Source organism: Hymenobacter amundsenii, assembly GCF_002204745.1.
Lineage (GTDB): Bacteria > Bacteroidota > Bacteroidia > Cytophagales > Hymenobacteraceae > Hymenobacter > Hymenobacter amundsenii.
The window spans coordinates 1-56,246 of sequence record NZ_NIRR01000018.1 but is presented as its reverse complement, the minus strand read 5'-3'; the positions used below and the strand labels follow the sequence as shown (position 1 = coordinate 56,246).

Annotated in this window: 59 protein-coding genes and 1 tRNA gene; 54 read left to right on the top strand and 6 right to left on the bottom strand. The window is 60.8% G+C overall.

Translation table 11 applies throughout. The features are described 5' to 3' along the window. The first annotated feature begins 36 nt into the window (after positions 1 to 36). From CDA63_RS11875 to CDA63_RS11660, 44 genes are all read left to right on the top strand, one after another. Positions 37 to 264 (top strand): hypothetical protein, encoded by a 228-nt coding sequence (locus tag CDA63_RS11875; RefSeq protein WP_126546835.1) that lies wholly within the window; start codon positions 37 to 39, stop codon positions 262 to 264. A gap of 4 nt (positions 265 to 268) precedes the next feature. Beyond that, positions 269 to 604: a hypothetical protein gene (locus CDA63_RS11870; protein WP_088464674.1), complete on the top strand. Its 336-nt coding sequence runs from the start codon at positions 269 to 271 to the stop codon at positions 602 to 604. Next, positions 597 to 1,016, top strand: coding sequence for a hypothetical protein (locus CDA63_RS11865; RefSeq protein WP_088464673.1), 420 nt, complete (start codon positions 597 to 599; stop codon positions 1,014 to 1,016). The genes CDA63_RS11870 and CDA63_RS11865 overlap by 8 nt, the downstream gene beginning before the upstream one ends. After that, entirely contained in the window at positions 1,013 to 1,216 is a 204-nt protein-coding gene (locus CDA63_RS11860) for a transmembrane Fragile-X-F family protein (RefSeq protein WP_088464672.1), read from the top strand. The genes CDA63_RS11865 and CDA63_RS11860 overlap by 4 nt, the downstream gene beginning before the upstream one ends. A gap of 284 nt (positions 1,217 to 1,500) precedes the next feature. Continuing rightward, entirely contained in the window at positions 1,501 to 2,931 is a 1,431-nt protein-coding gene (locus CDA63_RS11855) for a hypothetical protein (RefSeq protein WP_126546834.1), read from the top strand. A 7-nt stretch (positions 2,932 to 2,938) separates the two neighbouring features. Continuing rightward, complete coding sequence (locus tag CDA63_RS11850) at positions 2,939 to 3,328, top strand: hypothetical protein (RefSeq protein ID WP_088464670.1); 390 nt, start codon at positions 2,939 to 2,941, stop codon at positions 3,326 to 3,328. Continuing rightward, positions 3,325 to 3,669, top strand: a complete 345-nt coding sequence (locus CDA63_RS11845) for a hypothetical protein (protein WP_088464669.1) — start codon at positions 3,325 to 3,327, stop codon at positions 3,667 to 3,669. Before CDA63_RS11850 ends, CDA63_RS11845 begins: the two co-directional genes overlap by 4 nt. Before the next feature lie 100 nt (positions 3,670 to 3,769). Continuing rightward, complete coding sequence (locus tag CDA63_RS20880; protein WP_165768281.1) at positions 3,770 to 3,931, top strand: hypothetical protein; 162 nt, start codon at positions 3,770 to 3,772, stop codon at positions 3,929 to 3,931. Beyond that, a complete protein-coding gene (locus tag CDA63_RS11840; protein ID WP_088464668.1) occupies positions 3,928 to 4,224 on the top strand; it encodes a hypothetical protein in 297 nt (98 codons plus the stop codon). Before CDA63_RS20880 ends, CDA63_RS11840 begins: the two co-directional genes overlap by 4 nt. A 383-nt stretch (positions 4,225 to 4,607) precedes the next feature. Next, positions 4,608 to 5,252: a hypothetical protein gene (locus CDA63_RS11835; protein ID WP_088464667.1), complete on the top strand. Its 645-nt coding sequence runs from the start codon at positions 4,608 to 4,610 to the stop codon at positions 5,250 to 5,252. Continuing rightward, on the top strand, positions 5,236 to 6,522 hold the full coding sequence (locus tag CDA63_RS11830; protein ID WP_088464666.1) for a hypothetical protein: 1,287 nt from the start codon (positions 5,236 to 5,238) through the stop codon (positions 6,520 to 6,522). Before CDA63_RS11835 ends, CDA63_RS11830 begins: the two co-directional genes overlap by 17 nt. Continuing rightward, positions 6,522 to 7,088 (top strand): hypothetical protein, encoded by a 567-nt coding sequence (locus CDA63_RS11825; RefSeq protein ID WP_088464665.1) that lies wholly within the window; start codon positions 6,522 to 6,524, stop codon positions 7,086 to 7,088. The genes CDA63_RS11830 and CDA63_RS11825 overlap by 1 nt, the downstream gene beginning before the upstream one ends. Then, the gene (locus CDA63_RS11820; RefSeq protein WP_088464664.1) at positions 7,089 to 7,592 is read left to right on the top strand and encodes a hypothetical protein; all 504 of its coding nucleotides are present in this window, start codon (positions 7,089 to 7,091) and stop codon (positions 7,590 to 7,592) included. 9 nt (positions 7,593 to 7,601) lie between these two features. Then, the gene (locus tag CDA63_RS11815) at positions 7,602 to 8,012 is read left to right on the top strand and encodes a hypothetical protein (protein ID WP_088464663.1); all 411 of its coding nucleotides are present in this window, start codon (positions 7,602 to 7,604) and stop codon (positions 8,010 to 8,012) included. Positions 8,013 to 8,014: 2 nt separating this feature from the next. After that, positions 8,015 to 9,601, top strand: coding sequence for a fibronectin type III domain-containing protein (locus CDA63_RS11810; RefSeq protein ID WP_088464662.1), 1,587 nt, complete (start codon positions 8,015 to 8,017; stop codon positions 9,599 to 9,601). Positions 9,602 to 10,164: 563 nt separating this feature from the next. After that, entirely contained in the window at positions 10,165 to 10,455 is a 291-nt protein-coding gene (locus CDA63_RS11805) for a hypothetical protein (protein WP_126546832.1), read from the top strand. Continuing rightward, positions 10,431 to 11,108 (top strand): S49 family peptidase, encoded by a 678-nt coding sequence (locus CDA63_RS11800; RefSeq protein ID WP_088464660.1) that lies wholly within the window; start codon positions 10,431 to 10,433, stop codon positions 11,106 to 11,108. Before CDA63_RS11805 ends, CDA63_RS11800 begins: the two co-directional genes overlap by 25 nt. 22 nt (positions 11,109 to 11,130) lie before the next feature. Then, on the top strand, positions 11,131 to 11,580 hold the full coding sequence (locus tag CDA63_RS11795) for a hypothetical protein (RefSeq protein WP_088464659.1): 450 nt from the start codon (positions 11,131 to 11,133) through the stop codon (positions 11,578 to 11,580). Between the two features lie 50 nt (positions 11,581 to 11,630). After that, positions 11,631 to 12,590, top strand: coding sequence for a hypothetical protein (locus tag CDA63_RS11790; protein ID WP_088464658.1), 960 nt, complete (start codon positions 11,631 to 11,633; stop codon positions 12,588 to 12,590). A 95-nt stretch (positions 12,591 to 12,685) separates the two neighbouring features. Beyond that, complete coding sequence (locus CDA63_RS11785) at positions 12,686 to 13,135, top strand: hypothetical protein (RefSeq protein WP_088464657.1); 450 nt, start codon at positions 12,686 to 12,688, stop codon at positions 13,133 to 13,135. A gap of 56 nt (positions 13,136 to 13,191) precedes the next feature. Further along, positions 13,192 to 13,767 (top strand): hypothetical protein, encoded by a 576-nt coding sequence (locus CDA63_RS11780; RefSeq protein WP_088464656.1) that lies wholly within the window; start codon positions 13,192 to 13,194, stop codon positions 13,765 to 13,767. A gap of 4 nt (positions 13,768 to 13,771) precedes the next feature. Beyond that, positions 13,772 to 13,999 carry a hypothetical protein gene (locus CDA63_RS11775; RefSeq protein ID WP_088464655.1) on the top strand — a complete coding sequence of 76 codons (228 nt, stop codon included), beginning with the start codon at positions 13,772 to 13,774 and terminating at the stop codon, positions 13,997 to 13,999. 103 nt (positions 14,000 to 14,102) lie between these two features. Continuing rightward, positions 14,103 to 14,465, top strand: a complete 363-nt coding sequence (locus CDA63_RS11770) for a hypothetical protein (protein ID WP_088464654.1) — start codon at positions 14,103 to 14,105, stop codon at positions 14,463 to 14,465. Continuing rightward, a complete protein-coding gene (locus CDA63_RS11765; RefSeq protein WP_088464653.1) occupies positions 14,462 to 15,118 on the top strand; it encodes a hypothetical protein in 657 nt (218 codons plus the stop codon). The genes CDA63_RS11770 and CDA63_RS11765 overlap by 4 nt, the downstream gene beginning before the upstream one ends. Then, positions 15,111 to 16,400, top strand: a complete 1,290-nt coding sequence (locus tag CDA63_RS11760) for a DNA modification methylase (RefSeq protein ID WP_088464652.1) — start codon at positions 15,111 to 15,113, stop codon at positions 16,398 to 16,400. The genes CDA63_RS11765 and CDA63_RS11760 overlap by 8 nt, the downstream gene beginning before the upstream one ends. Beyond that, positions 16,375 to 17,067 (top strand): hypothetical protein, encoded by a 693-nt coding sequence (locus CDA63_RS11755; RefSeq protein WP_088464651.1) that lies wholly within the window; start codon positions 16,375 to 16,377, stop codon positions 17,065 to 17,067. Before CDA63_RS11760 ends, CDA63_RS11755 begins: the two co-directional genes overlap by 26 nt. Then, a complete protein-coding gene (locus CDA63_RS11750; protein ID WP_088464650.1) occupies positions 17,054 to 18,712 on the top strand; it encodes a hypothetical protein in 1,659 nt (552 codons plus the stop codon). Before CDA63_RS11755 ends, CDA63_RS11750 begins: the two co-directional genes overlap by 14 nt. Before the next feature lie 292 nt (positions 18,713 to 19,004). Beyond that, complete coding sequence (locus CDA63_RS11745) at positions 19,005 to 19,331, top strand: hypothetical protein (RefSeq protein WP_088464649.1); 327 nt, start codon at positions 19,005 to 19,007, stop codon at positions 19,329 to 19,331. Continuing rightward, positions 19,331 to 20,722, top strand: a complete 1,392-nt coding sequence (locus CDA63_RS11740; RefSeq protein ID WP_088464648.1) for a hypothetical protein — start codon at positions 19,331 to 19,333, stop codon at positions 20,720 to 20,722. Before CDA63_RS11745 ends, CDA63_RS11740 begins: the two co-directional genes overlap by 1 nt. Beyond that, positions 20,709 to 21,725, top strand: coding sequence for a DUF6712 family protein (locus CDA63_RS11735; protein WP_088464647.1), 1,017 nt, complete (start codon positions 20,709 to 20,711; stop codon positions 21,723 to 21,725). The genes CDA63_RS11740 and CDA63_RS11735 overlap by 14 nt, the downstream gene beginning before the upstream one ends. Next, positions 21,725 to 22,291: a phage holin family protein gene (locus CDA63_RS11730; protein WP_088464646.1), complete on the top strand. Its 567-nt coding sequence runs from the start codon at positions 21,725 to 21,727 to the stop codon at positions 22,289 to 22,291. Before CDA63_RS11735 ends, CDA63_RS11730 begins: the two co-directional genes overlap by 1 nt. Positions 22,292 to 22,301: 10 nt before the next feature. Continuing rightward, positions 22,302 to 22,859, top strand: a complete 558-nt coding sequence (locus CDA63_RS11725; RefSeq protein ID WP_088464645.1) for a glycoside hydrolase family 19 protein — start codon at positions 22,302 to 22,304, stop codon at positions 22,857 to 22,859. Next, the gene (locus tag CDA63_RS11720) at positions 22,856 to 23,260 is read left to right on the top strand and encodes a hypothetical protein (RefSeq protein ID WP_088464644.1); all 405 of its coding nucleotides are present in this window, start codon (positions 22,856 to 22,858) and stop codon (positions 23,258 to 23,260) included. The genes CDA63_RS11725 and CDA63_RS11720 overlap by 4 nt, the downstream gene beginning before the upstream one ends. A gap of 204 nt (positions 23,261 to 23,464) precedes the next feature. Next, a complete protein-coding gene (locus CDA63_RS11715; RefSeq protein WP_088464643.1) occupies positions 23,465 to 23,746 on the top strand; it encodes a hypothetical protein in 282 nt (93 codons plus the stop codon). A 204-nt stretch (positions 23,747 to 23,950) separates the two neighbouring features. Next, positions 23,951 to 24,925 (top strand): amidoligase family protein, encoded by a 975-nt coding sequence (locus CDA63_RS11710; protein ID WP_165768280.1) that lies wholly within the window; start codon positions 23,951 to 23,953, stop codon positions 24,923 to 24,925. After that, positions 24,925 to 25,158, top strand: coding sequence for a hypothetical protein (locus tag CDA63_RS11705; protein ID WP_088464641.1), 234 nt, complete (start codon positions 24,925 to 24,927; stop codon positions 25,156 to 25,158). Before CDA63_RS11710 ends, CDA63_RS11705 begins: the two co-directional genes overlap by 1 nt. 208 nt (positions 25,159 to 25,366) lie before the next feature. Then, positions 25,367 to 26,176 (top strand): hypothetical protein, encoded by an 810-nt coding sequence (locus tag CDA63_RS11700; protein WP_088464640.1) that lies wholly within the window; start codon positions 25,367 to 25,369, stop codon positions 26,174 to 26,176. Beyond that, positions 26,176 to 26,724: a hypothetical protein gene (locus CDA63_RS11695; protein WP_088464639.1), complete on the top strand. Its 549-nt coding sequence runs from the start codon at positions 26,176 to 26,178 to the stop codon at positions 26,722 to 26,724. Before CDA63_RS11700 ends, CDA63_RS11695 begins: the two co-directional genes overlap by 1 nt. 3 nt (positions 26,725 to 26,727) lie before the next feature. After that, entirely contained in the window at positions 26,728 to 28,689 is a 1,962-nt protein-coding gene (locus CDA63_RS11690) for a SprB repeat-containing protein (protein WP_088464638.1), read from the top strand. Next, entirely contained in the window at positions 28,686 to 30,161 is a 1,476-nt protein-coding gene (locus CDA63_RS11685) for a hypothetical protein (protein ID WP_088464637.1), read from the top strand. The genes CDA63_RS11690 and CDA63_RS11685 overlap by 4 nt, the downstream gene beginning before the upstream one ends. Continuing rightward, positions 30,158 to 30,607: a hypothetical protein gene (locus tag CDA63_RS11680; RefSeq protein WP_088464636.1), complete on the top strand. Its 450-nt coding sequence runs from the start codon at positions 30,158 to 30,160 to the stop codon at positions 30,605 to 30,607. Before CDA63_RS11685 ends, CDA63_RS11680 begins: the two co-directional genes overlap by 4 nt. 177 nt (positions 30,608 to 30,784) lie before the next feature. Beyond that, positions 30,785 to 34,405, top strand: coding sequence for a phage tail tape measure protein (locus tag CDA63_RS11670; RefSeq protein ID WP_088464634.1), 3,621 nt, complete (start codon positions 30,785 to 30,787; stop codon positions 34,403 to 34,405). 126 nt (positions 34,406 to 34,531) lie between these two features. Continuing rightward, positions 34,532 to 35,251, top strand: coding sequence for a hypothetical protein (locus CDA63_RS11665; RefSeq protein WP_088464633.1), 720 nt, complete (start codon positions 34,532 to 34,534; stop codon positions 35,249 to 35,251). Then, positions 35,248 to 35,829, top strand: coding sequence for a recombinase family protein (locus tag CDA63_RS11660; RefSeq protein WP_088464632.1), 582 nt, complete (start codon positions 35,248 to 35,250; stop codon positions 35,827 to 35,829). Before CDA63_RS11665 ends, CDA63_RS11660 begins: the two co-directional genes overlap by 4 nt. Before the next feature lie 721 nt (positions 35,830 to 36,550). Here the strand turns inward: CDA63_RS11660 and CDA63_RS11650 are convergent. The 3 genes from CDA63_RS11650 to CDA63_RS11640 all read right to left on the bottom strand — a co-directional run bounded on the left by CDA63_RS11650 (position 36,551) and on the right by CDA63_RS11640 (position 39,328). After that, positions 36,551 to 37,828, bottom strand: a complete 1,278-nt coding sequence (locus CDA63_RS11650) for an acyltransferase family protein (protein ID WP_088464630.1) — start codon at positions 37,826 to 37,828, stop codon at positions 36,551 to 36,553. 570 nt (positions 37,829 to 38,398) lie between these two features. Beyond that, a tRNA-Arg gene (locus CDA63_RS11645) sits at positions 38,399 to 38,472 on the bottom strand. Between the two features lie 145 nt (positions 38,473 to 38,617). Continuing rightward, entirely contained in the window at positions 38,618 to 39,328 is a 711-nt protein-coding gene (locus CDA63_RS11640) for a TVP38/TMEM64 family protein (protein WP_088464629.1), read from the bottom strand. 186 nt (positions 39,329 to 39,514) lie between these two features. On the opposite strand from CDA63_RS11640, the gene CDA63_RS11635 reads away from it, so the two are divergent. Together CDA63_RS11635 and CDA63_RS11630 are read left to right on the top strand one after the other, a co-directional pair. Then, the gene (locus CDA63_RS11635; RefSeq protein ID WP_088464628.1) at positions 39,515 to 40,654 is read left to right on the top strand and encodes a cystathionine gamma-synthase; all 1,140 of its coding nucleotides are present in this window, start codon (positions 39,515 to 39,517) and stop codon (positions 40,652 to 40,654) included. A gap of 240 nt (positions 40,655 to 40,894) precedes the next feature. Then, positions 40,895 to 43,726, top strand: a complete 2,832-nt coding sequence (locus tag CDA63_RS11630; RefSeq protein WP_088464627.1) for a TonB-dependent receptor — start codon at positions 40,895 to 40,897, stop codon at positions 43,724 to 43,726. Positions 43,727 to 43,820: 94 nt separating this feature from the next. Here CDA63_RS11630 and CDA63_RS11625 read toward each other — a convergent pair whose 3' ends face one another. Next, positions 43,821 to 44,669: a hypothetical protein gene (locus CDA63_RS11625; protein ID WP_126546831.1), complete on the bottom strand. Its 849-nt coding sequence runs from the start codon at positions 44,667 to 44,669 to the stop codon at positions 43,821 to 43,823. Positions 44,670 to 45,372: 703 nt separating this feature from the next. After that, the gene (locus CDA63_RS11620) at positions 45,373 to 46,356 is read right to left on the bottom strand and encodes an OmpA/MotB family protein (RefSeq protein WP_242434652.1); all 984 of its coding nucleotides are present in this window, start codon (positions 46,354 to 46,356) and stop codon (positions 45,373 to 45,375) included. A gap of 244 nt (positions 46,357 to 46,600) precedes the next feature. Between CDA63_RS11620 and accD the strand changes: the two genes are divergently transcribed. From accD to CDA63_RS11590, 7 genes are all read left to right on the top strand, one after another. Then, complete coding sequence (gene accD / locus CDA63_RS11615) at positions 46,601 to 47,485, top strand: acetyl-CoA carboxylase, carboxyltransferase subunit beta (protein WP_088464705.1); 885 nt, start codon at positions 46,601 to 46,603, stop codon at positions 47,483 to 47,485. Between the two features lie 230 nt (positions 47,486 to 47,715). Then, complete coding sequence (locus CDA63_RS11610) at positions 47,716 to 48,459, top strand: OmpA family protein (RefSeq protein WP_242434651.1); 744 nt, start codon at positions 47,716 to 47,718, stop codon at positions 48,457 to 48,459. A gap of 106 nt (positions 48,460 to 48,565) precedes the next feature. Next, positions 48,566 to 48,790 carry a hypothetical protein gene (locus tag CDA63_RS20470; protein WP_126546830.1) on the top strand — a complete coding sequence of 75 codons (225 nt, stop codon included), beginning with the start codon at positions 48,566 to 48,568 and terminating at the stop codon, positions 48,788 to 48,790. A gap of 196 nt (positions 48,791 to 48,986) precedes the next feature. Next, on the top strand, positions 48,987 to 49,691 hold the full coding sequence (locus CDA63_RS11605) for an OmpA family protein (protein ID WP_088464623.1): 705 nt from the start codon (positions 48,987 to 48,989) through the stop codon (positions 49,689 to 49,691). Positions 49,692 to 49,800: 109 nt separating this feature from the next. Further along, positions 49,801 to 50,562 carry an endonuclease III domain-containing protein gene (locus CDA63_RS11600; protein WP_088464622.1) on the top strand — a complete coding sequence of 254 codons (762 nt, stop codon included), beginning with the start codon at positions 49,801 to 49,803 and terminating at the stop codon, positions 50,560 to 50,562. Positions 50,563 to 50,673: 111 nt separating this feature from the next. Next, on the top strand, positions 50,674 to 51,657 hold the full coding sequence (locus CDA63_RS11595; RefSeq protein WP_088464621.1) for a radical SAM protein: 984 nt from the start codon (positions 50,674 to 50,676) through the stop codon (positions 51,655 to 51,657). Between the two features lie 36 nt (positions 51,658 to 51,693). Then, positions 51,694 to 52,209: a gamma carbonic anhydrase family protein gene (locus tag CDA63_RS11590; RefSeq protein ID WP_088464620.1), complete on the top strand. Its 516-nt coding sequence runs from the start codon at positions 51,694 to 51,696 to the stop codon at positions 52,207 to 52,209. Between the two features lie 93 nt (positions 52,210 to 52,302). On the opposite strand, the gene CDA63_RS11585 is transcribed toward CDA63_RS11590, so the two are convergent. Further along, on the bottom strand, positions 52,303 to 53,634 hold the full coding sequence (locus CDA63_RS11585) for a hemolysin family protein (protein WP_165768279.1): 1,332 nt from the start codon (positions 53,632 to 53,634) through the stop codon (positions 52,303 to 52,305). Between the two features lie 230 nt (positions 53,635 to 53,864). Here CDA63_RS11585 and CDA63_RS11580 point away from each other — a divergent pair, with 230 nt between their 5' ends. Beyond that, positions 53,865 to 56,063 (top strand): protein-disulfide reductase DsbD family protein, encoded by a 2,199-nt coding sequence (locus CDA63_RS11580; RefSeq protein ID WP_088464619.1) that lies wholly within the window; start codon positions 53,865 to 53,867, stop codon positions 56,061 to 56,063. Positions 56,064 to 56,246 lie beyond the last annotated feature (183 nt).

Genomic DNA, 56,246 nt, shown 5'->3' with positions numbered 1-56,246 from the left:
ATGAGCAATATCGACACCCTTACCCCGGATGAATTTATGCGTCTCGAACCCGCCGACCACGCCCTCGCTATCCAGACCTACTCGCAGCGCCTGACCCAGCTGGAGCGGAAGCTGCGCCTGTTTCCCGATTCGGAAACGACGGAGATTCTGCTCGATGAAGCCCGCCGCAGTCAAAACCTGCGCAAAATCCACGTGCACGCCCTGCACGAGCAGTTGTGGGTTGAGGCCGAGGTAGTCGATGGTACCACCGCCGTAGCCGCCTGATGCCATGCAACAGCCAGTTCTCAACCTCTATACCTCCAACCCGGCCGACGCCGGGTTCCGGAGCCTGGCCACGCTGCTGGCCCAGGAGCAGCCCGTGCAGCTGCGCGACCTGAGTGAGCTGCCCGCTCCCGACACCATCCGCCGGCAGCGCCTGCGCACCGAGCGGGCCGCGCTGGCCCAAAAGCTGACTGCCGACCGCGACTTGGTGCGCCTGGCCCGCGCTCACGTGCGCCTGGCCCCCGAAGTGGCCGACATCAAGTACGACATGTCGCGCTACGAGCAGCGCATCGCCGAAATCGACCAGCAGCTGGCGCAGGAGGGAGGGCCGGCTGATGGCTAAGCAACATGATCAGCTCAGCTTCACGGTGGCCAGCGTCTGGGCCAGCACCAAGCCCGGCCAGACGCGCTTCCACTACTTCGATGGGGACGGCGGCACCCTCTGCTCTTACGAGCGCAAAGCCGGCTTGCTCACGCCCTGGGGCGATGCTAAGCGCGTACCGCCCGACGCCTGCTCCTCGTGCCTGCTACACTTTAAGAAGGGCCACCACCTGGCCGCCGCGCAGCCCGGCCCCGCCACGGAGCTTTCGCCCGAAACCCGGGTGCGCGTGATAAAAGGCGAGCTGAAAGGAGCCATCGGCCGCATTCAGCGCTACGACCCGCAGAGCCGGCTCTACTTCGTGGCCTTCACCAGCCGCACCACCAAGGAGTTCAAGCCGCTGGCCCCCACTGACCTAGAAGAAGCGCCGCTATGACAACGACCCCACGCCTCAACCGCATCATTGGCTTGCTGCTGCTGGCCCTGCTTACGCTACTCGTGCTCAAGCTCAACGGCCACACGCCGGTAGCCGGCTGGAGCTGGTGGTGGATCTGGCTGCCGCTCTGGGGGCCCTGGGCTTTAGTACTCGTGGCCGCCGCGCTGCTGCTGCTGGCCCGCAAAGCCACCCGCGCATGAGCTGCCGCCTCCACGCCCAGCGCGCCCACCCGGGCCGCCCGCCGCAGCCGGTTTCCCGGCCCTGGTAGCCGCATTAGGTGGCGCGGCTACCAGGGCCACCCGCTACGGCGCTTAGCATACCTCCTCGTGCCCGCATGGGCCGCTGTAACCCATGGCTGGGGAAAGCCTGAAGAGTGGCAGTGCCGGTCGTGAGGCCGGGCGAGGAGCGAATGCCGGCAGGATGCCGGCGCCGTGGCGGCGGCCTGATACAGGCTTCTGACCTCGCTTTACCCCAAAATTATTGGTTGCCGAAAAACGCGTTTTCCGGCTCGCTGGCAGCGCTTTGCCCATTTTTTACGAAATTTAAAATGTTTCCACAGCCTCTCTCTCTCCGTAAGGCCCGCCGCCACTGGCACGACTTCTACAACTTTCTTCTCAGCAAAAGCGAGACCAAGCAACTCACGCGGCTCATTAAGCGTGGCACCCGGGCTGGCACCCAGCAGGTGGTCTATGTGCCGCAGAAGCCCTTTTCTGCCAGCTGTAAGGATACGGGTGCGCTGTTGATCAAGCGCGCCTTGGATGCAGTTCACCAACTGCGTCAAGTACAATTCCTGCAGGAAGGCCACGAGGGGGGGCTATCGGAAGGGGTGGTAATAGAAGTTAACTGTGTTGAGCTAGGCAAGAAGCGTAGCCTCTCAGACCGGACCATGCGCACCCACATCGCCCAGCTGATGGATGCCGGCCTCATTATAGCGAAGTATTTCCACGGTTGGCGCCGGAATTTGGAGTTGGTAATCAGCAAAAAGTACCTGTTTGAAATGGTACAAAACACACAAAAAGGAGGACTAAATAACGGGGGTTCAGGTATATGCCAGCCCGTTTGTGTTTCTGATTACGGTACAAAACTTCCGCCTATACAGGCTCCAAATAGATTAATAAATACTACTCTAACTAACCAGGTGGAAAAGTGGAAAACACCGGAAAACCAGGAAAAAGAAATTAGTGCCCGGGCTGGCGGAGCGGACGCGGCGGGGGACGAAGCGGCGCCGAAAATGGGGAAACAAGGGGCTGGGGGGCGGCTGAAGGCACTTTTAGGGCCTAAGGCACCAGCGAAGATCATTCGTCAGCAGAGTGCTGTAGAAGCGCAAAAAGCCCGAATGCTGGCCCTGTTCAGCGAAGAGTTATTCACAAAAGCCTGCAGGATGCTGTATCCCCGCAAGCGCTTCACCGCCGAGCAGTACCAGCTGAGCCTAGACGCCATTGCCGCCGGCGTCTACCGGCACCTGGATACCACGCACCTCACGTTGCCCCAGTGGCAGCAGTACCACGCCGGCTGCCTGGAGCGCGTCCGGCTGGCCGGCAAGTGGTTTGCCCGCCACACGGATGCTGAAGTATCCTGGCCCTACGCGCTGTATACCAACGGCTTGGGTTATTTTGATGCTCACAACCCCAACGGCTTCATTCGTACCGAGCAATGGCTGGCCGAAAACGAGGTCAAGCAGCGGTATCGCCGGATCACAACTGCCCTACAGGCCGCAGAAACAGAGTTTTCGCAGTTCAAGCAGCTGCAACGGGGGCTGAAAATCTCCGCAACCAAACGCGTGAAGGAATTCACGGCCTGGGAGCTATACCGCTGGCATGAGAACCGGATTCGGTTGCTGGGACGGGAATCGGCGCTGAAGCGTTTCTACGAAATGGCGGGGCAGTCCCTGGCGACGAAAGCCGCTACAAGCTGACCGCGTCATGAATCTGAGCGAACACGACCAGGTAGTGGAGCTACACCAGGCTGAAGCCGATGCGCTCTGCCACGCGCTGCGCCTGTACCTCTACCGCCTCAATGTGGTGAGCGGCTACCGGCCCATCTACCGCCAGCAGCTGCTCAGCATCCGGCCCCTTACCCGCGTGCTCACCCGCCTGACCGGGCTACTGGCCGGCAACTGGCCCCGCGACCGGCTGCGGCGGCTGAAAGCCCGCAAGTGGCGGCTGCGCGTCGAGGAGCTCGTGCTGCTCAACCGGCTGATGGTGGACGAGGAGCTACACGCGGCCCAGGCTCAGCATCAGAACTATTTCAACTGCATTTACGGCCGTATCAATCAGAAGGCCCTCAACCTCAACCGCTTCTTCGAATTATGATTCGTTCCGCCAAATTATTCGAAACGGCTGGCCACCAACTGCTCATCTGCATCGCCGCATTCGACTGCCCTTGTACCAAACCCACATGCCCTGGTTCCGTGCTGGGGATAAGGCTGCAGACGGTCGGCCAATTTCCCAAAGGCGAAGCGCTGGTGCAGGCGGATTGTGAACTGCCGATTGACATCAGTGCCTGTGCTATAATAATAGAGACGCTCCAGCAGCGACACGCCAGGGAGTTACTTGAAATTGTGCAGAGCACGGGCTATGGAATGCGCATTGATAACGAAGCACGACAAGCAATTCTCGCGGTGCTTAAGAAAGCTGCGCTGGAGCAGGTATGAAACCACCCCCCACCCTGGGCGCCGGCCCCGGCAGCCGGCCGGCCCGGCCCCCAGTGGCGAACTATTACTGGAGCACCTGAGCGAGTTCGAGGGCTGGGCCGTGCTCGACACCCACGGCCGCCAGGTAAACCCGTTCACTCGCACGGCCCCGGCGCTGGCCTACTACCTGAGCCGGGAGCGGCTGGCCGGCCGCATCAGCAACCTCGAGCTGCTGCCGGCCAGGCTCCAGGAAATAGCCACCTCTAAAATCAACATACGATGAAGAATCCGTTCAACAAAGAAGACTATTCGGCCGACGCCCGCATTACGAGCGGTTCCGACCGCACAGAAATGGAGCAGGCCCTGCAAGAGCACGTGTATGGCCACCGGGTGGTTAATATCCAGATGACCCGCAAGGTTGATCCTGCTGCCTCGCTTGAGCATGGTCAGCTGGTAGAAGCAGTGGAGGTAAGTGTAACGATGGATAACGGCATCGTGCACGTCAGCCGGATAGTAGTCGAAGCACTGTCTATCCTGAGCCGGGGTGATGGTCTTGGCCGCGTAACGGAAAGCTGAGCCCATGCATCCCTTCTGCAAAGTATTCGATCTGCCCGATTCAGGAAGGGTGGGCAGCCCGGCAAGCCGCAATCGGCCAACCTAAGCCTCCTGTTTTCCTACTGCCCATTCTGCGGAGTAGCTTACGAGCAGGATGGATACGTGAAGACTCAACCAACACTCGATAAATAAGAGCGTATTTATTGCATAATCAAACGATTACCTCTAATTGAATCTTTGGCATATTGTTGGATATTAGCTAAATTGTTCCCTGCGAACACCCCCCTGATATCCCCTATATGACAACAGAATTACTATTTCTTGCCGCGGGGTCCAGGCCCGGCGGCAAGTCCTTTTGTGCGGGTGCTACGAGCGGTATTATTGACCTATTCTAAGCCCCAGCAATGCCGAAGACCCTCAATTTCCCGGTTAAACCGCATGTTCGTAAGTATCTGAACGGCCACTTAGGCCACGGTACCTACACGCTGAGCACCGCTGACCGTTTCGGTAAGCTGCTGTTCCACCTGCTGCGCCGCCAGTCGGCGGGCCGCCTGAGCCACGTGGGCAGCCGCCAGAATTGTACGCAGGTGCTGCTGCTGGACATGCAAAACTTTCCGGTGCATCAGTACGGGCTCACGGAGCTAACGGATTATAGCATCTATCATTTCAACGATTTCGTGGATGATACGATGCGCGAGGAGCTCTACGTGTGGGTGCGCAACTTTGTCAACACCCAGTGCACCATCAAGGAAGTCATCGTCGACTTCATGGGCGCCTATGACTTGCGCGAGGAGGACGTGCAGTACGAGACGTTGCGCAAGGCCGTGCAGCGCAACTGTGACTTGAAGGGGCTGAAAAAAAAGAAGCCGAAATCGGTAGTGAATATGTCCCGCAAAAGCGGCGAATTGTCCCGTAAAAGCGGCGAATTGTCGCGCAAAAGCGGCGGATTGTCCCGCGAGGCCCAGCACCGTGCTGTCCATGAGGAACTTATGAAATCCCCGGTGCAGCTCACCGACCTGATTCGCCAGCGCAATGGAGCTTCTGTATAGCAACCTGGTGCAGGAGTCGGGCTTCGACAACCTGGGCGGGGTAGAGTCGCTCTGGTACACGCCGGCCGCCAACCTGGTCAGCTTCCCGGCGTTGGGCCCGCTCACGCTCTCGAGCCTGGCGCTGCAGCCGGACACTTACTGGTACCGCATCCAATCGGTGCGCGGGTCGGTGCGCCATTCGCAGCCGTCGAAACCGCTGGGCCGGCACGGCGACGTGTTCAGCCAAAAGCTCGTGGGCTCCATAGCACGGCAGAGTGCCGCGCTGGCCACGGCGATGGAGTGGATGCTCGGGGGGCGCTTCGTAGTGCTCTACCGCGACCTGAACGGGGAGCTGTGGCTGGCTGGCACGCCCGATCAGCCGCTCGAGTGGAAGTACTCGGCCGACTCGGGCAGCGAAACCAGCCGCAATGGCTACGATTGGCAATTCGTGGGCGACACGGCCCGCCCGGCCCGCCCGTACCTGGCCGATGGCCCAGTGGCCCCGGCTCCAGCGACGGGGGACGTATTGCCCGGCGTGCCGGCCACTGGCGGTGGCGGGGTAAGCGACCACGAGCAGCTCAGCGGCCTGCAGGGCGGCAGTGCTACCCAGCACTGGCACGTCACGCGTGAAATGTTCGACTACTTGGTCGCGCAGCTCTTCCACGAACCCTCCTTCTCGATGCAGGTGGTGGCCACGCCGGCGGCGCGGCCTACTGGCTACTGGCGGCGCGGCTTCGATACCATCACGGCGCTCTCCATCACGCTCAGCGCCAACCGGGGCAGCGTGGGCGCGGTTACCAGCTCCACGCTCACCATTCCGCCCGCGGCCCCGGAGCCCTTCATGGGGCTGATGTCGCCCCGGCAGGTGGCCACGCAGTTGGTGGCCACTACAGCTGTGGCGTCGAGCGCCACGTTCGGCCCCTCGGCCAGCCGCAGCACCAACACCGTGCTGCAGGCCAGCCGCCCGCTGGAGTTTGTGTACGCCACGCTCTACGGCACGGCTCCGAATGGCCCGGTTGATCTGGCCGGCTTTACCATGCTGGTGGCTCCGTTCGGCGGCAGCCGCCAACTCACCTTCACCCAGGCCGCCGGGGAGCGGAACGTCATTTACGTGCCCGGCACCCAGCTGGCCACGGCCATCACCGACCAGAACGGGTTCGACGCGCTCAGCAGTTGGACCCAGCGCCGGCTGCAGCTCACGCAAGGCACCGATACGGCTGACTACGTCGAGCTGGTGCAAAACGATTATGCCACCGTGGCCAATACGGCCAGCTACACCCTCTCTTTCTAATGGCTGGCTATCCCCTCGCAAACGGCTTCAATGTTACCGTCCAGCAGCACCTGGATCGGGAGCGGTATCCAGTGGCCACCTTCAGCCTGCTTGACGCGCTGATTCCGCGCATTCTGCCGGGCCACGTGTGCTACGTGCAGGACGAGGATCAGCACTACAGCCTCACGCCGGGCCTGAACTGGCGGGCCTTGGGCAGTGGTGGGGGCAGCGCCCAGCCGGAAGGCCAAGTCACGGTGCTGGCCGACGTGGCCATCCTGGTGGGCCAGCTGGTGGCCCGGTCCGCAACCGGCATCTACCCTTACTCTGCTGCTAATCTGGCCCACCGCCACGCGCTGCTGGGCGTGGCCTTGAGCAGCGCCTCAGCCGGGACAGCAGTGCGCGTGCAGACGGAGGGCCTGGCCACCATCCCCGGCTGGGGTCTGGTCACGGGCACCACCTACCGCGCTGGCAACGGTGGCGCACTTGCCACCGCCAGTGCTGGCTTGGCCTTTTCGCAAATCATCGGGCGGGCCGTGACGGCCGACAGCCTGCTTTTCCAACCACAGTCCATCATCAAACTCAGCTAAATGAAGCTCCTGACCAACAACAACGGGGAAATTGAAGAAGTAGCCCCCATTACCCAGTCGACCGGCGCCTCGGATGCCAGCAAGGCCGTGCAGACGGATGCTTCCGGCAAGCTCGATGCCTCGTTGCTGCCCACCGGTATCGGAGCGGATGTAGTAGCCATCCAGGCCTCGGAGGCCCTGGCTGCCGGCGACCTGGTGAATATCTACAACAACGCCGGCATCCCATCGGTACGCAAGGCCATTGCCACCGGCCCCGGCACTAAAGCGCATGGCTATGTGATTGCCGGCGTTGCCTCCGGGGCCCTGGCCAACGTGTATTTCGACGACTCCAACAACCAGGTGTCGGGCCTGACGGCTGGGGAACAGTTCCTCTCGGCTACGCAGGCCGGTAAAACGACGGGAGCGGCCCCAACGGCTGCTGGCCAGATCGTGCAGAAGGTCGGCGTGGCTACATCCGCGACGACCCTGCACGTCAATGTCGGGCCCGCCATTAAGCTAGCGTAAGCGGTGGCGATGCTCCGGCCGCTAGTCCAGCTCGAGGGAGAGTTACAGGAGTTGCCCGCTGGCGGCGTCCTCAACGCCCTGGTGACTGCCGTGCGCCCCTGGACGGCGGGAGCGCAGGTGGCAGGCACACTGGTGGAATCGGCCGGGCTGGTTTACCTGACGACCACGGCCCGGGCAAACGGCGCGGTGCCACCCGGCTCCACCACCACGGCCACCTACCGGGCGCTGGAGCTGGAACCGTTCGCCGCTTCGGAGTTGCCGGCCGCCCACACTGCCGCCGCCGGCCTCACGCTGCGGCCGTTACTGGCCTACATCCTGCGACAGCTGCCCAGTGGCTCCACAACCACGCCACCACCAACTGCTGACCCTGGCGACTCCTACACCGAGACTGATTATACCGAACCCGAATACAGCGCCTAACCATGCCCTTAAACATCCTGCTCCATCTGCGCACTGCGCTCGGCCGCCGCCTCTCGCATGCCGAGGTCGATGCCAATTTTGCCAACCTGCGCGATGCCATTCAGCAACTGGAAAGCCAGCTTATGGGCGGCAGTACCACGCCCCCGGCCAGCAGCGTGAGCTGGAACGGCAAGCCGCTGCTGCTTGTGTTTGGCGGCGACTCTCGAAACGATGCTAGTTTCGGCCAATTCGGGGCACCGATTAACCGGGTGGCCACGGCATTAGGGGCTACCTATACCGGGGCTAACTTCACGTTCTCGGCTGCCAATTATGACCTGATTTGGACAGCGCGGGGGGGCAATACCGTAGCCGCGCAATTAGCCGCCGAGTTGCCCCCTATTGACGCCAAATATTGCGGGGGCATTCACCTGTTTGAAGGCGGCGTAAATAGCGTCCGCCAGAGCGACACGCCAACCGCCGCGACTGTCGGGGAGGAGGTCCGTCAGCAAATGGCAAAGGCCAAAGCAGCCGGGTACAAAACCGTGGTTTCGACTATTACGGATTGCGACCACGATTATCAGGCCCGCCGGCCAGCCGATGCGGGTTATGCGGGGCCGCAGGTGCAAGTACGGATTGATGCGGTAAACACGATTATCCGCGCCAACTGGCAGACGTGGGGCGTTGATGGTTTCGAGGATTTGTCCAGCCATCAGTATATCGACCCGATAGCTTACCCAAGTAGCTACGTGGACGGTATTCACCCTTCCGACATTGGTATTGGCTTCGAGGCGAAAAGCAAATACGACCGGATTCTCGCGCTCAATGCGCAGTATTTCGCCGTACCTGTTCCGGCCTACGAGTGGGTGCTGCCAATTCCGGCCGCAGCTACAGGGGGCAGCGGTGGAACGCCAGCCGTACCGGGGCAGGTAACGGGCCTCGCGCTGACCCCGTCCGATCAGGCACTAACGGCAGCTTGGAACGCGCCCGCTGCTAACGGCGCGGCCATTACCAACTACGCGGTGCAGTTACGCGATACCGGCCAAAACGGTAACGTGTTCGTGGCCGTCACCCGGTCAGCTTCCGCAACGGCCATCCAACTGCTAAGTGGCCTTGTAAACGGGCTAAACTACCAAGTGAAAGTAGCCGCTATTAACAGCGTAGGAACCGGCCCGTTTTCGGACGCAGCGACAGCCTCCCCGCGCCTCAACACCGGGCCGGGCATTGTGGGCAAGGACAGTGATCTACTTACCTACCTGCCAGAACGTAGCTTCTATGCTTTCGATGAGGTGGGCGGCGGCCGGGCCTACGTGTCAGGCGCTAGATACGGCGGGGTAAAAATTGGCTTCACCGGGACGCAGGTACGCGTTATTGTGCCGCTGTTTGGCTCGGGCGACGCCAAACATTGGCTGTTGGCCAACGGCGCCATAGCCGTCCAGAATATCGACGCCAACGGCCCCGAGGGCACCACCCGCACCTATCTAGCCACCTTCCCGACCGCTATAGACCGCGTGCTGCTCTACGAGCGGGAGGTGTACGATGCGAATTCGCGCTACTGGATGTTCCAGGCGTTCGAGGCGCTCGATGGTGGCTTCTACAAGGTGCCCGTCTAAGCCGGCATCCGCCTACCCCACGCCGGCAAGCGGGCGTGGGGTAGGCAGGGCGACCAAGGCAGACTCCAGTGGTGCTACCGGAGCAGCTTGCTCCGGTAGCACCACTGGAGTCTGCCATTCGTCTGCTGTGAGCGGGTAGGGTGGGGCCTGATTATCGCTGGTGTCTACAAGCAGATAGACTGCCTTTTTCAAGATACCGAGTAATTGTTTTTTCATAGATAGGTTTAATTTATTCGTTAAATACGATAATATATTAATGCCAAGCAAAGTTCATGCGCCGAAAATTTTTTCCGCTGTCAGCGGGCACCCTCGCGCCCTTGCAAACCTACATCAATACCACACTTCCACCGCCACTGCCACCAGGGCCCGCAGCCGTTCGTGCCTGATCTGGTACCAAGCCCTAACCGACGCAGAAGCGAAGCAATAGCTGGCCTATCTCGATACGCTGGCTTAGTCCGTCCGACCACTTCTATAGGCCCCCGACCCACTCGGTCGGGGGCTTTTTTGTGTCCTTTTGGCGCGGGGCTGAGGGCGGCAGTTTTGCATCGATCAATCTGAAATCGATGCTGGCACTTATCTCCCGTTTAGCTTCTTCGCCCTGGCTCATGTCCATGGAGCACGCGCAGCCCTATATGCTACCGCTGGCGGCCATGCTGCTCGGCGGCTCGGCTCAGGAGTCGGCCATCAACCTGGCCGAGCTGCGGGCTGAGGCTGCACCGAAGGATTTCACCGTGAGGCCTTCCAGCTTCGGGGCGGTGAGTTATGCCGCCCGCGGGGTGGCCGCCGATGGTAGTGGCACCGGTGCGGCTCGGATGAAACGATTATCCGGGTGCTGCGGGCCGAGGGGCCGCTGATGAAGGCCGACCAGTTTTGCGGGCCTTTGGGCCTGATGAGCCTGGCCGCCAGCCTCAACCGCGCCGCCCGCGACCCCGAAATAGGGGGCGTGGTGCTGCGCGTGGACTCGCCCGGGGGGCAGGTGTACGGCACCCAGAGCGTAGCCGACGGCATCCGCGCCTGCCAGGCCGCCGGCAAACCCGTCGTGGCCCTGTGCGACGACGGGCTCATGTGCTCGGCCGCCTACTGGATCGGCGCTACCTGCGACTCGATTATCGCCACCCACGAAACCTGCTGCATTGGCTCTATCGGCGTGATGGCCTCCTGGGCCGACGCCCAGCCCTACTTCGAGAAGATGGGCGTGAAGTTCCACGAGGTGTACGCTGAGCAGAGCAGCCAGAAAAACGCCGACTTCGCCGCTGCCGGCAAGGGCGACTACAAGCCCCTGCAGGCCCAGCTCACGGCCATTGCCGGGGGCTTTCTCAGCCACGTGCGCGAGAGCCGCGGCAGCCGCCTCAACGAGAAGCTCTTCACCCAATCGGGGGCCTCGGCGGGCAAAACCTTCTTCACCTCGCAGGCCGGGGAAATTGGGCTCATCGACGCGGAGGGCTCCTTTTCGGATGCCCTGGCTGAGTGCGCCCGCCTGGCTCAGAAGACTACTCAGGACAGCTAATTCATCACTTTTTTCAACCACAATGGGACTCAAATTTTTCGGTAAATCCGGTGGCCTGGCCACCGCCTTGATGGGCACGGCCATGCTGGCCATCATCGGCAACGAATCGGCCTCGGCCGAGCAAATCGATGCTGCCAACCAAGAACTCGACGCCGCCGGCATGAAGGGGGCTCAACTCGTGCCCACCGGCACGCTGGAGGAACTCACGGCCAAAGCCGACCGCGTCGACACGGCTGAAGCTGCTGTCACGACGGCTCAGGGAGCCGAGAAGACCGCCACCGATGCGCTGGCCGCCGCCACTAAGCGGGCCGATGAGGCTGAGGCTGAAGTGGTGCGCCTCGGTGCTCAGTCTGGTGCTGCCCCCACCGCGCCCCGCAAGGACGCCGCCAAAAACGACGTGCAGGAGCCCAGCGCCAACGACCACCAGAAAACGGTGGACGCGCTGCACGCCAAGATGCTCGGCGAGGTCTAGCCCATCGCAATCCTAACTCATTTTCCAGCTTACCTAATCAGCCGACTAACATGGCATTAGAAATTACCGACGTAGTTGCCCAATTCGGCGCTTACTACCTCAATCAAGGCCAGAACCTCACGCGCCTCTACACGCTGCTGCGCTCGGCCACGAGCACCGAGAGCATGTTCACGCCCATCAACTCGGATGATACCATCTGGCGAGCGGCCAAGGCCCTGTTCACCCGCGTGGTGCAGCCCTTCCAGAACGGTTTCACCCCGCTGGCCGGCGTGACATTCGTGCCCCTGGAGATCAAGCAGTTCAAAATGAAGATTGATGCCCAGGAATATCCGGACGACTTGGAGTCGAGCTGGTTGGGTTTCATGGATGGCGAGGACATCGACCGTAAGCAGTGGCCCTTCGTGCGCTGGTACGTGGAAGTGTACCTGATTCCGCAAATCAAGCAGGACATCGAGCACGAAGAGATTTTCCAGGGCAAGTATGTCGCTCCGGTAGCTGGTACGCCTGGTGCCGCCGGCACGTCACTCGACGGTCTGAAGTACACCATCAACACCCAAATCACGGCCGGCCGCATCGAGCCCATCGTGACGGGTGCGCTGGAGCTGACCAACCCCCTCGCCCTGGTGGATCAGTTCGAGGCCTTCGTGGATGGTATCCACAAAGATTACTGGAGCATTCCAATGATGCTTGGCTGCTCGGAAACAGTGGCCCGCCAGTTCCTGCGGGGCCAGGAGCGCAAGTACGGCAAGAACACCGGCGGTGGGGCCTTGGGCCTGACGGTGAACAACACTAACATCACGCTTCAGCCGCTGCCCTCGCACCGCAACACCCAGAAAATCTGGTGCACGCCGAAAGGCAACGCCATCATGCTGCGCAAGCGCATCCAGAACCAGACTAAGGTGCAGGTAGAGAGCGTGGACCGCTTGCTCAAGTTCTTCACCGACTTCAGCATGGGTATCGGCTTCATCATTCCCGAAATCGTCTTCACCAACGACCAGGAGCTGGTATAAGCCTGCCGATAAGAGCCGGTTCCTCTAGCAGGGGCCGGCCCTTATTCATGCCAATCACCCCCCAATTTCAATTCAAAATTTAGCTTCTACTGGCCATGCCTGAGAATACTAACGAAGAAACCCGCCAGCCTACCATTGAGTCGCTGACGGCACAAAATACCCAGCTGCAAGGGGATGTCGATGCCGCTAAGGGCCAATTGGCTACCACCAAGAGCCAACTGGCTAAGGCAGAGGAAAAACTAGCCGGCTACAAGAACCAGCTGGATGCTGTGAAGGGCGAACTAGCTACCGCTAATGGCGAACGTGCAGCTGCTCAGGCCATCATCACTGGCCAGGCCGAGCAGTTGGCCAACGTGGAAGCAGCGCAAACGCAGGCCGACGTGATTGTCGTGACCTACGAGAAGCAGCAGTACCGCGTGCTGGGCAAGAAGTTCCGCATCAAAAACGTGGAAGTGAAGGCCGAGGAGCTGGGTAAGAACAAGGAGGCCCTCAAGTTCCTCGTCGAATCGAAGAGCGGCCTGTTGGTGCCCATCGAGAAGAAATAGCGCGGCCTGCCTCGCAGTAGTAATTCAATCATCCCATCACGACTAACGACCCCACCATGGATCTGTCGAAATTAAACAGCCTGGGCGGCCTCAACGGCGAGGACAACACGCCGGGCTTGCTCAACTACGTGCTCTGGGCGGCCAGCGACTGGTTTACGACCATCGCCAAGGCTCCGAAGTACTCGGCTGACGCCCCAGCCGGCACCTCGGCCATTATCGCCACCGACCACGCGTTTAAGGAGGGTTTCGGCTTCATCCGCATCTACCTGACCCTGGACAGCAGCGAGCTGAAGGGAGCCGTAGTAGGCGAGCGGGACGGCCGGGGCCAGAAGCTTGAGTTGGAAGGCTTCCACCCCGGCAACCGCCCTGCAGCCCTCGAATTCTTCAACCTGGTGAAGAACATCGATGGCATCATGCTCGTGCGCGACGCCGATGGTACCTACATTCAGGTCGGTGCCGATGGTCTGCCAGTAGAGTTGGCCCCGGCCTACGGCTCGGGTAAAATCTCGGGTGGCCGTCGGGGCATTACGGTGAAAGCCGAGTGCTACGCTGCCGGCATCAAGATTTACGCCGGCGACGTGCTGATGAAGCCTGACAACAGCGTCAACGGTGCCCCAGCACCTATCGAATAAATCGATGGCAAAGAAAACCCTGAACCAGCCCCAGCTGCGGCCTGAAGTAGCGGAGAAGTACACCGCCACTATAACGCCCTGTGTTATCGAGATCCAGCGACTCGGCCGTACCGTTGACCTGACCCAGCTTACGCTGGAGCAGGCCAATGAGCTGGTTCAGGACCCCAAGTTCATCTACCTGGTGCCGAAGAAGGCCAAGCGGAAGAGAGCTGCACCAGCGGTGAACAAGTAACCCGGAAGTGAGAGAACGGGGAGTGAGGGGAAAAGCCTCAGCCACATGGCTGGGGCTTTTTTGCGTCCTTTTTCACCGTGGCAGCCATTGGCAGTTTTGCTGCATGAAATGGAGCGATATACAAGAAAACAGCCATTTACTGGCCGGCCTGCTGGTCCTGAGCCTGCTGCTGACGGACTGCTTTGGCGGCCGGCAGGAGCGGGTGCCGGGCATCGTGGAGGGGCGCCAGTACACGCCGCCCTACACCTCCCTGAGCTGCAGTACCAGTAATGGCCGCAACTCGTGCCACACCGTGTACCACGCGGCCTCCTATTGCCTGTATGTGCGTAGCGCCGGCGGCCTGGCCCAGGTGAGCACTACCGGTGCCGGCTACGCGGTGGCGCGGAATGGTGAGGTGCTCACCTATACCTGCCTGCGCACGCGCTGGACGCACTACACCTGGGGCAATAGCTACTCGCCGCAATGAGTGTCTCTATCGTGACGTGGCTGGCTAACCCAGTCGATTTCGCCCAGGGCGTGGCGCTGTACGCTGAAGCCGGCGGCGCGGGCGTGTACGGGCAACTCTTCGCCCTGGGCGAGACGAGCTACAGCCGCCAGGTGCTGGAGCAGCAGCTGCGCAAGCTGGTGGGGCCGGTCGAGGAAATGCCAAACCTCTCGCAAGACTACCTGAAGCAGATGCGGGCTGAAATAAGCCAGCAGGACTGGCAACGAGCCATCCTCAACGAACCGCCGCCTGCGCCCGAACCCGAGGCCCTGGCCGATGTGCGGGCCCGCCTGAAAGCCACCCGCGACGAGCGCAGCCAGCTGCACGCCCAGCTCACCACCCCGCGCCTCTCCAGAGTCATCCGCAATACGATGGCCCACCGCATCGTGGCCCTCACCGACCAGGTGCGTGAGCTGCTGGCCACCGAGGCCCACCTGCTGGAGCATGGCCGCCTGCCCGGCCCGCTGGCCACCGACGAGCTGGTGGATGCCGGCGAGCTGCGCCGACGCCTGAGCAACGCCATCAGCCGCCGCGCCAAGCTGCGCAAGCGCCTTGACCGGGCCAGTGAGCTGCCGGCGCTGGAAGAAGAAATCAGCCTTATCCGTGAAAAACTTACCCCTACCCAACGTGTCTGAAGAATTGCTTCCCTTAAGCTGGACCACCCAGCAGCGCCAGGTGCGCGAACTGGTGCCCCTGAGCTACAACCCGCGCACGCTCACCGACGAGGGCCGCGAGCGGCTCACGCGCAGCATCCTAAAGTTCAACCTGGCCGAAATCCCGGCTATCAACCTCGATAACGTGGTGCTGGCCGGCCACCAGCGCCTGGCCGTGCTCGTGGACCTGGGCCGGGGCGAGGAGCTCATCGACGTGCGCGTGCCCAACCGGCAGCTCACCAAGGACGAACTCGACGAGTACAACCTCACCAGCAACGTAGGCGCGGGCCAGTGGGACTACGAGAGCCTGCTGGAGAACTTCGCCCACCTCGACCTGGCCAGCATCCTCGATGCGCCGATGCTCGAGCAGCTGGCCGAGTTGCAGGCCCTCACGCTACCGCCGGCCGAGGAGCAGGCGTTTGACCCCACGCCGCCGGCCGTGCCGGTAACGGTGCTCGGCGACGTGTACGAGTTCCAGAGCGTGGGCCGCGGGCTCACCCACCGGCTCGTGTGCGGCTCCTCGACTGAGGCTGACGTGCTACAGACGCTGCTGCAGGGCCGGCTGATCCAACTCACCAACACCGACCCGCCCTACAACGTCAAGTACGAGGGCAAAACCAAGGATGCCCTGACCATCGAGAACGACGACATGGGCGACGACGAGTTCCGGCAGTTCCTCTATGACTTCTACACTAACGTGTACGCCTACTCGGCCCCGGGGGCACCCATCTACGTGTTTCATGCTGACAGCGAGGGTGCCAATTTTCGCGCAGCACTTAAGGACGCGGGCCTCAAGCTGAGCCAGTGCCTGGTGTGGGTCAAGCAAGCCTTCGTCATGGGCCGCCAGGACTTTCACTGGCAGCATGAGCCCATTCTCTACGGCTGGAAGGAGGGCGCGGCCCACCCCTGGTACTCGGACCGCAAGCAGACCACGGTGCTCCACTTCGACCGCCCGAGCCGCAATGCCGACCATCCGACGATGAAGCCGCTCGATATTCTGGAGTACCTGATCGAGTGCTCCAGCCGGCAGGACGAGGTAGTATTCGACGGTTTCGGCGGCTCGGGCAGCCTGCTCATTGCCTGCGAGAAGACCCAGCGGGCCTGCCACGCCATCGAACTCGATCCGCGCTACTGCGACGTGCACGTGCGCCGCTTCGTGCAGTTCATGGGCGACAACCAGCGCCGTTTTACCATCACCCGCAACGGGGAGGAACTCTCCGAGGCACAACTGAGCGAGTATGTCGTCTACGCAGCTACAGCCTAAAGACTTGCCCGGCGCCTCGGACGTGGTGCTGCACAAGAGCACGGCTGTCGAGCGCATCTATGCCGCCAGCATCGCTGAGGCCAACGGCGAAGGGCCGGGGCTGAAGGCACTGTCGCCGGCCGACCAGCTGATCAACCAGCAAATCGAGTCGGCCTACGCGCTGCTGAGCAACTACCACACCTTCGACCAGGCCTGGCCGCTGCTGGCCAAGCAATTCGATATCAGTCGCGCGACGTGTTACCGCCGGCTGGCCGATGCGCAGAACCTGATGGGTGATTTGAAGAAAGTGCGTAAGGAGGGCCGCAAGGCCATCCTGCTGGAGTTTGCCCGCAAGATTCTGCAGCTGGCTCTCACCCAGCGCCCCCCGGACACCCGGGCAGCGCTGGCGGCCATGAAGTTCGAGGCCAACGTGGCCGGGCTGCTGCGGGCCGACGCGGGCCAGGAGGAAGCAGGTGGTGCCGGTGGCGGCAGCACGAGCTACATCATCAACCTGCAGGTAGAGGGGCGCAAAGCCCGCACCATTAACCTGATGGACCCGGAAAGCATCCAAGACGCGGATTATGAGCTGGTGGTAGAAGCCGTGCAGCAGAACGTATTCGGGGGTGAGGCAATGGAAAAGATGCTCACCGAGCGGCGCGAGGAGGGCGCATCGGATGGTAATCGTTGACCGCGTCAAGCTCAGTTTCAACCAGCCCCAGCTGCGCTATATCACGGCGAAGAATAAGAAGCACGGACGTAGCGTTTGGGGGCGGGGGACGGGCAAGTCGACGATTCTCGCCTGGGATATCCATGAAATCGTGCAGACCATGCCCCGCAGCTGCTGGGTCATCGTAGGCTCGACCTACAAGCAAGTGCTTACCCGCACGCTGCCCTCAACGATTGCGCAGCTCGAAAAGCTAGGCTACAAGTTGGACCGCGACTTCTACGTGGGTCGCAAGCCAGCCCCCTCCAAGCTGTTTGAGCGGCCCCTGCAGGGGCCACTGAGCTACGACCACTTCATTATTTTCAAGAACGGCACCGGGTTTCACCTGGTGAGCCTCGATGCCGGTGGGTCGGCCTCGCGGGGCCTGAACGTGGATGGCTTTATCGGCGACGAAGCCTTGCTATTCAGCAAGGAGAAGCTCGATGCCGACTTGTCGGCCACCAATCGGGGCAACGGGCACATTTTCGGCAAAAACCCGAAGCACCACGGTGTTTTCCTGTTCTCTTCGATGCCCTGGGGCGATCAGGGTCGCTGGTTACTGGAGGATGGTAAATACTACGAAAACGACGGTATTGACCTAATTGCTCGGCAAAACGAGCTTATCGAGGTGCAAGTGCGTTTTATCGACGCGGAAACAGACGAGGAGCGCCTGCACATCTGGCGCGAGCAGGTGGTGCAGCTGATGCTAGACATCCGCTATTACCCCTCGGCGGCCAACAAGGGCACGTTCTACTCCGAGGCCAACGCGTTCGACAACATCCAGAATCTGGGCCTGCAGTACCTGCTCGACCAGCGCCGGTTCATGACTGACTTCACGTTCATGATCGAAATCATGAACCGGCGACCCACGACCGTGGAGGGGGGCTTCTATCCCAAGCTCAGCCAGTCCGATCACGTGGTGGATGCGGATAACGACGATTATGTGCTGGGGCTGGAGTACAACCTCAAGAAGCTCAGCACGCCCAGCAGCCTGATGGATAGCGACTGCCGCACTCACTTGCCCATCGTAGGGGCCGTGGACTGGGGTGGTAAGATCAGCGTGCTCACGCTGGGCCAGAAGCACGACGATACTCGCGAGTACCGCATGCTGAAGGGTATGTATGTGAAGCATCCGCTCATGGTAAGTGACCTGGCCAACAGCTTCTGCGACTACTACCAGAATCATCTGCGCAAGGAGCTCATCTTCCTGGAGGATGCTGAGTGGGGCAACAACCGCAACCCCGCCAGCCCCTGGACGCTCAACGAGACGTTCATCAAGGTGCTGCAGTCGCGGGGCTGGCGCATCACGCGGGCCAACCTGGGCCGCGTGCCGGGCCACCCCACGCGCTACCTGGTAGGGCAGGAGGTGCTGGCTGAGCAGGACCCGCGTCGTTACCGCATGCGCTTCAATAAGGTCAATACCAAGGACGTGGTGCAGGCCATGCTGCTGGCCCCGGTGGGTCAGGATACCAAGGGCAACATCAGCAAGATCAAAACGAGTGAGCGCAAGGAGAGCTTCCCCCAGGAGCACGCCACCCACTTCACCGACACGGTGGATCTGCACATGCTCTACATCGGTACCGAAGTGGTGATGAGCACGCCCGACTTCAGTACCCTGATCATCGTGTGACCGACATCGATGTCGGCCAGTCAAGCCCCGACCGCCCAGTGGTCGGGGCTTTTTTGTGTCCGGTCCCCACAGATATCACCGAGGCAGGCCTCGGCAGCTGCCGGCGGGCGACAGTGCAAGCCGGGGCATCGCGCTAGACTGGTGAGACTGCGAAACGCTCAGACGCCCCGAAAACGGCCCCCACGCGCCGCAAACTAAATACGCTGTGAGATTGGCTTTTTGTGCCTTTTGCGGGTCGTAGGGGCGGTTTAGTGTCCTTTCGTACCGTGTCAGGCATCGGCAGTTTTGCGACATGGAAACACCCGCCCCGATTCGCTTAAAGGACGCGCTGGCCTTGCTTGAAAGCGGTACGCCGGTGGCCGTGCGGTTCGTCACGTGCGACCGGCGGCGCAAAACCGGCGGCGAGTTCCGGGAGCTGAAGGCCGCCCGCATTGGCTCGGGCAAGCGCCAGGCTGCTGCCAAGCAGGCCCCGGTACCGGCCGGGCCAGTGGCCACGCCCCGCAACCCGGGCCACTTCACCAACGCCACGCGCAACCTGGTCAATACCCTCACCGGGGAGCTGGTGAAGGTGCATATCTACCTCATCGTGGCCGTGCAAGGCCGCAAAGTCATAATCTGATGCAGCAGCTACTTTTTGCCGGCAATGGAATGCTGGCCTACTCGCCCGGTACGGGTTCGATGGTGCGCCTCGGTGGGGCCCTGGGGGCCGCCGCCGGCAGCGCCGGCAGTTCGGCTACCGGCGACGGGGCCGCGCCCTCTTCGCCCGTTGAAAAGGGGCAGAGCGGCGACGTGGCGCTGTGGGGCGAGGCCAACGACTTCCCGCAGCAGGTCATTAAGTCCATCGAAACCAACACGATTCTGCCAAGCGTCCTGGAGTGGAAAACACGGGCCGTGTACGGTGGGGGCGTGGTGTACGGGCGGGTAACCGGTTTCGATAAGGCCGGCAACGAAATCTTTGAGCGCCAGCGTCTGCCCGACGTGGAGCTGTTTTTCCGGCGCAGCAACATTCCGCGTTACGCTTACGAGGGCCTGCAGAACCTGTTCACGTTCGGCCAGAGCTACCCGGAGCTCATTCAGTCGCTCAATAAGCAGAAGATAACGGCGCTCACGACCCAGGACGCGGCATTTTGCCGGTACGGGCTGCCCAAAGCCGGGCAGCCGGTGCCCGACTACGTGCACATCTCCGCCAACTGGCCCGAAGCCAAGCCCGGTGACGAGTACACGACCAGCGTGCCGGTGCTCGACCCTTATTACGAGCCGGTGGAGGCCCTCAAAGCCGACACCCGGGGCTTCAAGTACGTGTACCCGCTGGCGCTGCCCAGCCCCGGCAAGGCGCTGTATCAGCTGGCCAGCTGGAACAGCATCCGCCGCTCGGGCTGGCTCGATATTGCCCAGGCCATTCCCGAATTCAAGAAGGCCCTGTTCGCCAACCAAATCAGCGTCAAGTACCTGATTGAGGCGCACGAGGGCTACTGGAAGTGGAAATACCCGGACTGGGACGCCAAGCCCACCGAGGAGCGCCGTCGCATCATCGGCGATGAGCTGGCCGACTTCGAGAAAACGATGAGCGGTGCTCAGGGCGCGGGCAAGTCCATCCTGAGCCTGACCATCACCGACCCGCGCACCGGCGAGCCGATTAGCGCCTTCAAGGTCACGGCCATCGACGACAAGATCAAGTCGGGCATTTACATCGAGGACTCGCAGGAGGCCAGCTCCCACATCTACACGGCCCTGAGCGTGGACCCGACGCTGGTCGGCATCTCGCCCGGCAAGGGGATGGGCGCCGGCAGCGGCTCCGATAAGCGCATCGCCTTCAACAACTTCATCAGCACCCACCGCTTCCACCAGGATTTGATTCTGGAGCCCCTCTACCTGGTGCGCGACTACAACGGCTGGCCCGACGACCTCGAATTCCGCTTCCTCAACCCGCTAGCCCACACGGCCGACGTGAGCAAATCCAATTCTGAATCCGCCACCGGCGGCAACCCCGATGCTAATGAGCCTGCTTAAAACCGCCGACGAGCTGCGCCGCTACGTGACCGTGGACAGCACCACCGTGCCTGAGCCAGTGCACCGCGAAGAAGAACACCTGCGCACCCACCTGCTGCTGCCCGTGCTCGGGGCCACGCTGCTGCACTGGCTCGACGACCAGTACGACGCCGGCACTGTCGCGCCCACCGACGACACGCTGGCTGGCAAGCTGCTGGCCCGCGTGCAGGCCCCGCTGGGTCGCCTGGCCGTGGCCGGCTCGCTCGACGAGCTGCAGGTGAGCATCGACCAGACGGGCATTCACATCGTGAGCACCGACACGCAGAAAACCGCCTTTGGGTGGCAGATTGCGGCGTTGCGCAAAACCCTCACCCGCAAGGGCTACCAGGATATGAACGCGCTGCTGGCTTGGCTCGAAGCTAACCGCGCCGCTTCGCCTGAGCTGGAGGCCTGGGCTGCCGGCGAAGGCCAGGTGTACCGCCGGCAGCTGCTGGTGAGTGCCGAGCAGTTCAGCCAGTACGAGAACATCTCGGCCTCGTGGACTGTGTTTGCCGCCCTCGTGCCGCTGATTCGCAAGCAGGAGTTATTCGTGCTCGAGCCTCAAATCGGCTACGATTTCCTGAGCGAGCTGCGCGACCAGGTCCGTACCCGCACGCTCAGCGAAGAAAACCGCGACTTGCTGACCCAGTTCGTCGAACCGGCGCTGGCCGCCTGCACGCTGGCGCGGGCCGTGCCCGAACTGGGCCTGCGCCTCACCGGTGACGGTATCGAACTGGCCGTAGCCCGCATCGATACCGACAACAGCAAGGAGGCCGACGCCGGCCTCGACCAGCTGCTGCGGGCCCGCGCCTTCGATGCCCAGCATTCGGCCGATATCCTGCTCGAAAAGATGCGACGCTTTCTCAACGAGCGGGCCTCGGCCACGCGCTATGCCACCTACTTCCGCCTGGGGCCCTACCGTGCCCCCAACGCGGCCGTGGTGCCGCTCAATACCCCCGAATCCAAAGTTTATCGCCTGTCCTGATGCTGCTTGTTACCCCCATCGACGTGCTGCTCAAGTGCGGCCAGTTGTTCCAGAAGTACATCTTCTCCGACTGGAACGCGCTGGCGTTCCTCATGGTGATGTTCCTGCTCGATACGATGCTGGGCATGGCCCGCAGCTTCCGGCAGGGCCGGTTTCATTCGCGGGGAATGCGCCAGATGTTCATCAAGCTGCGCGACTACAGCGTGGGCATCGTGGTAGCTCACGTGCTGAGCTCCATTCAAATCGACGGGCAGCTGCTGCCCTTCGCGCCCGCCCTGGCCATCGGCTTCAAAGGAGCCATCTACTTCTTCATTCTCATCATCGAGGTCAAGTCCATCGACGAGAACCTGCGCGGCCTCGGTGGCCGGGGCCTGCCGCTGCCTGCCTTCCTGCGCCAGGGCATGACCGACTGGGAGGAAACCGGCTCGTTTCGCTCCAAAATCCCGCCCGGCGAAACCGGGGCCATGGTCGTCGATGGGGTGACCATCACGGCCGAAGCCCAGTCCGCTCAGGTCCTGCCTGAGCTGCCGCCCGAGCCGCTTCCCAACTGCGACGTTTCCACTTAAAACCAGTGCAATGCAATTGACCAAAACTCAGCTGATGGCGGCCGTAACGGGCTGCTCAGCTGCCGAGGCCGACCGCTTCCTCGGCCCCATCAACGCCACGCTCACGCGCTACGGCATCAGCACGCCGCTCCGGGTGGCCCACTTCCTGGCCCAGATCGGCCACGAAAGCTGCGGCTTCAACGCCGTGCGCGAGTACGCCTCCGGAGTCGCCTACGAGGGCCGCCGCGACCTGGGCAATGTCCAGCCCGGCGACGGGGTCCGCTTCCGGGGGCGCGGCCTGATCCAGATTACCGGCCGCACCAACTACGGGGCCCTGGGCCGGGCCTTCGGGGTCGACTTGTGCGCCAACCCGCTGCTGCTCGAATCGCCCCAGTTCGCGGCCCTGTCGGCCGGCTGGTACTGGAGTTCGCGCAACCTGAACGCGCTGGCCGATCAGAACAAGTTCATCGGCATCACCCGCTCCATCAACGGAGGAGTAAATGGGCTGGCCGACCGGGAGGCTCGGTTCCTGGTTGCGGCCCGCGCCCTGGGCGTGCCGGGTGGTAACGTTTCAGCCCCGCTTGTATGAATCCGCTGAAAGGACTCTGCTTCCGCGACTGGGCACTAATTGCCGCCGTGCTGCTTATCTTCTGGCTGGCTGCTGGCTGCGTGGCCACCCGCGATGTGCCGGTGCTGCTGCGCCCGGCCAACCCCGACTCGCTGCAGGAGCTGGCCAAACTGCCGGCGTACCTAGTGCCGCCGCCGGCGCAGGCCTCGGCCAAACAGGTCGAGCGCTGGACCGCCGCCCAGACCCAGGCGCTGGCCAACGTCAACGCCCCGGCCAGCGGCAAAGTGAAGCTGAAGAACGTGGGCAACACCGACTCCGACGTGTCGGTGCAGCAGGGCATCACCGGCCGCCAGCTCACCACGGCGGCCGTCATCGTGGCCATCGTAGGCTTGGTGCTCTGGCTCAAGCCCTGGCGCACGTAAAATTTCTGCCCTGGCCGTGCTGGCCGGGGCAGTTTCGTTGCCTACCTTCGCCCCGCGAACTACCAATAAAATCACAATCCGAGCACTTCGGCCGTCGTCATACGGCCGGGGTGTAGAGCGGGAGCATGACCCGTATGCTAAGGTGCTCGGAAGAGTTTACTGGTGTTCGCAGCGATTACCCCGGCTTGCCACGACTGCTGTATTATGGCGAAGAACAAACCCATCGGCTTCGGCCGCGAGGACGAGGACCCCAATGGCACTGGCGACGGCTGGCGCTCGGATATTGGTGAGCAGGCGGATAAGCAGGAAGAATCCAGCCCGCCGCCACGCCAGCCCAAAGCCGACCCGGTGTTCGTCAGTACCATCGAAGGTCTGGAGATACTCGGGGCCTACGGTCTGATGGCCCTGGGCCCGCTCAGCAACTTAGAGCAGCAGCTGCTGCAGGTAATTGCCGGGCTGGAAAAGCGTATCATTGAACTCGAATAAGCGCCCTTTCACACACCCTACGCGAGAGCCCCGGCCCACCAGCCGGGGCTTTCTCGTGCCCTATTGCACCCTGCCAGTCGGGCGGTTGTACCGTGCATGGAATCTGCGCTAATACACTCAAAAACAAGTGTTTTAACTTGATAGGGGCGGAAAAGGATGCGTTGTTTGTATCACCTAAACGGAACGCTAACAACGCACTACGATATGACGACCGCCCAAATCCTCGCCACTACCGGAACCACCAAAACCTGGAAGATGCAGCAGCTCTTCGCCCTGGGCCTGAGCCGCCGCGAAGTAGCCACGCTGATGAGCGTAGGCTACGGCTTCGCCCAGAACGTGTACGCCGCCTGGGTCGCCACCCGCGCCACCCGGGCCCTGGTAACGCCCGCTGCCGCCCCGGCGCTGGCCGCTTTCCAGCCCGCCCGCTTCACCCGCACCTTCGGGGTAGAAATAGAGGCCTACGGCGTACCCCGCGCCACGCTGCTGGCCGAGCTGCGGGCCCAGGGCCTGGAGGCCGAAGCCGAGGGCTACAACCACGCCGCCCGACCCCACTGGAAAATAGTAAGCGACGGCAGCGTAAGCGGCGCCGACGCTTTCGAACTGGTAAGCCCGGTACTACAAGGCTGCGACGGCCTCGACGACCTAGCCCGCGCCTGCCGCGCCCTACGCAACTGCGGCGCCCGCGTAAACCGCTCCTGCGGCCTGCACGTACACTTCGGCGCCCGCGACCTGAGCATCGAGCACCTGCGGCAGGTATTCCGCAACTACCTGGTCCTGGAGCCCACCATCGACCGCCTGATGCCCGCCAGCCGCCGGGGCAGCAACAACACCTACTGCCAGAGCCTGCGCCGGGGCCGGGCGCTGGCCACCGCCGAGCGGGCCATCCTGGCCGCTACCACCACCCAGGAGCTGAGCACCGCCGCCAACGCCGGCAACCGCTACCACAAGGTGAACATGCAGAGCTTCTTCCGCCACGGCACAGTAGAATTTCGCCAGCACAGCGCCAGCACCGACTTTGAAAAAATCAGCTTTTGGGTGAAATTGCTCAACAACCTGATCGACTACTCGGCCCAGCGCCTGGTAACGCCCAGCCTGCCCGTAGCCGAATTTACTACCTTCAACCAGCGCGATATCGCCACCTACTACACCCGCCGCCAAGCGGCCCTGCAAACTGCCTAATGACATACGAACTACTCGGAGGGGGCCAGGTAACGGCCCCTTCCGCGTGGGGCCTGGTACTGGCCCTGCGCGACGATTCACAAAAGTGGGCCCCTACCGTAGGGCCCGAGGATTTCATGGAGGAATACGCCCGGCGCTGCCAGATGCAGAACGGTACTATGGTCCGCACCGACAACGCCCTCAACTTCATCGACGACTTGGTGGCCGGTGGCTTCCTGACGCTGGCGCCATGAGCCGCTACGACCGCATGGCTGGCCTAACTTGGGCCAACGCATCCTCGGCGGCCTGATGCTGGCCGCGTTGGGCTTGGCCGCGCTAATAATAGCATGGCTAGGGCTAAAGTGGCTCTGGCAGCATATGATGTAATCATCGCCCCCGGCAACCCGCCGGGGGCTTTTTTGTGTCCTTTCTACCCGAGGCAGCCATCGGCAGTTTTGCTGCATGGAACGTCTCGACATCTGGGGCCGGCAGTTCGCTCCGGCCAGCACCTGGAACGAACTCACCCGCGCCCAGCTCGCCGACGTGGTGCGCGTGCTCTATGGCCCGGCCGAGTTCTGGCCCACCCGCCTGCGCCTGCTCAGCGTTATTACCGGGGCCGAAATAGAACTGCTCATCGAGTTGCCCGAGGTGCAGGTAAAAGGCCTCTACGGCCTCACCGACTTCGTTTTTTCCGACGAGCACCACCTCACCCGCCAGCTGCTGCCCGAACTGCACCAGCCAGCCAAGACCACGCCGCGTAAGGACCGCGCCTTTACTGGCCCCGGCGACGCGCTGAGCGGCGTGCGCTTCGGCGAGTTCATGTTCGCCGACACCTACTTCTGCCAGTACGCCCTGCGCAAGTCGCCCGAGGCGCTCGACCACTTCTTGGCCGCTCTCTACCGCCCGGCCCGCGCCGGTGTGGGCCCGGGTCAGCCCGACTGGAACGGCGACGCCCGCCAGCCCTTCAACGAGCACAACGTGGCCCACTACGCGCACCGGCTGCGTCACGTGGCCGACACCGATAAGCTCAGCATCATGCTCTGGTACCGCGGCTGCCGGGCCCAGCTGCAGGCCGACTACCCCGACGTGTTCGACGCGGCCGACAACACCACCGCGGCCCAGGAGAAAGGCGACTGGGGCCGGGTGCTGCGCCAGCTTTCGGGCGGCGCGTTCGGGCCGCTGGAGCAAACTGCTGGCCAGCACCTGCGCACCATCCTGGCTGAAATGAACGACCGGGCCCGCGAGGCCCGCAAACACCAAACTGCCCGCTAATGCTACTCCGTCACTCCCAGTACGTCGCCCTGTTCCGCGACCTGGCCACGCGCCACCAGCTTATTCAGCACACGCCCGCCGTGGTCCGCTTCGCCCGCGTGGTGGTCAGCATCGACCCGTTCCAGAAAATAGTGGATCTGGCCGAAATGACCGAGAACATGCTCGGCCGCTACTACAAACCCGGCGCGACTTCCCAGGTGCTGGTGGTCGAAAGCTGCCACACCCAGTACCTCGACAACGGCGGCGACCACAAGCAGCGCCGCCGGTCGGGGGCCTTCTACGTGTTCCAGAAAATCGCCAACCCCAAGGACCAAGACCAGGTCGAAGTCGCCATTGATGCCTCGGAGCAGACCGGCGAGCAGATCATGGCCGCCGTGCTGCACGCGCTGGCCGGCCAGGTGAAGGTGCGCGTCGACGAGAAGTCCATCACGGCCGACACCATCGGCCCGGTCGGCGACGGCACCTGGTACGGCACGCGCTTCGATTTTGATTTCACCAACCCCGCCACGGCCGCGCTGGCCTACAACCCGGCGGCCTTCTCTTCCTAAGCCATGCTGATTACACTTCTCCAGGAATGGCGGCCCAACGGCAGCTTCGGCGACCGGGATTACGACCAGTCGTTCGGTAACTACTACGGCGCCGACCGCTACGATTTCGATACCGACACGCTGCAGGTCGTGTTTACGGCCTTCCCCGCCGGCGGCTCCTACACCCAGGAGACCAGCACCGGCGAGGCCCCGCCCGAAAACCTGTCGCTGGCCACTGATTTCGAGTTTCATTTCACGGTGCAGGGCCCCACGCGTACTGGCTACTTCCACGATGGGGTGGGTGGCTTCACCACCGACCCGCACACCATCGTGGCCACGGCCACCGTCACCGACAACAAGTGCTTCGGCGCGGCCGGCGGCATCGTGGAGCTGGAGCTAAGCGCCGACTCGCCCGCCGGCATTTACACCTACAGCTGGAGCGACGGAGCTACCACCGCCGACCGCGACCAGCTGGTGGCCGGCAACTACACCGTTACGATCCGCCACGAAAGCGGGGCCCAGCTGCTGCTGCCGGTTACGGTGGGCCAGAACACGCGCATCGAGGTCGTGATTGACAAAACCGATCAGCTCGTGACGCTGCGCGTGTCGGGCGGCACGGCTCCCTACACCTATGCCTGGGACGATGACCCGGCCCAGACGACCAATACTCGCTCCGACCTGGCCGACGGCACCTACGCGTGCACCATCACCGACTCGCTGGGCTGCCAGACCACGGTAGTCGTCGGGGCGAGCGAGTTTCGCTACTACTTCGTACGCAACCCCATCGCTCTGCCCCTCGATGCCGGCGATGACTACCGTGCCGACCCCAGTACCTTGCCCGGCCTCACGTTCGCGTGCCAGGTGCTGGTGGAGCGCGACTATTTAAGCGGGGTGTTTGAGCCGGTGGGTACCGAGCTGGAGCAGCCGGCCGACCGCGCCGGCCGCACCACGTTTCAGGTGCAGGAGCTGCTGGCCCCCGAGTTGGCCTACCACGTGCCGCCCGCCACCGGGCCGGTAGGGGAGCGGGCCACGGCGCTATTTCGGCGCTTTTACCTGCGCCATGCACAGCTCTCGGGCGAGCCGCCGGTTCGCAGCGTCGCCACCGACCTGGTGCAGCATTACGCCCTGCTCGGCGGGCTGAGCAGCGCCGAAGCGGCGGCTCGCACCTGGTTCAACTCCTACCAGCCTGGCCGCTTTCCATTTCTGACGTGGGATGCCAACGACAAGGCGGTATTTGCCGACCAGCCCGAGTTTCTGTATTTCCAGAGCCTGGCTGCCACCGCGCAGATCAGCTGTCGGTTTCGCCTCAATTTCACTGATGGCAGCAGCCAGGTCGGCACCATGCACCGTGTGCTGGACGTGGCCCGGTTCGAGGTATTCTGCTTTGGCGTGGGGTACGCGCAACTCGTGGCGGCCCAGCTCACGCCCGCCAGCAGCCGCTTGCTGGTCGACTGGCAAGTGGACATCGTCGACGGTGAGGGCAACGGCCTCAGCGAGACCCGCCGCTACGTGCTCGACCGCCGGGTGAAGCCGTTTCGGCGCTACCTGCTCTACGCCAATAGCCTCGGTGGCATGAATACGTTTGTGGCCACCGGCGAAGCCCAGCACGATGCCGAGTTGAGCGGCGAGCAGGTGGAACTCACCCGCTCGCTCGCCTACGACCCGCTGGTGGGCGACACGGCCGTGCTGGAGCGGGAGCTCAAGCCAGTGCTCAAGCTGGCCAGCGGCGTGGCCCTGGGTTCGGCGGCCATGCTGGCCCTGCAGGAGCTGCTGCTCAGCCGTCGGGTGCTGCTGCTCAATAGCGGCCGGTGGCTGGCTGGCTACTTGAAAACCAAAACCGTGAATCTGCTCGACGACGGCAAAACCGTGCCCACGCTGGAAGTGGAGTTCGTGCTGCCCATCGAGCAGCAGTTCACGCCCTACCTGCCCCCCACGCCCGCTGGCACCACCCCGGCCGCCGTGGGCCCTGAATCCGGCCGCTTATGATCCGCTTTGAAAATGCCGCCGGGGTGCTCGACCTGAGCGAGAACACCACCATCAGCCTCGAAATCCAGAGCCCGCTGTTTCGCTTCGACTCGGTGCCCGGCACCACGTCGTACTCGTTTTCCGTGCCCTGGACGCCGGGCAACCTGCGCCGGCTCAACTTCCCGCACCTGCGGGCCGCCCAGGGCGAAACCATCGCCCCCGAGCCCTACGATTGCTACATCGATGAGGTGCTCTGGCGGCGCGGCAGCCTGCTCTACAAGGAAGCCGACGAGCAAAAGCGCGTCTGGTCTTACACGTTTGCCGCCGATGCGGCCGACCTGCAGGCCCGCATCGCCGGCCGCACCCTGCGCCAGCTCGAGCTGGGCCGGGTGCTGCTGGAGCTGCGCCCCGATGCCGCGGCCTACGCGCTGCCTACCATGCACCACCCGCAGTTCTACGGCGGTAAGAACAAGCCATTTGAGCAGGCTGGAGGCTTGGTAAATGACTACCGAAATGGGGTCTACCGCACCAACACGCCCGCCGCCTGGCAGTACCCCATCGTGCCGTTCCCGCGCCTGGTGTACCTGCTGCGGGCCGTGTTTGGGGCCCTGGGCTACCAGGTAGAAGGGGAGTGGCTGGCCGACGCCGCGCAGCTGGTCTGCTACTCCGACCGGGCCGTGGAGGTGCTGGCCGCGCCCAACGACCCGGTGCCGGTGCTGCCCGCCGACTTTGCCCTGGCCGAGCACGTGCCCGATATGGGCGTGGGCGAATTCCTGGTGTCGCTGCAGAAGCTGTTCGGGCTCATGTTCCTGTTCCACCCCGTGCGCCCCCGCGTGCGCATCGGTCGCCTACGCGACGTGGTGGCCGAGCCCGGTTACCTCGAGCGCACGGCCGGGCCGGGTCGCCTGAGCCCGGCGCTGGGCGGGGGCTTTTTGCTGAAAATGGCGCTGGCCGACGACGAGCTCAACAAAACCCTCGACACCAGCTGGGCCCAGCTGCGCATCGGGGCCGGCCAGACCACCATCGACTCGGCCGCCGGCACGCTGCACATGGTGGTGGCCACCGACCCGGCCGACAACAGCCGCCGGCACGTGCCGGGCATCCTGGCCAAAGGCTCCAGCCCGGCGTTCGAAGCCGGACTGGAGAGCCGCGCCGGCCTGCACCTGCTCTACGATTTCGGGGTGACGGCCGACCAGGACGGCCAGACCTACCCGCTGGCCAGTAGCGCCAGCCCCGACCCCGACCGGCTGCCCGGTCTGGACTGGCCCGACTTGTATTTCCACCAGTACAGCGCCTGGCTCGGCTTTCTGGACCGCGCCGGCAGTGAGCAGCGCACGGCCAGCTTCCGGGTGGCCGACCTGCTGGCCCTCGACCCGGCCCGCAAGGAGCTGGTCAATTACCGCAAATACCTCTGGGAGAAGGTGAGCGTGAGCCTGAACACGTCGCGCCGCCTCGAATCCGCCCGCTTCACCTACCGACCCATCCGATTATGATCCTCGACAATCTCAACCAGCAGGAGCTGGAAGTAGCCACCAAGTGGCTCGATTTCACGGTCGAGAGCTTTATTACCAACATTCGCAAGCTGCGCATCCGCCAGACTGGGGCGCTGATGGCCAGCTTCCGCAAGCAGGTCATTGGCGCGGCCACCGGGCGGCTGCAGCTGCAACTGAGCTACGCCCTCTACGGCAAGTTCGTGGATATGGGCGTGGGCCGGGGGATGGGCCAGGGCGTGCGCAAAGGCGACGATGGCTACGACAGAATCCGCAACAGCCGGGGTCAACTCAAGCGCCGGGAGCGCAAGGCCAAGAAGTGGTACTCGCGCGAAATAGCCTACCAGACCAAACGCCTGGCCGAGCTCATGAGTGAGCTCCACGGCACGCTGCTTATTTCGGCCGTGTCGGAGGCGCTGCCGGCGGATGATCTACAAGTTAACTTTTAAGATAAGCGACGATGGGAGCAAACCAAAACGAGAGCCTGAGCACGCTGGTGTTCACGTTGAATGTACTCACCAATAAGCTTAAGCGACTGCCTGTTGCCTCGGCTGAATTTACCCGGTGCACTATCGAGGCGCTGGACATAAACGATAAAATTCAAGGCCTGCGGGCCGCCCTGTGCGATGGCAGAGAATAGCGAAGAGAGAAAAGTCCGCATAGTACTCGATGCCCAGCAGCCCAACGCCTCCATTAAGGAGATGGGGGCTGGCCTGGCCGTGCTCAATAGTCAGTTGGGTAAGATGGCCCAGGATGATCCGGGTCGGGCCAAGCTCCAGGACGATTACGCCCGGCTGAACCAGCGGATTGCCGAAACCCGCGCCGAAATGCGGGCGGTCGTGAAAACGGCCGAGGAGTTGGCCGCCGAGCAGCAGCAGCTGGCTGAGCAGACCGAGCAGCTGGCCCAGGCCCAGACGGCCACCGTGCGCAGTGGCCAGCTTTCGACGGCCTCCATGCGCGAGATGAAGGATGCCGCCGGCATTCTGGCCACGCAGCTGGAGCAGGTGTCGGCCGACGACCCGGGCCGGGCCGCGCTGCTGCGCGACTACCAGGTGCTGCAGCAGCGTGTGCAGGCCGCCGGCACCGAGATGCGGACCTACCAGAAAACGGCGGAAGAACTGGCTGCTGAGCAGCGCCAGCTAGCGGAGGCCACCGAGCGCACCAACCAGGAAAACCGCCAGGTAGTGCTCAATGGCCAGAAAGTGGACGCCACGTTTGGCCAGATGAAAGCCTCGGCGTCGGCGCTGGAAAAGCAGCTCGACGACCTGGCCGGCGACGACCCGGGCCGGGCCAAGCTGCTCAAGGACTACAAGGCCCTCAAGGACCGCATCGAGGACGTGAAAAAGGAAATGGGCGAGGCCACCGAAACGGGCCTCACCTTCAAAGACGCGTTGTCCTTCGCCGGCGTGGCCGTAGGCGCGGAAGCCGCCCTCGACATGATTAAGGAATTCGGGGCGGAGGTCATCAACACGACCACCGAAATCGGCAAGATGCGCTCCGATATCAACTCGCTGACCGGGGCCAGTGGCCAGGAGCTGGATGCGCTGAGCACTGGCATCCGGGCCCTGAGCCAGACGTTTGGCAAGGAGTACAACGAGGTGCTAGTGGCCAGCAACTCGCTCAGCAAGCAAATGGGCATCTCCCAGAAGGAGGCGCTGGACCTGATAGAGAAAGGTTTTATAAGCGGGGCCGACGCCAACGGCGAGTTCCTCGACCAGCTGCGCGAGTACCCCGCGCAGTTCAAGGCCGCCGGCGTGTCGGCCAGCGAGTTCGTGGCCATCGTGAGCAAGAGCCAGACCGATGGCGTGTTCTCCGATAAGGGGGTCGACGTGGTGAAGGAGTTCGGCCTGCGCATCCGGGAGCAGACCAAGGCCACCGGCGAGTCGCTGGAGGCCGCCTTCGGCACCGAGTTCACCAAGAAGCTGTTCGCCGGCATCAACGACGGCAGCATCTCGTCGGTGGAGGCGCTGAAGCTGGTGTCGACGCAGATGAACGACACCCAGGTGCCGGCCGCGCAGCTGCAGACGGTGATTGCCGACGTGTTCGGCGGCCCGGGCGAGGACGCCGGTCTGGACTATCTGAAGTCGCTGCGCAACGTAGGCGGCGGCATCGATGAGTTGATTGACCACACCAACCCCTACATTCAGCAGCAGGAGGCCCTGCTGGCCTCCCAGAAGGAACTGGCCGGCGCCCAGAACGAGCTGGCCAAAGAGTTCGAAGGCACCGGCAACACGATGGAGGTGCTCTCCAACGGGGCCATGACCTTCCTCTACACCCTGCTCGTGTCGCTGGCCGCTACCTGGAAGGAGGCAGTCGCGCCGGTGCGCGAGATGTGGGACGAGTTGGGCCGCGTAGCCGAGCAGATGGGGCTCGTGAGCAAGGAGGGGAGCCTGGCGAAAGATATTGCCAACGGGCTGGGGGCCGTGATTCGGTTTCTGTTCACGCCGACCCGCCTGTTGTGGGGCGTGCTGAGCGATATGGCCAAGGCTACGCTGGAGTGGGGCCAGCAGTCGGCCAACGCGAAGGCACTACTCGTGCTGATGATTGCCCCGCTACGGTTGCTGTTTGACATGCTGCGCGACTCGCCGGCATTTTTCGAGGGCTTCAGCGCCGCGGCTAAAGTCAGCTTCGGGCAGGTGGGCAAGGCCTGGAAGGCCGTAATGGCCGGTGACATCAGTGGGGCTGTCGACGAATTCAACCGCATCGGCGGGGCCGCTGGCCGGGCTTATCTGGATGCGTTCAACGCCACCCGCGCCGCCCGGCCCACCGAGCCTGATGCTCCAGCCCCAGCCGGTGGCGATGATGCCGCCGGCAACAAGCCCGGCGGTGGCGGCGACGGCACCACCCAGGCCGAGCGCGATAAAACGGCCAAGGATGCCCAAACGGCCCGAGAGAAGGCCCGCAAGGAGCGGGAGGCTGACCAGAAAGCGGCCGACCAGCTGCGCCTCGATAACCTAAAAAAAATCGTGGCCGAGGAGTTGGGTGAGCTCAGCCGCCTCGACGTGCTGCGCAACCAGTTGGGGCAACAGGCCGACAACGACGAACTGACCCGCCGCCAGCAGCAGCGCGACAAGTTGTTCCAGGCCGCCTCCGCACAGGTCGATAAGCTCACCGGACTGGAATCCGACTACACCGAGCGGGTAGAGGCCATTATCGAAGAGCGTGACTTGAGCCTGCGCGAATTACAGGCCAAGTTTGATGAGGAGTCTGAGAAGCGCAAGCAGGAGGAAATCGATAAGCGCATCGCGGTGGACGAGGCCGAAACTGAGCAGCGGCTAGCCGAGCTGGAGCTAAAGCTGGCCAACGGCGAACTGGATGAGTGGGCCTACCAGGATGCGGTGTACGCCGTCAAGCAGGCCGCCCTGGAGCGGGAACTGGACCTGATTAAGCAGAAATCGGGGGAAGAGTCGGCCGAGTATAAGAAGCTCACGGCCGAAAAGCTGAAGGACCAGGCGGACTTCGTGGCCAGCCGCAAGGGCCAGGAAGAGGGCCTATATCGTGCCCAGAAGTTTCTGACTGCCGCCAAAAACGTGCTGCATTCCGACGAGCTGGCTACGCTGCTGGAGGTGACGGGTAAGAAAACCCTGCTCTACAAAGCGGCGATGGCGGTCCAGAAAGCCCTATCCATCGCCGAAATCTACATGAGCCTGCCCAAGCAGTTCGCTTCCAACGCCGAGGCCGGCGCCAAGATTGCGGCCATCGCTCCGCCAGTTACCATCCCCCTGGGCACGGCCTACACGGTCGGGGCCAACGTGGCAGCTGGTGCGGCGGCTGGCGCGGGCGTTGCCAAAATCCTGGGCCTGGGCTTCCGCAAGGGTGGCGACACCGGTAGCGGCCAGGCAGATGGCGGCCTGAGCATGGCCGGCTTCACGGTCGCGGCCAACGGCAAGCTGCTCGATGCCGAGGGGTATCCCATCGCCGGCGTCGTACACGAGAAGGAGTACGTGATTCCCGAGTGGATGCGGGCCGACCCGAAAGTGGTGCAGATCGAACAGTTCCTGGAGGCCAAGCGCCAGACTCGCGGCTTCCGCGAGGGTGGGGCCACCTCCGACGACGTGGTGCCGACGGCTACCGCCCCCAGGCCCGCCGGCGAAGAGCGGCTCGTGCAGGTGCTCGACCGCCTCGACTCGCGGCTCGGCAACGTGGAGCAGTGGGCGAAGGAGCTGGCCGTGCACCTCGACGTGTACGGCCTAGAGCAAACCCTCGACGAGCGGGAGGCTACGCGCAAGGCGGCCGAAATCCGGTAAGAGGGGGTGTCCAGAAAAGGGTTTGAAAAACTTCCCCGAAAAACAGTGTTTTCGGGGGCGTTTTGGCGGATGGGAAAAGTGTCCAGAAACCGAGCCTTTTTTGGAGGGGGTTTCGTAGGTTTGGGTATGGCTACTTCCAACTTTCCCCCGACCTACGATTACCCTAAGTTCCTGGCCGCCGATGGCAGCCGCCTGCACCCCGGTGAATATTTCATGCGACGAGGTGGTGAGAATGAAAACTACCATCCTCTGCTGCGGGCAGGCCAAATCTGGAAAGTGGTAGAAGCCTCTCCCAACACGAGGGTTCTGGAGTTAGCAGCACTCAACCACCCAGAGCATAGAGTTCCGGTGGATCATAGCATAGCTGACGCGGTGGTACTCGTCAACTTGTCTCCGTATTTCATCTTCGAAGCATATAAGGAGCAATACCTGCGCTTCGAAGCAAGAGGCTGGTTTTTGTGGGTCGAGAACGACCACTTCCCCAAATCGGTTAGAATGCGGGCTTATAATCCCAGACTAAACCGCCAAGCGGATCAGTCATTTAATATTGATGACTCTGTTCATCTTCCTGACGATATCTTCTTCGATGAGTTTTACCGTGCCATTGATGAAGATCAAGTAGGTGAATTCCTGCGTGTAGAGCATAAGTTGCCACTCAGAGCGGAAAACATTCAGTTAAGAGAAAAGCCAGTGGCCCGACGTGATGGGATGTACTTCGAGCGAATTCTTAAATGGGAAGAGCCAGAAATAGCTGCTCCTAATAAATTGAATAACCCTCTGTACCCCAAGATGGAACGTCAATCGCGCATCCTGGGGGACTTTTCAGAGCGTTGGGTACGTCCATGAGAGCTGCCATCTATGCCCGCGTGAGCACCCGCGATAAAGGACAGGACAATGAAAACCAACTCAGAGAATTACGGGCCTTCGCGGCTCGAAGCGGTTATACGGTGGTTGGAGATTATGTCGATAGCGAAAGCGGCGCACGCGCAGATCGTCCGCAGTTCCTGCGACTATTCCAGGATGCCCACCAGCGCCGCTTCGACGTCGTCCTTTTTTGGGCCCTCGACCGATTCAGCCGAGAGGGAGTCATGGAAACTCTCACCTATCTGCAGCGACTTTCCAGCGCTGGAGTACAGTTCAAGTCATTTACAGAGCAGTATCTGGACAGCACTGGGCTGTTCCGAGACGCCATAATCGGCATCCTAGCCACCATTGCCAAGCAGGAGCGAGTGCGGCTGGGGGAGCGCACGAAGGCCGGCCTGGCCAAGGCCGTGGCGAAGGGCAAGGTGTTGGGCCGGCCGGGCGTCGACGCCGGCGTGGTGGCCCACGTGAAGCGGCTGAAGGCTGCCGGTAGCTCCAATCGGGCCATTGCCACGGCGCTGGAGCTTTCGCCCAGCACGGTGGCTAAGTACCTGGTCGAGTAGCTTTCCTGTCCTTTCGGGCCGAGGCAGGGGGTGGCAGTTTTGGGTATGAACTTCATACCCGCCCTTCTGCTAAATACTGTACTGGAGACTACCACCCCCGGCACAGCTGTATTATTACCCCCAGCCCGGCATGTCGTCGTGCCGAAGCCAAAGCGGCACTTCTACTACACCTACTGGCGTAAGGTACACGGCCAATGGTACCGCTTTCGGGGGCGGTTATTCTAGCTGAACTGACACCCAAACTGACACCCTATAAAGAAAAAAGCCCTCAGCAAGTTGCTGAGGGCTTTTTGAGTGGTCGCGCTAGGAAAAAGCAAAAGGCTGAGGAGAAGGGCGAGGTGTACATGCACGGCCGCCGGGCACTGGCTCCAGAGCTAGTTAATGAAATCCGCCAGTTGCAGTCTGATGGGCTGAGTGTCCGTAAGATCAGTGCAGCCATAAACGTGCCGGTGGGGACTGTGCATAAATATATGGTTGCTAAGAATTGAATTTTGGCCGGTGACCCATGAGTCGAGTTATCTTCTTGAATTGCTCAGCGCTGTCATTTACAAAATCATCATTAGATATAAACCGCTGAATCTCATCCACCATTTTATTCTCCAATAATTCCAGCATATAGTTGATCCCGCTATATTTCATTATTTTTCTTTCCAACGATGAAACGCAAAATGCTGCGTCTCTACGGTACGACAGGTTCACTGTTGACGAAACTGCTATATTTTTACAATATTTTTTTTATAAACGGTTGAAATTTCTTTTCCAACCAGTAAGCGGTAGCTATACTTAATATCGCATAAATAACAAAGCGAATGCTAAATGTTTTAATGCTTCCACTAAATATAGTGATGCGATGAAAAATTGAGATGATAGGAAAGTGAATAACATATAATCCATATGAAATACTGCCTATTAAACCTATCTTTGAAATTATGTATTTACTACATCTTTCTAAAATTTCGGATTTATAAAAAAATATAAATACACTAATTATATAAAATAGGATAGGTAGTAAAGCAGTGGATGTATTTTCTTTTGGAAAATTACGAGCTATGTATATAAGAGTATACGCAGGCAATATATATAAGATAATGGCTGTCCATCGAAAATATTTATTTTCATAGTTGATGAATTGCAAAATAATAAGCAATGCGAATGGCAATGCTGCAAAATCAATCGGACTTATAAAGGATTCAGGCCACTCTGAAGAAACTGTCGGTTTCACTATCATTGGCATAATAATAGTTGCCATTTTTGTGTATGCTGATTGTAGTACATTGAAATACCCTATTGCTAGTAGCAGCAGTAACGCGCTTATTAACTTTCTGTAATTTATTGAGGGGGATGTAGGGACGGTTCCCAGAGCCCAGCCCAATGCCCAGAAGGAGAAGCCAACGAAGTATGAATAGCTAGTTCCCCCAATACCCCGATTAGCTAAGTAGGCAGTTATGAAGGAAAGAAATATGGAAACTATCGTAACCAATATTGGGGAAATTCTCAATGAAGATAAGGGAATAAAGAGAAGGTAGAATAACATCTCATATTGTAAGCTCCAGAGAGGATTGTTCTCAAAAATAAGTGGCACCCATATAATCTGACAAAATATTAAGTGTCCTAAAGTAGTAATGATTGAATATTTAAATCCTGAAACAACAACAGCAAATATAAGGCTTACTGCATAAATGGGGTAAATACGAGTAAACCTCTTACGTACATAGATTTTAACGGATGACCAAGTTGTTAATGGTTTATGATGTGCTAAACCAATTACGTAACCAGATAGAATAAAAAATATTAATACCGCAAAATGCCCAGGGGGATTAAAATTTGCGGTACCAGTAGGAGCGAAATTTGGATCAAGTTGAAAAGGGTGAACAATAGTGTGATGCCACACCACTACTAAAGCGGCTATTGCACGTAATGCTTCAAGATTGCTGTTGAACTTAGGCTTGGTAGTTTGTAAAGAGCCCGGTTGATATAATAAAGCAAGATTTTGATCCATGATTTGCGATTTATGTCCTACAAAGATATTGGGTATTTCATTATTTGGTTATATTTTTTTGGTGAAACACTTGTATTATTTTGTGATAAGAGCACCTGCCAAGTACAGCACGTAGGATAAAATGTCTACTTGTTTCATTATGATGTACAGCGGTTTCGCAGCTAGTGCACACTTTTATTATTGTAATAAACTTTCTTATAGGAACTTACAAGGATTAAACAGGTGCACTGTTCGCGAAACCGCTATAAATAGTGTAGGCTCCAAGGTAAGGAACAATCCTTGTCCTTTCAGGCCGTGCTAGACCGTGGCAGTTTTGGGTATGAACTTCATACCTGCCCTACTGCTAAGCACTGTGCTGGAGTCTGCTACTCCCGGCACGACCGTCTCATTGCCCCCGGCCCGACACGTCGTGGAACCCCGGCCAAAGCGGCACTTCTACTATAACTACTGGCGGAAGGTGCACGGCCACTGGTATCTGTTCCGGCGCCGGCTATTTTAGCCCGAACTGCCACTGAAACTGCCACTGGTAAAAGAAAAAGACCCTCAGCTATGTGCTGAGGGTCTTTCTTGTGGTCGTGTAAGGAGTCGAACCTTAAACCTTCTGATTCGTAGTCAGATGCTCTATCCAGTTGAGCTACACAACCATTTTACCGCGAACCGGAAGCGTTTTTCCGTTTTGGTTGTGCAAAGATAGCAGGGAAAATCCGGGCCGTGCAAACGGGCGGGCAAAAAAACGGTTCAAAAAGTCCGGGTAAGCATGCAAGGGCCTGAATGACAGCCGGATTTTTTTTACGCTGCTGCTGCCTCCTTCTTCAATACCCGCTTCAGGGCCCGCGTAAACACAAAGTACAACCCGAACAACGACACGGCCAGCAACACTACCACCAATACCTTGCCCGCCGTGCCCGTATCGGGCGACTGAATGAGCTGGAGGACATCCTGGGCCTTGGTGCCGAGCCAGTAGAAAAACAGCGTTCGGGGCAGCATCCCGATAACTGAGGCCGTCAGGAACTGATGCTTGGGCACGCCCATCACCGTGAGGATAAACGTGATGAGGGCGAAGGGCAGCACCGGCGAGAGGCGGGTGAGCAGTACCAGCCGCCAGCTGTCGGCCCGCAGTTCGCCCATCACGGCGTGGGTTTTCGGGAACTGCTCCAGCAGCCGGATGAGCTTGCCCTGGTCGAGGCTGCGGGCGATAAGATAACCCCCGTAGGCGGCCAGCATGTACGTGAGCAGCATACCCGGAAAACCCTGCCAGCCGAAGAAAAAGGCCGTCACCAGCACGACCACGGTGGTGTGGGTGAGTGAAAGCGTCATGGTAATGGCCACCACCACGAAGTAAAGCACCATCCGCCCGATACTGGGATTCTGCAGCCATTCCTGGTGCTCGTGCAAGGTCCAGGTCAGCACACTGTCGCCGACCAGCGGCAGTACCGTGAGCAGCACCAGCGAAACAAGGGTGGAGGTGTTCTGTTGAAAAAGGGCTTTGACAAACGACATAAACGGGGTTCAGCAACCAAACGAACCGGCCAGTCTGGGCCGGCCGAACTCTACCAACGTAAGAACGGCACCGGGGGCTGGCCGGGACGGCAAAACTGCCCGAAAAATGCCCTCCGTCAAAGCCTCGTACCTTTGCCCGATAACTAATCGGTCCTTCATTTTAATCTGCCTACCTACCCATTGCCCATGAAATTCGGAACCAAAGCCATCCACGCCGGCGTGCATCCCGACCCCGCTACCGGGGCCATCATGACGCCTATCTACCAGACTTCCACCTACGTGCAGACCTCGCCCGGCCAGAACAAGGGCTACGAGTACTCGCGCACCCACAACCCCACCCGCACCCAACTTCAGGACGCGCTGGCGGCCCTCGACAACGGCAAGCACGGCCTGGCCTTCGCCTCGGGCATGGCGGCCATCGACTGTGCCATCAAGCTGCTCCAGCCCGGCGACGAAGTTATTTGCACCGACGATTTGTACGGCGGCTCCTACCGCCTCTTCACGAAAGTATACGCGCCCTACGGCATCAATTTCCACTTCGTGCCCATGCACGACATGACGGCCGTGGAAGCCGCCGTGACCGAGCGCACCAAGATGATTTGGGTGGAAACGCCCAGCAACCCGCTGCTCAATGTGATTGACATTGCCGCCGCCGCGGCCGTGGCTAAAAAGGCCGGGGCGCTGCTGGTGGTCGATAACACTTTCTCGACGCCCTACCTGCAGAATCCGCTCGATCTGGGCGCCGACATCATTATTTATTCGCTCACCAAGTACATGGGCGGCCACTCCGATACGGTGATGGGCGCGCTGGTCGTAAACGACGACGAGCTGAACGAAAAGCTGGCGTTCTATCAGAACTCCTGCGGCGGCACGCCCGGCCCCCAGGACTGCTTCCTGGTGCTGCGCGGCCTCAAAACGTTGCACGTGCGCATGCAGCGCCACTGTGAAAACGGCCGCAAAGTGGCCGAGTACCTCAACAGCCACGCTAAGGTGGAGAAGGTGTTCTGGCCCGGCCTCGAAAGCCACCGCAACCACGCCGTGGCTGCCAAGCAGATGCGCGACTTCGGCGGAATGCTCTCGTTTGTGCTCAAAGGCGATAAGCAGGCCGACGCCATTGCGGTGCTCGAAAAGTTTGAGCTCTTCACGCTGGCCGAGAGCCTGGGCGGCGTCGAAAGCCTCTCGGGCCACCCCGCCAGCATGACCCACGCCAGCATTCCGGCCGAGCAGCGCCGCAAGTCAGGTCTGAGCGACTCGTTGATCCGCCTGAGCGTGGGCATCGAGGATGCCGAAGACCTTATCGCCGACCTCAAGCAGGCCATCGGCTAGGGTAGTTTCTCTGCCGTCTGATTCTCGCGCTGCCCGGCCATTTGGTCGGGCAGCGCTTTTTTGTGTGCAGCAGGCTCCGAAGCCACATGGTGGTAGGGGAGGCCTACTGGGAAAAGTGAAATAAAAGCGGAATAAGTTGTGAATATGATGGTCCTGAGTATCTTCATCCGGCTGTAGCAGCCTGGTTTTCAGGCGGCCGGAGGCTTAGTCAGAGTTCAATGTTTACACTCGCTGCTTTTTATGAAAAGACTTCTCCTCCTGCCGCTGGTAGCCGTGGCTTTCGTTAGCCAGGCCCAGGGCCAGAACATCACCGTCAGTGGCCGCGTGCTTAGCGGCACCGGGGCGGCCCAGCCGGGCGTAACGGTACTCGAAAAAGGCACCGCCAACGGCACCTCTACCGACGCCGACGGCCGCTTCCGGCTTACGGTAGCGCCCACGGCCACGCTGGTGGTATCGGCCATTGGGGCCACCACCCAGCAGATTCCGGTGAACGGCCGCACCAATTTCGATGTGCGCCTGACCGACAACGAAACGGCCCTGACCGAAGTAGTCGTGACCGGCTCGCGGGCCACCGAGGGCCGCTCCAACATCCTGACCACGGCTCCGGTCGACGTCATTTCGGCCCGCGAAATAAAAGTATTTGCCCAAACCGACGTCTCGCAGATTCTGAGCTACATCGCGCCTTCGTTTCAATCATCAAGGCAGGCTATTGCTGACGGCACCGACCACGTGGACCCGGCTTCGTTGCGTGGCCTCGGACCCGACCAGGTGCTGGTGCTCGTGAACGGCAAGCGGCGCCATTCGTCGGCGCTGGTGAACATCAACGGCACGGTGGGCCGCGGCTCGGTGGGCACCGACCTGAACACGATTCCCAACGCCTCTATCAAGCGCATCGAGGTGCTGCGCGATGGCGCGGCGGCCCAGTACGGCTCCGACGCCATTGCCGGCGTTATCAACATTCAGCTTAAAGACGATACCACCGGCGTGCAGGCCAGCAGCACCGTGGGCCAGCACTACGAGGGCGACGGCAACCTCTACCAGGCTGATGCCAACGTGGGCGTGGGCCTGAACGGGCGCGGCTTTCTGGATATGAGCGGGCAGTTCAGTAACCGCGGCTACACCAACCGCTCGGGTATCGATACGGCCCCGCTCATTTACCTGGGCTCTTCGGGCAGCTACCCGGGCAGCGCCGACACCGAGCAGAAGCGCCGCGCCCTGAAGGCCCAGGACGACGCGCTGGTGGCCCAGAACGGCTACGACCGCAAGAATCTGCGCCTCGGCCAGTCGGAGGCCCGCAGCTACGGGGGCTTTCTGAACATGGGCTACAAGTTGCTGCCTACCATCGGGCTGGAAGCCTACGTAACGGCCGGGGCCTCGCGGCGCACGGGCAAGGCGGCTGGTTTCTACCGCCTGCCCAACCAGGCCACCCAGTCCGACCTCACGCTCTACCCTAACGGCTTTCTGCCCTTCATCAACACCACCATCATCGACCAGTCGGTGCTGGCCGGGCTGCAGGCCCAGTTGCTGGGTTTTGCCGTTGACCTGAGCAATACCTACGGCCGCAACTCCATCGACTTCGACATCAGCAACACGCTCAACGCCTCGCTGCCCACCGGCCTGAGTCCGAGCCGGTTTTATGCCGGTACCATTGCCTTCCGCCAGAACACAACCAACCTCAACTTCAGCCGCCGCTTTACCGATGTGGGCGGGCTGAGCAACCTGAACGTGGCCTTCGGGGGCGAGTACCGCGACGACAACTACCAGATTCAGGCCGGCGACCCAGGCTCGTACGCCAACTACGGCCGCCTCGTGAGTCCCGGTACGCCGGCCGCCGCCGGGGCCCAGGTGTTTCCGGGCTACCAGCCCACCGACGCGCTTAACCGCTCGCGCAACAACCGCGCGGCCTACCTCGACCTGGAAAGCGACATCACCGAGAAGCTGCTCGTGGGCCTGGCCGGCCGGGCCGAGCGCTACTCCGATTTCGGCAATAACGTGAGCGGCAAGGTAGCTGCCCGCTACAGCATTCTGCCCGACGTGGCCGTGCGCGGGGCCATCAGCAACGGTTTCCGGGCCCCCTCGCTTCAGCAGCGCTACTTCACCAACACCAGCACCCAGTTCATTCAGGGCGCGGCCAACCAGGTGCTCACCGTCAGCAACGACAACCCCATCGTGCGCAACGGCTTCACGCCGGGCGGCACCGGGCAGCAGGGCTTCGGGGTGAGCTCACTCAAGCAAGAGCGTTCGACCAACTACAGCCTCGGTGTCACGGCCCGCATCCTCAAAACGGCCACGCTCACCGTCGATGCCTACCAGATCGATATCCGCGACCGGATCGTGCTTACCTCGCAGTTCAGCCGGGCCAACGCTACGGTGGCCGCCATTCTGGGCAGTTTGCCGGTGAGCCAAGTGCAGTTCTTCGCCAACGCCATCGACACCCGCACCCGGGGCATCGATATCGTGGCCAACAACCGCATCACCCTCGGGCCGGGCCGGCTCACGCTTACGGCGGCGGCCAACTTCAACAACACCACGGTCGAGAAAATCAACAGCTCGGCCACCATCGACGCCGACCAGACGGGCCTGCAAAACACGCTTTTCGACCGCCAGCAGCGCGGGCGCATCGAAAACGGCCAGCCCCGCAGTAAAATCAACCTCACGGCTGGTTATAACTTGGGCATTTTCGGCATCGAGGCCCGCACCGTACGCTTCGGCGAGGTGCAGTACCAGGACGCCCGCCTCGGCAGCCCCGCCGGCAACCCCAACTTCCTCTACTCCTCCATCGACCAGACGTTCTCGGCCAAGTGGGTGACTGACCTGACGCTGAGCGCCCAGTTCACGAAGCAACTCGGCCTAACCATCGGGGCCAGCAACCTCTTCGACGTGTACCCCGATAAATTTCGTATCGACCCCCGCAACTCCGCTACCAACTTCTCGGTCGACCCGCTGCTCAACTACAACTCCGGCCTCGACAACACCAACCGCGGCCGCACCGTCTACAACCCCAACCAGTTCGGCTACAACGGCGGCTTCTACTTCGCCCGCCTGATCGTGGGTCTGCCCACCGGCGGCTAACCTAACAGCGCTTTTTCCAAGCGCCATAACGGCCGGCTTCCCGCGGGAGGAGCCGGCTTCTGGCGTTTGAGAAAAGGGTATTGGGCCACGAAAATTACTCGCGCAACAGCCGCACTTGCTGGCCATCGGCGGTCCGGGCTAGGTACAGGCCGGTTACGAGGTGGTTAGCAGGATGCCAGACCACCCGACCGTCGGGCGTGCTAGCCAGTTGAGCTACCACCCGGCCCCGCGCGTCCCATACGGTTACAGGCTGAACTCCCGGCTGGCGGAGTCGGAATTCTACCTGCTCGCGGAAGGGCGTGGGAAACGCGAAAAGGGAGGCGGGCCGCCGACCTAGGCCGCTGCTCAGAACCTTGCGGGCGCCAACCGAAAAAACGATGCTCCGGCTTTCGGTGCCAAAATTGGGGCAGGCATTGTCGGTTACCGTAACGGGCAAGGAATAGCGGCCTGATGGTAAATCGGCCGGCACCTGCCAGGTAAGGCGGGCCTGCGTGGCCGATACCGGCTGGAACGATACGCCGGGAACGGTGGTGCTAGCGGCACTGCTAAAAGTGAGGATCTGGCCAACATCCGCATCAGTGGCATCCAGTAGCAGCACCATCGTTTGGCCCGGAAGTACCTCAATCACCTTGTCAAATGGTTGGCTCGTACCCGCTACCTGTAGGGTCGTGAATGTCGGCACACTGTTGCTGCTGGCTCTGGCAGAGTACACCAAGTCGCGGGTAATGCTGCCGATTAAGGTCCAGGTAGCATTGAGGCGGCGGTATTCCTGCACGCGCACTGCCATCACGAAGCTGCCGACAGTCAGCGAGGACGGAGCGGTATGGGCCTCGCCGGTAGCTTCATTGATTTCAAAGTGCGAGGGGGTGAAACCTACAGTGGGCTGGGCACAGGGAGCAAGGCCAGTAGGCCCTTGCGGATAGCCCCCTTGCAAGGGCTGCACCAACTGATAGACCAATGAATCCCCATCGGCGTCGAAGGCACTAAAGCTGTATAGCTGCCGCTGATTTCCCAGCAGGAGCGGGACCCGTGACTCAATGAATTGGGGGGACGAATTGCGTAATCCGGACGAGTTATCCAGAAATGATTCTACGTACTGGCTTTGATTGCCGGAGTTTTCCAGATTAAGTAAGCCAAAAGTTCGGTTTACATCGCCCATACTCAGCGTCCAACGGGCCGGCGGGAGCTCTACATCTCCTTCGTACACCAATACCTGGATAGCAGAACCCGCAGTACAGTCGGGCGCGAGCACCCTGGTGCTGCTAGTGAGCAGTAGTTTCGCCACAAAGCTGCCGGGCGAAGTGGAGGAACAGCCTCCCTGGCCGCAAACCAGCTCCATATCCGGGCCATACTCGGCTACTGAGGGGGAGGGCGGTACCGCGTATTTCCGGACCGTGATATGGTAGATATTGGCCGTGCCGGGTACGGGAGTGTAATAGATTTCACCCCCACGGGCATGACTGGCAAACCCAGAAACGGAGCTAAATAGAGCGCCAACCACAAGCAGGGCGCGAAGCCAGGCATAAACAGACATAAGCAAGGATAAAGAGTGTAATAGAAAAAGCGAGTAGCATGAGAATCAGTTAGCTGTCCTCACGCTACTCGCTTGTAAATATATGGTAAAGCAGTAATTGTTGGCAACTTGTTTACTTGCCTGCCGAATTTGAGTCCAGGATTTTGAACAGCTCGTTGAGCTTGGGAGTGAGGATGATTTCGGTGCGGCGGTTGAGGGCCTTATTTTCGGCCGACGAGTTAGGTGCTACGGGCACGTACTGCGAGCGGCCCGAGGCCGTGACGCGCTCCGGGGCCACGCCGCCGGTCGTGAGCAAACGGGCAATTTCGGTGGCCCGCAGCACGCTCAAATCCCAGTTGTCGGTCATCGAGCCCACCGCCCGGCTGAAGGGCACGTTGTCGGTGTGGCCTTCCACCACCACGTTCACATCGGGCTGCTGCTGGAGCACGGTGGCCAGCTGCCGGAGGGCGTCCTGGCCCTTGGGGTCCACTTTGGTCGAGCCCGACTTGAACAGCAGCTGCTCGGAGAGCGACACGTACACCTTGCCATTACGCATCTCCACCTGCAGCTCGGTTCCCTTAAAGCCACGCAGTGCGTTGCTCACGCTGGCCTTGAGGGCGTCCACGGCGCGGTCTTTTTCGGCCAGTGCCTTTTGCAGCTCGGCCAGCTTGGCCTCGCGGGTCGTCAAGTCCTGGTTGAGACGGTCGATATCGGCGCGGCTCTTTTTCAGGCTTTGGTCGAGCTCGCCCAGCTCAGCTTCGCGGCGGGCCAGGTCCTGGGTTACCTTATTATAGTCGGTGGTTTTGTTGGCCAGCGTCCGGTCCGAGTTCTTCAGCAGCCGGTCGTAGCTGTCGGTGAGCTGCTCGTAGAGTTGGCGGGTGCGGGCCAGGTTGCGACCGGTTTCGGTCGAATCGTCGGTGAGGCGGCGGGTTTGCAGCCGCAGTTTCGCTACTTCGTCCGAGGTCTTTTTAAGCTCGGCAACGGATTGGCGGTTTTGGCGCTCGGCCTCATTTTTGGCCTGCTCGGTGGCCGACTGGCGGGCCCGCAGGTCGTCGTACTTTTTGGAGGCTACGCAGCTGGGCAGCGCCAGGGAAGCCAGCAGCGCGCAAAAAATCAAGGGTTTAGGAGATTTATTCACCACAAAAAGGCGTAAGAGAGCGAGGGAAATACGGGCCGGCCAACAGTCGGCTTGTGGCAAGATAAGCCGCGCTGGCCGCATCTGCCATCAGGGTGGCGGCCCGGCCATTACTGGTCCTAGTTTCACACTTTTAGATTCCGCTGTAACTTGCACCTCCCCAACTGGCCCCGCCGGTGCGGTGGCCATCATTCCGGTTTCCGAATTCAAGCTTTCCTTTCTAGATATGTCGTCCTGGTTTAAGCGCAAAGAAAAAGGCATCGTCACGCCCACCGAGCAGAAGAAGGAGACGCCCGACGGCCTCTGGTACAAGTGCCCCGAGTGCAAAACGGTAGCCACCATGGTCGAGCACAAACGGCTGCTCCATACCTGCGGCAGCTGCCATCACCACGACCGGATTGAGGCGGTCGAGTACTTCGATTTTCTCTTTGATGACCACCAGTTTGAGGAGCTCGACGCCGATATGCACTCGGCCGATCCGCTCGACTTTGTAGATACCAAGGCCTACCCCCAGCGCCTGATTGCCACCGAGAAAAGCACCGGCCTGCGCGATGCCGTGCGCACGGCTCACGGTCAGCTTAATGGACTCGGGCTGGTAGTAGCGGCCATGGATTTCAAGTTTATCGGCGGCTCGATGGGCTCGGTGGTAGGAGAAAAAATTGCCCGCGCCATCGATTATGCCCGTAAGCACCGGCTGCCCTTCCTCATGATTTCGCGCTCCGGTGGGGCCCGCATGATGGAAGCGGGCTTTTCGCTGATGCAGATGGCTAAAACCTCGGCTAAGCTGGCGCTGCTCTCCGAAGCTGGCCTACCTTATATCTCCCTGCTGACTGACCCTACCACGGGCGGCGTTACGGCTTCGTTCGCCATGCTCGGCGACTTTAACATTGCCGAGCCGGGCGCGCTCATCGGGTTTGCCGGCCCCCGCGTCATCAAGGAAACCATCGGCAAAGACCTGCCCAAGGGCTTCCAGAGTGCCGAATTCGTGCTCGAACACGGCTTTCTCGACTTCATCATCGACCGTAAAGACCTCAAGCAGCGCCTGTCGGATCTGCTGACGATGCTAGAGCCGGTAAAAGTAGCAGAAGGCGAGCCGGTTACGACCCGATAACGCCCCGTAATTTCAGCCGGAAGTTTTTCGGCAGGCTTTTTGAACTCACCCTGCCGAATAGGCCTGGCGCCCTTTCAGTGGGTTTTTGGGAACCGGCAGCGCTGCCAAAACCAAGCAGCGCGGAAGATGAATAGCGTTTTTTATATACTCGCCGAACATTTTTCCCATAAACCTAGTAAGTACCTCCATCCAGTCAGTCTGACCCTTTCTCTCACTAAGTTTTGAATTTTATGACCTCTCGCAATTCTCTTTTCACCCTCCTGATGGCCTTTGTGCTCTTCATGAGCTCCTGCGCCACTTCCCAGCCCCGTAACCCTAACATCCCGGAAGCTGATACCAATGGCACGGGTCCGCGCAAAACCGGCATGAGCAAAACAGCTAAGGGTGGCTTGCTTGGCGCCGGTGGTGGCGCCATTGTAGGTGGTGTGCTGGGCCGCGTAATCGGTGGCAAAAGCGGTACGGCTGCCGGTGCTATTATCGGAGCTGCCGTAGGCGGTACGGGTGGTGCCCTGATTGGTCGCAAAATGGACAAGCAGGCCGAAGAACTCCAGCGTGATATGGCCAACGCCAAAGTAGAGCGCGTGGGTGAAGGCATCAAAATCACCTTCGACTCGGGTATTCTCTTCGACACCAACAAGAGCGACCTGCGTCAGGCTTCGATGACCGAAATTCAAAAGATGACCGAAACGCTGAAGAAGTACCCCGATACCAACATTTTGGTGGAAGGCCACACGGACGCCAGCGGTTCCGACGCCATCAACAACCCCCTCTCGCAGCGTCGTGCCCAGGCCGTGGCTAATTACACGATTAGCCAGGGTGTAGATGCCAGCCGCGTTACAACGCAGGGCTACGGCTCGACCCAGCCCATCGCCGACAACACGACCGAAGCCGGCAAGCAGGCCAACCGCCGGGTAGAAATTGCCATCTTCGCCAACGAAAAAATGAAGAAGGCTGCTGAAAACGGCACGCTGTAAAGCAACTTCAGGCACATGCGGCCTGCTTCAATAGGTAAAGCCCCCTCGCCGAGGGGGCTTTTTTTGTGCCCCTGCCGAATCCACACTGGCACGGTGGGTACGATAGTTGGAAACTGCGCCCACCGTGCCAGTATGGGGTGAAGAATTGTGGCTTCGAAATCTGCTATTAGTGGCGCTGGTGATGTTGACCGTTGCGTTTGGGAAGTTTGTCCTGCATGCATGCATCGGCGGTGCCGTAGGTGCCGGTGCCGGTGCCATTATCGGCAACGAAAAGCAGAAGCGTAAAGATGAGCGCCGCCGGGCCCGGGAAACCAACAACCCGAACTTGTAAGGGTAGCGCAACAATCGGCCTGCGTAAGACGTTCTTCGACAGCCGATTGTGTTAATTATCGGGCCCACTCGCTATCAACGAGTGGGCCCGGCGTGTTTCTGGCAAGGTGGTTGTAAAGCGGCGGCTGACGGATAGCTTTGCTGGCTCGTAGCCAGTTGGCGCACTCTTTTCACTCCCAACATTTCTCCCTACCCCCATGACCAACCTTCGTTCTTTATTCGTGCTGCTGCTGGCTGTGCTGCTGCTGGGCGGCAATTTCGCCGAGGCCCAAACCACCAAAGAGAAAAAACCCTGGAGCAAAACCGCCAAAGGCGGGGTAATTGGTGGCCTGGGCGGAGCCGCAGGTGGGGCCATATTGGGCCGCGTGATTGGCGGCAAGTCGGGCACGGCCAAGGGAGCCATCATCGGAGCCGCCGTGGGTGGCGCCGGGGGCGCCCTCATTGGCCGCCGCATGGACAAGCAGGCGGCCGAGTTGCAGCGCGAAATGGCCGGTGCTACGGTAGAGCGCGTGGGCGAAGGCATCAAAATTACCTTCGACTCGGGCTTGCTGTTCGCCAAAAATTCGGCGGGCCTGACGGCCGCCGCTCAGAACAACATCCAGGAGTTGGCTAAAACGCTCGTTAAGTATGGCGACACCAACGTGATTGTGGAAGGCCACACAGATACGAGCGGCTCCGATGCCGTGAACAACCCGCTTTCGCAGCGCCGTGCCCAGGCCGTGGCCAACTACACCCAGCAGCAGGGCGTAGATGCCTCGCGCTTCACGGTAACAGGCTACGGCTCGACCCAGCCCGTGGCCGACAACTCGACCGAAGCCGGCCGGGTAGCCAACCGCCGGGTAGAAGTGGCCATTTTCGCCAACGAAAAGCTGAAGAAAGCCGCCGAAAAAGGTACCATCTAAGCACCTGTAATCGTCTTTTGCAATGCGGGGGCTTCCTTTCGGGGAAGCTCCCGCTTTTTTGTGGGCTGGTGGGCGCAACCCGCCGCCCGGCCCGGTGGTACAACTGCCTATGCCCACGACTTACACCGCTTCGGCCGCCGAGAAGACGCGCCAGAACTACGAGGAGCTGCAAGAGTTCTACCCACCCCTGACGCTCGAAAAGCCCCGCCGCTCACCCATGCGGGAGCTGATTTCGACGGTGCTTTCGCACCGCACCACCCACGCCGATGAGGAGCTGGCTTACGACCGGATGCTGGAAGCTTTTGGCGACTGGGCCGGGGTAGAGGCCGCGCCGACCGCAGAGCTGGCCCACGCTATCCGCACCACCCGCTGGCCCGACACCCAGGCTCCGCGCATCCAGGAAATTCTGCGCCGTATAAAGGCCGAACGGGGCGAATTTGCGCTGGATTTCCCGGCCGAGTGGCCCACCGAAAAGGCCATGCAGTGGCTGCACGACATGCCCGGCATCGGCCTGAAGACGGCCTCGCTGGTGCTGCTCTTCAATTTTCATAAGCCTGTGCTGCCCGTTGATACCCACGTGCACCGCATTGCCCAGCGCGTGGGGATGATTCCGCCCAAAGCGTCGGCCGATAAGGCCCACCAGCTGCTGTTGGCTCAGCTACCGGCCGATGTGCTGGTGCTGCTCAACTTCCACAAGCACAACTATTGGCACGGCCAAAAGGTGTGTTTTTACAGCAAACCTGACTGTGCCCGCTGCCCGCTAAAGGGCTTCTGCAATTACTACCTCGAACACTACGGCCCCGCCACCCCCGAAGCTCTGGCCGCCACGCCCGCCCGCTGGGACTTGGCCTGGGGCGAACTGGCGCATTAATTTGAGCTGTTAGCTATCAGCTACTAGCTGCAAGCCCGGTTAAAAGCCTGCTTTCTACCCTCCACAATAAAAGCTTGTAGCTTGCGGCTTATAGCTTGCAGCTCAAAAAATATGCGTCTCGTTCGTCATCCGGTTCTGTGCAATTACTACGTTACCTACCGGTGTAATGCCAAGTGCTCGTTCTGTGATATCTGGGAGAAACCTTCGCCCTACATTACGCTGGAGGACGTGGCGCAGAACCTACGCGACCTGAAGCGGCTAGGCGTGTCGGTGGTGGACTTTACGGGCGGCGAGCCGCTGCTGCACCGCCAGATTCATGAGTTTGTGGGTCTGGCGCACGATATGGGCTTCATTACGACGCTCACCACCAACTGCCTGCTCTACCCCAAATACGCCGAAAAGCTGCGCGGCAAGGTCGATATGCTGCACTTCTCGCTCGATTCCAGCGAGAAGGAAGTGCACGACCGGGGCCGGGGGGTGGCCTGCTTCGATTTCGTGCTCGAAAGCATCCGGGTGGCCCGCGAACTGGGCGAGCGGCCCGACGTGCTGTTCACTGTATTCCGCGAAAACCTGGCCGACCTGGAGAATGTCTACCAGCAAATCACGCGGCCCAACAAACTGGTACTCATTCTCAATCCGGCCTTCGAGTACAACGGCGTCGATGCCGGCGAACAGCTCACCAGCGAGGAACTCGACTACCTTTCGGCCTTCGGGAAGCGGCCTGGCGTGTACCTCAACGAGGCCTTTATTGCGTTGCGCCGCGACGGGGGCAACCATGTGGCCGTGCCCGTGTGCCGGGCGGCCAGCACCACGCTGGTTATCTCGCCTTCCAACGAGTTGGTACTGCCTTGCTACCATTTGGGCGAAAAGAAATTTCCCATTGAAGGCCGCCTGTTCGACCTCTATCACTCCACTGAGGTGCAGCAACTGGCCGCCCTCGAAGGCCGTTTGCCCGCCTGCGAGGGTTGCACAATCAACTGTTACATGCAGCCCAGTTTCGCCGTCGAAACCAGCAAGTACTTCTGGCAGGCCCTGCCCAGCACCCTTAAATACAACTGGGACAAAGGCACTTGGAAACGGATGCTGACGCGGTAACAAACCGGCTTAGTTCTACGCTTTACTACTTACTCTATGCCCCTCATTCTGCCCGTTCAGGGAAAACACCCGCAACTCGGCTCCGATTGTTTCGTGGCTGAAAACGCTACCATCGTGGGCGACGTAACGTTGGGCCGCAACTGCACCGTGTGGTTCAATGCTACAGTGCGCGGCGACGTGAAAAGCATCCGCATCGGCGACCAGACCAACATTCAGGACGGAGCGGTGCTGCACTGCACCTACCTCAAGGCAGCTACTACCATCGGTTCGCGGGTGAGCATCGGGCACCGGGCCATCGTGCACGGCTGCACCGTCGAGGACGACGTGCTGATTGGCATGGGGGCTATTGTGATGGACCACGCCGTGGTGGGCGCGGGCTGCATTATCGCGGCCGGGGCGGTGGTACTGGAGAATACGCGGTGCGAGCCGGGCTACCTCTACGCCGGAGTGCCGGCTCGCCGCATCAAGCCCGTTACGGAGGCGCAACGGGCCACCATCAGCCAAACGGCCGACAATTACGTGCTGTACGCGAGCTGGTTTGAGAAGAAGTAAAGTAGGACAATCACCTCCAAGTAGATCATAAATCAGAAAGGCGCTTCCCGACAGGAAAGCGCCTTTCTGATTTATGATCTACTTGGAGTGACGCTACAAGTCCAGCATCTCGCCCACTTCCATTTCGCTTTCCTGGCCGTTGGTAACCCGCAACTGCACCAGTTCGACGGAGCGGCGGGAGCGTTTGAGCACCCGGAATTCGTAGTTGTCGAGCGTGGCTACGTCGCCGACTTCGGGAATATTGCCGTAAAGCATGTTGAGCAAGCCGCCCACGGTTTCGTAGTCGTCGCCCTCGGGCAGGGGGTAGGGTAGGTGTTCGTTGGCATCGGGGATGGGCGTGGCGGTGTTCACGCGGTATTCCGATTCCGATACCTTTTCCACTACCGGCACCTCGTTGTCATACTCATCCTGGATTTCGCCCACGAGCTCCTCCATGATGTCTTCGATGGTAACGATGCCCGACACACCACCGAACTCGTCGCTCACGATGGCCATGTGCATGTGCTTGCGCTGAAACTGGCGCAGCAGGCGGTTAATCTTCTTGGTTTCGGGCACGAAATAGGCCGGCCGCATAATTTTGGCCAGATCCAGCACTTCCTGCCGCCGGATGAGCTGGAGCAAATCTTTCACGTAGAGCACACCCACAATGTTGTCGACGTTGCTTTCGTACACCGGAATGCGCGAGTAGCCCTCGTTATGCACCATTTCCAGCACCGTGTCTTCGGGTGTATTCACGTCGAAAGCCACGATTTTGGTGCGTGGCACCATAATCTGCTTCACCATCCGGTCGTTGAACTCGAACACGTTCTCCAGCATCTCGTGCTCCGACTCCTGAATTTCCCCGCTCTGCTTGCTTTGGTCGAGCAGCATCCGCAGTTCTTCACTCGTGTGCACCTCGGCTCCATGGGCCGAAACCACCCCAAAAACGCGCAGCACCAAGTTCGAAAGCTTGTCGAGCAGCCAAATAAGGGGGAAGGTAAGGAACGCGAAGGCCCGCAGTGGGATGGCAATTGCCATGCTGGTGGCCTCGGGCTTCTGGATGGCCAGCACCTTCGGCGCCTGCTCGCCAAGCACGATGTGCATCACGGTGATGAGCGAAAACGACGTAACGATGGCAATCTGGTGAACCGAGGTGGGCGACACCACCAGATCGAACTGGGCAATGATGGCTAGAATTACCTCGGCTACTACGCTTTCGCCAATCCAACCCAACGCCAGCGAAGCCAGCGTAATGCCGAGCTGGGTGGCCGAGAGGTAGTAGTTCATTTCGTGCAGCATCGACTGCAACAGCTGCGCCAGGCGGTTACCGCTTTGGGCTTTCAGCTCGATTTGAGAGAGACGAACCTTGACGAACGCGAATTCGGCGGCCACAAAAAATCCGTTGGCGGCTACCAGCAGAATAGTCAGTAATATTTTTAAGCCCATAGGTGTAGAAAGCAGGCTCAACCGGCCCGGCCTTCCTTTGTACTGCAAAAGTACGACATTCGATGCAAGGGGTTGGATTTAACGCCCGCCCGCCCCCACCGCCAAGCCGTAATGGCGTCGCTTGGCCTACTTGGGCCGGTAGGTAAAACCAGTTCCGCCGCGTAGCTGTTGCCGTTTCTGCCGATCTTTGCCATTCGCCGTTGGCCTTCCCGTTGTTTTTATTTCGTTGCATGATTCATCGCCTTCTTTTTCTGCCGCTGCTGCTGGTGCTGCTGTTCCCGCTCGGGAGCCGGGCCCAGGTGTTGCGTCCCACCAAGCTCACTACCGCCCTGAGCCAGCCTGCGGCCCGCGTAGGCGAAGAGCTGGAGCTACTCGTAAATGCGCGCATCGACGACAAGTGGCACCTCTACGCGACCAATTTCGACCCCGACCTGGGCCCCACCGTGTTCAGCTTCACGTTTGCTAAAAGCCCCGCCTACGAACTGGTGGGGAAGCCGAAGTCGGTGGGCGAGCAGCAACACTACGACGACGTATTTAAAGGTAACGTCACATACTTCGAGAAAACCGGCCAGATCCGCCAGCGCATCCGGGTGTTGCAGCCCGGCCGGCTCGTCATCAAGGCCGAAGCGGAGTACCAGAGTTGCACCGATGTGGACGGCCGCTGCATTCCGGGCGACGAAAGCCTGAGCTTTGGCCCGCTGGAGGTAACCGGAACGGCCGCCTCGGCTGCTACCGCCCCGGCCGCACCAACTACCGGTACCACCACTACTACCATTGCACCGGCAGTAGCGCCAGCTATTGGCCCTACGGCTACCACGCCCGAAACGCCCGTAGCCGCCGCTGCTACGGATACGGCTGACCCTGCTACGGCCGTTGTTACGACCACCGCAACGCCTACCGTAGCCGCCACGCCGCCCGTGGTGGCATCGGTAGCGGCCGCTACCTCAGTGGAGTCGGCTGGGGGGCTGTGGGGGTTTGCCTTCGCCGCCTTCGTGTTTGGGCTAGGGGCGTTGCTTACGCCCTGCGTGTTCCCGCTAATTCCGATGACGGTATCGTTTTTCACCAGCGGCCAGGACACCCGCTCGCGCGGGATTCTGAAGGCGGCCGTATACGGGCTGAGCATCATCGTGATTTACGTGCTCATTGGCGTCGTAGTGGCGGCGTTGCTGGGCGAAGACGGCCCCAACCTGATTGCCACCCACTGGCTGCCCAACCTGATTTTCTTTGCCGTATTCGTGGTATTTGGCCTTTCGTTTCTGGGCCTGTTCGAAATCACGCTGCCCCACGGCATGGTCAATAAAATTGATGCCCAAGCCGATAAAGGCGGCTGGGGCGGGGTGTTTTTCATGGCCCTCACACTGGTGCTCGTATCGTTTTCCTGCACCGGACCCATCGTGGCCACCATTCTGGGCCTGGCCGCCCGGGGCGAGCGGATTGCGCCGGTAGTTGGCATGCTGGGCTTCTCGCTGGCTTTTGCGCTGCCCTTCACGCTGTTCGCCATCTTCCCGGCTTGGCTGAAAAGTTTGCCCCGTTCGGGTGGCTGGCTGAACACGGTGAAGGTGACGCTAGGCTTCGTGGAGCTGATGTTGGCGCTCAAGTTTTTGAGTATGGCCGACTTGGCTTACCACTGGAACCTACTCTCCCGCGACGTGTATTTGGTGCTCTGGATTGCCCTCTCGGGTCTGCTGGGCCTGTATTTACTAGGCCGCTTCAAGCTCTCCCACGATTCCGACCTGCCCCACCTGAGCGTAGGCCGGCTGCTGATGGCTGTGCTGGCCTTCAGCTTCATGACCTACCTGGTGCCCGGCCTGTTCGGGGCCCCGCTGCCACTGCTGGCCGGATACCTGCCGCCCCAGAGCCGCAACGACTTCACAGTGGCTACCACCGCCATGCCGGCCATAGCGGCCCGCGCCACAGCTGTAGCCGGCTGCGAGGAGCCCCGCTACGGCGGATTCCTGGAGCTGCCCCATGGCCTGTCGGGTTACTTCGACCTAGAGCAGGCCCGCCAGTGCGCCAAGGCCCAGAACAAGCCCCTGTTCATCGACTTCACCGGCCACGCCTGCGTGAACTGCCGCAAAATGGAAGCCACCGTCTGGAGCGACCCGCAGGTGCTGCGCCGCCTGCAAAACGACTTCGTAGTGGTAGCCCTTTACGTGGATGACAAGACCGACTTGCCCGCCAACGAGGTCTACACGTCCACCTATGATGGCAAGCAGAAAACCACGCTCGGTAAGAAGAACGCCGATCTGCAGCTGACGGGCTTCAACGTAAACGCCCAGCCATATTACGTACTGCTCGACCCTACTGCGCCCACTGACCTGGCCCACGTGCTGACTCCCCCCATTGCCTACGAGCCCGATGCGGAAGCTTTCGTGCGCTTCCTCGATGCTGGCCTAGCCCGATACCGCCAGCAGGTAGCGGCTCGCTGAAACGATAGAGCACGGGTAGCTGGCTGTTTTTCAGGGATTTGATGCCCGGTTATAGCCGACTAAAAAAATAAAGGTTGCGCAAGTCTAGAGCCTGTTATGGACTAGTGGCTCGGAAAACGCCTTTTGCCAGCAAGAGTGTCGCAAAGGCCAGGAAGTGAAATTGCTGCATGGTCAGGGCTAGGC

Coding starts and splice junctions, on each gene's coding strand:
- CDA63_RS11875 (WP_126546835.1), top strand. CDS start 37: ATGCGTCTCGAACCCGCCGACCACGCCCTCGCTATCCAGACCTACTCG.
- CDA63_RS11830 (WP_088464666.1), top strand. CDS start 5,236: ATGGAGCTTCTGTATAGCAACCTGGTGCAGGAGTCGGGCTTCGACAAC.
- CDA63_RS11715 (WP_088464643.1), top strand. CDS start 23,465: ATGGCGAAGAACAAACCCATCGGCTTCGGCCGCGAGGACGAGGACCCC.
- CDA63_RS11770 (WP_088464654.1), top strand. CDS start 14,103: ATGAAATGGAGCGATATACAAGAAAACAGCCATTTACTGGCCGGCCTG.
- CDA63_RS11805 (WP_126546832.1), top strand. CDS start 10,165: ATGCTGGCACTTATCTCCCGTTTAGCTTCTTCGCCCTGGCTCATGTCC.
- CDA63_RS11810 (WP_088464662.1), top strand. CDS start 8,015: ATGCCCTTAAACATCCTGCTCCATCTGCGCACTGCGCTCGGCCGCCGC.
- CDA63_RS11845 (WP_088464669.1), top strand. CDS start 3,325: ATGATTCGTTCCGCCAAATTATTCGAAACGGCTGGCCACCAACTGCTC.
- CDA63_RS11680 (WP_088464636.1), top strand. CDS start 30,158: ATGATCCTCGACAATCTCAACCAGCAGGAGCTGGAAGTAGCCACCAAG.
- CDA63_RS11825 (WP_088464665.1), top strand. CDS start 6,522: ATGGCTGGCTATCCCCTCGCAAACGGCTTCAATGTTACCGTCCAGCAG.
- CDA63_RS11710 (WP_165768280.1), top strand. CDS start 23,951: ATGACGACCGCCCAAATCCTCGCCACTACCGGAACCACCAAAACCTGG.
- CDA63_RS11785 (WP_088464657.1), top strand. CDS start 12,686: ATGCCTGAGAATACTAACGAAGAAACCCGCCAGCCTACCATTGAGTCG.
- CDA63_RS11695 (WP_088464639.1), top strand. CDS start 26,176: ATGCTACTCCGTCACTCCCAGTACGTCGCCCTGTTCCGCGACCTGGCC.
- CDA63_RS11720 (WP_088464644.1), top strand. CDS start 22,856: ATGAATCCGCTGAAAGGACTCTGCTTCCGCGACTGGGCACTAATTGCC.
- CDA63_RS11665 (WP_088464633.1), top strand. CDS start 34,532: ATGGCTACTTCCAACTTTCCCCCGACCTACGATTACCCTAAGTTCCTG.
- CDA63_RS11660 (WP_088464632.1), top strand. CDS start 35,248: ATGAGAGCTGCCATCTATGCCCGCGTGAGCACCCGCGATAAAGGACAG.
- CDA63_RS11635 (WP_088464628.1), top strand. CDS start 39,515: ATGAAATTCGGAACCAAAGCCATCCACGCCGGCGTGCATCCCGACCCC.
- CDA63_RS11750 (WP_088464650.1), top strand. CDS start 17,054: ATGGTAATCGTTGACCGCGTCAAGCTCAGTTTCAACCAGCCCCAGCTG.
- CDA63_RS11765 (WP_088464653.1), top strand. CDS start 14,462: ATGAGTGTCTCTATCGTGACGTGGCTGGCTAACCCAGTCGATTTCGCC.
- CDA63_RS11650 (WP_088464630.1), bottom strand. CDS start 37,828: ATGGATCAAAATCTTGCTTTATTATATCAACCGGGCTCTTTACAAACT.
- CDA63_RS11640 (WP_088464629.1), bottom strand. CDS start 39,328: ATGTCGTTTGTCAAAGCCCTTTTTCAACAGAACACCTCCACCCTTGTT.
- CDA63_RS11590 (WP_088464620.1), top strand. CDS start 51,694: ATGCCCCTCATTCTGCCCGTTCAGGGAAAACACCCGCAACTCGGCTCC.
- CDA63_RS11740 (WP_088464648.1), top strand. CDS start 19,331: ATGCAGCAGCTACTTTTTGCCGGCAATGGAATGCTGGCCTACTCGCCC.
- CDA63_RS11705 (WP_088464641.1), top strand. CDS start 24,925: ATGACATACGAACTACTCGGAGGGGGCCAGGTAACGGCCCCTTCCGCG.
- CDA63_RS11780 (WP_088464656.1), top strand. CDS start 13,192: ATGGATCTGTCGAAATTAAACAGCCTGGGCGGCCTCAACGGCGAGGAC.
- CDA63_RS11700 (WP_088464640.1), top strand. CDS start 25,367: ATGGAACGTCTCGACATCTGGGGCCGGCAGTTCGCTCCGGCCAGCACC.
- CDA63_RS11630 (WP_088464627.1), top strand. CDS start 40,895: ATGAAAAGACTTCTCCTCCTGCCGCTGGTAGCCGTGGCTTTCGTTAGC.
- CDA63_RS11775 (WP_088464655.1), top strand. CDS start 13,772: ATGGCAAAGAAAACCCTGAACCAGCCCCAGCTGCGGCCTGAAGTAGCG.
- CDA63_RS11840 (WP_088464668.1), top strand. CDS start 3,928: ATGAAGAATCCGTTCAACAAAGAAGACTATTCGGCCGACGCCCGCATT.
- CDA63_RS11795 (WP_088464659.1), top strand. CDS start 11,131: ATGGGACTCAAATTTTTCGGTAAATCCGGTGGCCTGGCCACCGCCTTG.
- CDA63_RS11730 (WP_088464646.1), top strand. CDS start 21,725: ATGCTGCTTGTTACCCCCATCGACGTGCTGCTCAAGTGCGGCCAGTTG.
- CDA63_RS11585 (WP_165768279.1), bottom strand. CDS start 53,634: ATGGGCTTAAAAATATTACTGACTATTCTGCTGGTAGCCGCCAACGGA.
- CDA63_RS11835 (WP_088464667.1), top strand. CDS start 4,608: ATGCCGAAGACCCTCAATTTCCCGGTTAAACCGCATGTTCGTAAGTAT.
- CDA63_RS11850 (WP_088464670.1), top strand. CDS start 2,939: ATGAATCTGAGCGAACACGACCAGGTAGTGGAGCTACACCAGGCTGAA.
- CDA63_RS11690 (WP_088464638.1), top strand. CDS start 26,728: ATGCTGATTACACTTCTCCAGGAATGGCGGCCCAACGGCAGCTTCGGC.
- CDA63_RS11580 (WP_088464619.1), top strand. CDS start 53,865: ATGATTCATCGCCTTCTTTTTCTGCCGCTGCTGCTGGTGCTGCTGTTC.
- CDA63_RS11815 (WP_088464663.1), top strand. CDS start 7,602: ATGCTCCGGCCGCTAGTCCAGCTCGAGGGAGAGTTACAGGAGTTGCCC.
- CDA63_RS11685 (WP_088464637.1), top strand. CDS start 28,686: ATGATCCGCTTTGAAAATGCCGCCGGGGTGCTCGACCTGAGCGAGAAC.
- CDA63_RS11870 (WP_088464674.1), top strand. CDS start 269: ATGCAACAGCCAGTTCTCAACCTCTATACCTCCAACCCGGCCGACGCC.
- CDA63_RS11670 (WP_088464634.1), top strand. CDS start 30,785: ATGGCAGAGAATAGCGAAGAGAGAAAAGTCCGCATAGTACTCGATGCC.
- CDA63_RS11745 (WP_088464649.1), top strand. CDS start 19,005: ATGGAAACACCCGCCCCGATTCGCTTAAAGGACGCGCTGGCCTTGCTT.
- CDA63_RS11725 (WP_088464645.1), top strand. CDS start 22,302: ATGCAATTGACCAAAACTCAGCTGATGGCGGCCGTAACGGGCTGCTCA.
- CDA63_RS11610 (WP_242434651.1), top strand. CDS start 47,716: ATGACCTCTCGCAATTCTCTTTTCACCCTCCTGATGGCCTTTGTGCTC.
- CDA63_RS11595 (WP_088464621.1), top strand. CDS start 50,674: ATGCGTCTCGTTCGTCATCCGGTTCTGTGCAATTACTACGTTACCTAC.
- CDA63_RS11860 (WP_088464672.1), top strand. CDS start 1,013: ATGACAACGACCCCACGCCTCAACCGCATCATTGGCTTGCTGCTGCTG.
- CDA63_RS11755 (WP_088464651.1), top strand. CDS start 16,375: ATGTCGTCTACGCAGCTACAGCCTAAAGACTTGCCCGGCGCCTCGGAC.
- CDA63_RS11600 (WP_088464622.1), top strand. CDS start 49,801: ATGCCCACGACTTACACCGCTTCGGCCGCCGAGAAGACGCGCCAGAAC.
- CDA63_RS11735 (WP_088464647.1), top strand. CDS start 20,709: ATGAGCCTGCTTAAAACCGCCGACGAGCTGCGCCGCTACGTGACCGTG.
- CDA63_RS11820 (WP_088464664.1), top strand. CDS start 7,089: ATGAAGCTCCTGACCAACAACAACGGGGAAATTGAAGAAGTAGCCCCC.
- CDA63_RS11865 (WP_088464673.1), top strand. CDS start 597: ATGGCTAAGCAACATGATCAGCTCAGCTTCACGGTGGCCAGCGTCTGG.
- accD (WP_088464705.1), top strand. CDS start 46,601: ATGTCGTCCTGGTTTAAGCGCAAAGAAAAAGGCATCGTCACGCCCACC.
- CDA63_RS11790 (WP_088464658.1), top strand. CDS start 11,631: ATGGCATTAGAAATTACCGACGTAGTTGCCCAATTCGGCGCTTACTAC.
- CDA63_RS11605 (WP_088464623.1), top strand. CDS start 48,987: ATGACCAACCTTCGTTCTTTATTCGTGCTGCTGCTGGCTGTGCTGCTG.